This window comes from Pseudomonas sp. Pso3, assembly GCF_055393275.1.
Window position 1 is genome coordinate 1,162,501 of record NZ_AP043687.1, and the last position, 55,969, is coordinate 1,218,469.

Consider the following 55,969-nt stretch of genomic DNA (forward strand, 5'->3'; position numbering starts at 1 on the left):
ATGAAAGACGTGATAGCCTGCGATAAGCTTCGGTGAGGTGGCAAATGACCTGTGACCCGGAGATCTCTGAATGGGGGAACCCACCTAGCATAAGCTAGGTATCTTAACCTGAATCCATAGGGTTAAGAGGCGAACCAGGGGAACTGAAACATCTAAGTACCCTGAGGAAAAGAAATCAACCGAGATTCCCTTAGTAGTGGCGAGCGAACGGGGACCAGCCCTTAAGTTGATTTGAGAGTAGCGGAACGCTCTGGAAAGTGCGGCCATAGTGGGTGATAGCCCTGTACGCGAAACGCTCTTATCAATGAAATCGAGTAGGACGGGGCACGAGAAACCCTGTCTGAATATGGGGGGACCATCCTCCAAGGCTAAATACTCCTGACTGACCGATAGTGAACCAGTACCGTGAGGGAAAGGCGAAAAGAACCCCGGAGAGGGGAGTGAAATAGAACCTGAAACCGTATGCGTACAAGCAGTGGGAGCCCACTTTGTTGGGTGACTGCGTACCTTTTGTATAATGGGTCAGCGACTTATTTTCAGTGGCGAGCTTAACCGAATAGGGGAGGCGTAGCGAAAGCGAGTCTTAATAGGGCGTCTAGTCGCTGGGAATAGACCCGAAACCGGGCGATCTATCCATGAGCAGGTTGAAGGTTAGGTAACACTGACTGGAGGACCGAACCCACTTCCGTTGAAAAGGCAGGGGATGACTTGTGGATCGGAGTGAAAGGCTAATCAAGCTCGGAGATAGCTGGTTCTCCTCGAAAGCTATTTAGGTAGCGCCTCATGTATCACTCTGGGGGGTAGAGCACTGTTTCGGCTAGGGGGTCATCCCGACTTACCAAACCGATGCAAACTCCGAATACCCAGAAGTGCCGAGCATGGGAGACACACGGCGGGTGCTAACGTCCGTCGTGAAAAGGGAAACAACCCAGACCGTCAGCTAAGGTCCCAAAGTCCTGGTTAAGTGGTAAACGATGTGGGAAGGCTTAGACAGCTAGGAGGTTGGCTTAGAAGCAGCCACCCTTTAAAGAAAGCGTAATAGCTCACTAGTCGAGTCGGCCTGCGCGGAAGATGTAACGGGGCTCAAACCAGGCACCGAAGCTACGGGTATCACCTTTGGTGATGCGGTAGAGGAGCGTTCTGTAAGCCTGTGAAGGTGAGTTGAGAAGCTTGCTGGAGGTATCAGAAGTGCGAATGCTGACATGAGTAACGACAATGCGAGTGAAAAACTCGCACGCCGAAAGACCAAGGGTTCCTGCGCAACGTTAATCGACGCAGGGTGAGTCGGTCCCTAAGGCGAGGCTGAAAGGCGTAGTCGATGGGAAACGGGTTAATATTCCCGTACTTCTAGTTACTGCGATGGGGGGACGGAGAAGGCTAGGCCAGCTTGGCGTTGGTTGTCCAAGTTTAAGGTGGTAGGCTGATCGTTTAGGTAAATCCGGACGGTCTAGGCCGAGAGCTGATGACGATCCTTCTTTTAGAAGGAGAAGTGGTTGATGCCATGCTTCCAAGAAAAGCCTCTAAGCTTCAGGTAACTAGGAACCGTACCCCAAACCGACACAGGTGGTCGGGTAGAGAATACCAAGGCGCTTGAGAGAACTCGGGTGAAGGAACTAGGCAAAATGGCACCGTAACTTCGGGAGAAGGTGCGCCGGTGAGGGTGAAGGGTTTACCCCGTAAGCTCATGCCGGTCGAAGATACCAGGCCGCTGCGACTGTTTATTAAAAACACAGCACTCTGCAAACACGAAAGTGGACGTATAGGGTGTGACGCCTGCCCGGTGCCGGAAGGTTAATTGATGGGGTTAGCGCAAGCGAAGCTCTTGATCGAAGCCCCGGTAAACGGCGGCCGTAACTATAACGGTCCTAAGGTAGCGAAATTCCTTGTCGGGTAAGTTCCGACCTGCACGAATGGCGTAACGATGGCGGCGCTGTCTCCACCCGAGACTCAGTGAAATTGAAATCGCTGTGAAGATGCAGTGTATCCGCGGCTAGACGGAAAGACCCCGTGAACCTTTACTGTAGCTTTGCACTGGACTTTGAGCTTGCTTGTGTAGGATAGGTGGGAGGCTTTGAAGCGTGGACGCCAGTCTGCGTGGAGCCATCCTTGAAATACCACCCTGGCAACCTTGAGGTTCTAACTCTGGTCCGTTATCCGGATCGAGGACAGTGTATGGTGGGCAGTTTGACTGGGGCGGTCTCCTCCTAAAGAGTAACGGAGGAGTACGAAGGTGCGCTCAGACCGGTCGGAAATCGGTCGCAGAGTATAAAGGCAAAAGCGCGCTTGACTGCGAGACAGACACGTCGAGCAGGTACGAAAGTAGGTCTTAGTGATCCGGTGGTTCTGTATGGAAGGGCCATCGCTCAACGGATAAAAGGTACTCCGGGGATAACAGGCTGATACCGCCCAAGAGTTCATATCGACGGCGGTGTTTGGCACCTCGATGTCGGCTCATCACATCCTGGGGCTGAAGCCGGTCCCAAGGGTATGGCTGTTCGCCATTTAAAGTGGTACGCGAGCTGGGTTTAGAACGTCGTGAGACAGTTCGGTCCCTATCTGCCGTGGACGTTTGAGATTTGAGAGGGGCTGCTCCTAGTACGAGAGGACCGGAGTGGACGAACCTCTGGTGTTCCGGTTGTCACGCCAGTGGCATTGCCGGGTAGCTATGTTCGGAAGAGATAACCGCTGAAAGCATCTAAGCGGGAAACTTGCCTCAAGATGAGATCTCACTGGAGCCTTGAGCTTCCTGAAGGGCCGTCGAAGACTACGACGTTGATAGGTCGGGTGTGTAAGCGCTGTGAGGCGTTGAGCTAACCGATACTAATTGCCCGTGAGGCTTGACCATATAACACCCAAACAATCTGACCGCGTGTCAGAGCGTGAGGAAGACGACGCCGAAAACGGGCGCGTGGGTTCGCAAGACCCCAAAGACGACACGTCTACTTCGATCACAGACCCAATTGGGCCAGCCAGGCAGCTCCATCGCCTGGCCAGCCAACCGAATTGCTTGACGAACATAGAGCATTGGAACCACCTGATCCCTTCCCGAACTCAGAAGTGAAACGATGCATCGCCGATGGTAGTGTGGGGCTTCCCCATGTGAGAGTAGGTCATCGTCAAGCGCCTAACACCCAGCACCCCCGCTCAGTTCATTCTGGCGGGGGTGTTGTCTTTGGGGCGGGAAAAGTTTGGCCGGGCGTCAGCATGCCTAGGCGCTGGGAGCAGATGATCGGCCAGCGAAGGCCTGAGGCTGCGTAGCTGAGGTTGCCCTCACCCTAGCCCTCTCCCGGGGGGAGAGGGGACCAGGAGCGGAGTGGCGGAGAGCTTGGCGCGGAGCCTGCTAGACGGTCACTGGTGGCACTCCGAAAAGAGCACAGGAGCTACAACAGCCCGGCTATTGCGGCCATGGCAATCCGCCGATGCCGCCGCTCCTGCTAAAAGGCATGCAGTAGGAGCGGCCCATGGCCGCGATCAGCTGGATGTTGGGCTTCGCTGCGCTCAACCCAACCTACCGCAGCGTTACGCGAGCAAGAAAAAGTCCGGCATGTGCCGGGCTTTTTGCGTTCAGGGTTTGCGGGCTATCAGGGTGGCGCGCAGGGGAGCGGGGAGGCCTTCGACAGTCAGGCTTGGATCTTCCGGATTCAGGAAGTCCGGTAGCGACTGGAAGCCCATCCATTCGGTGGAGCGCTGTTCGTCTACCGTCGTGGGGGTGAGGTCCACCAGGCGGACGTCACGATAGCCGGCGCGTTGCAGCCAGAGTTGCAGGGCGGCCGCGGAGGGCAGGAACCAGACGTTGCGCATCTGGGCATAGCGGTCTTCGGGTACCAGAACGGTGGTGGCATCGCCTTCGACGACCAGGGTTTCCAGGACCAGCTCACCGCCGCTGTCGAGGCAGTTCTTCAGATCCAGCAGGTGGTCGATGGGCGAACGACGATGGTAGAGCACGCCCATGGAAAAGACGGTATCAAAGCCGCCGTCCAGGACGGGCAGCTCTTCCAGTGTCAATGGCAGGTGCCAGGTGGGCAGGTCGGGCAGATAGCGGCGCAGGGCCTGGAATTGGCAATGGAACAGCCAGTTGGGATCGACACCCAGGACCAGGCTGGCTCCGGCGCCAAGCATGCGCCACTGGTAGTAGCCATTGCCGCAGCCGACATCCAGGACGCGCTTGCCCTGCAGATCCAGGTGAGGGGAGACCCTGTCCCACTTCCAGTCGGAGCGCCATTCGGTATCCAGGTGGAGATCGAACAGCTGGAAGGGGCCCTTGCGCCACGGGCGCAGTTGCAGCAGTGCCTCGCGCAGGGCCTGGTGCTGCTCCGCGGTAGGAGCACCGAGGAGGCGCACGGCCTCACTCAGTTCGACAGCCGCTACAGCGATTTCGGGGAGCGCATCGACACCCGCTTGCCAGCGCTGCAGATCGCCGTGGCCGCGGGCGTACTTGGCGGCCAGGACGGCTTCGAGGGACTGGGACCAGGTGGCCAGCGGGGTATCCGCCAGCGCCTGTTGCAGGGCTGCGAGGTAGGACGGCTGGGTCATGGCAGGGCGATCAGGGAGGTGAAGTTGAGGCATTGGAACCAGGGCACGACGGTGGTGAAGCCGGCGGCCTGCAGGCGCGCACGGTGTTCGTCCAGGGTGTCGGTGAGCATGACGTTTTCCAGCGCGGTGCGTTTCTGGGCGATTTCCAGCTCGCTGTAGCCATTGGCTCTCTTGAAGTCCAGATGCAAGCCGTTGAGCAGGGCCTGGGTCTCGGTCTCCGGAAAACGGATCTTTTCCGACAGCAGCAGGGCGCCGCCGGGCAGCAGGCTGGCGCGCAGTCGGCTGAGCAGGCCCAGGCGCTGTTCCGGGGCGATGAATTGCAGGGTGAAGTTGAGGGCGATCACCGAAGCCGGTTCGAGCGGGACTTCGAGGATATCGGCTTCCACCACCTCTACCGGGAGCAACTCCTCATGCATGGAGTCCTGGGCGCTGAGGTATTCGCGGCAGCGGGTAACCATGGCGGTGGAGTTGTCGATGGCCACCACCCGGGTACCCTCGGCGCGGACATGACGGCGCAGCGCCTGGGTCACGGCGCCCAGGGAGCAGCCGAGGTCATAGAGGCGGCTATGGGGCTGGGCGAACCGTGCGGCGATGACACCGAGATTCTCGACGATGGTGGGATAGCCCGGCACGGATCTCTTGATCATGTCGGGAAAGACGCGCACCACGTCTTCGTTGAAGGTGAAGTCGGCAGGAGGCTGCGGCGACGCGAACAGGCGGTCGGCTTCGCTCATGGGCGGTACCTGGAAAATCGAAAGGGGGCATTGTACCCCCGGCAGGCACCGCTGGACGTGGGCTCAGCGGATTTCGATACGGCAGTCGAAGCGGGCCTGGGGCTCGGCTTCGGCATCCCAGGGCTGGCGAGCCTGGAGTTCGAGATGGGCGCTGCCGGCGCTCTGGGCGCGGAAGCGCCAGAGGGACTGACCGGCGCTGCCGATGCCGCCCTGGTCCTGGCGCTGTTCGCGAAAGACTTCCGGGCCGAGTTGCCTGAGGTTGTCGCTGCGCTGAAGGATGGTCCAGCGATAGCCGCTGGTGGGATCGCTGGGCAGGGTCAGGGTCAGTTCCTGGCCGATGTGCATGGCCAGCGGGGTGCAGTCGCTGTCGTCACCCAGGATGAGGTTGCCGCTCGGCTGGGTGCTGCTGCAGCCGGCCAGGAGCAGACAGCCGCAGAACAGAAGACGGTTGGACATGGAAACCTCCGGGGTATGACGGCAAAACGCAGAGCATACCCCAAGAGGTCGGACGGTCAGACTAGAAGAGCACCTTGGCGACGTCGGCGAAGCGCTTAGCGAAGTGGACGGTCAGCCCCTCCTTGAGATAGGCGGGCAGCTCTTCGAAATCACCGCGATTGGGCTCCGGCAGGATCAGTTCACTGATCTTCTGCCGCCGCGCCGCGATGACCTTTTCCCGTACCCCGCCAATGGGCAGCACCTGGCCGGTCAGGGTCAGCTCGCCGGTCATGGCCACGTTCTTCTTGGGCGCCTGGTTGCGCGCCAGCGACAGCAGGGCGGAGGCCATGGTGATGCCGGCACTGGGACCATCCTTGGGCGTGGCGCCTTCGGGTACGTGCAGGTGGACGAGGGCCTGGTCGAAGAAGTTCGGATCGCCCTTGAAATCCTTGAGATGCGCGGTGACGTAGCTGTAGGCGATCTCGGCGGATTCCTTCATGACGTCACCCAGCTTGCCGGTGAGCTTGAAGCCGCGATTCAGGGTATGGATGCGCGTCGCCTCGATCGGCAGGGTGGCGCCGCCCATGCTGGTCCAGGCCAGCCCGGTGATGATGCCGACCCCGGACAGCACCTGCTCCTTGCGGAAGGGCGGCATGCCCAGATAGTCCTCGAGATCCGAGGCGCCGATCTTGATCTTGAGCTTGGGGTCCTCGATGAGCCTGACCACCGCCTTGCGCACCAGCTTGCCCAGCTGCTTCTCCAGCTGGCGTACGCCGGCTTCCCGGGCATAGCCTTCCACCAGGGCCTTGAGGGCACTGTCGGTGAGCGTCAGGCGATCCTTGGGCACCCCGGCCTTGTCCAGCTGCTTGGGCCAGAGGTGGCGCTTGGCGATGGCCTGCTTTTCCTCGGCGATATAGCCGGAGAGGCGGATGACCTCCATGCGGTCCAGCAGAGGCCCGGGAATGGAGTCCAGGGTGTTGGCGGTACAGACGAACAGCACCTTGGACAGGTCCAGGCGCAGATCCAGATAGTGGTCGAGGAAGTCGACGTTCTGCTCCGGATCCAGGGTCTCCAGCAGCGCCGAGGCGGGATCGCCCTGGTAGCTCTGGCCCATCTTGTCGATCTCGTCGAGCATGATGACCGGATTCATCACCTTGACGTCGCGCAGAGCCTGGACGAGCTTGCCGGGCATGGCGCCGATGTAGGTACGGCGGTGGCCCTTGATCTCGGCTTCGTCCCTCATGCCGCCGACACTGAAGCGATAGAAGGGGCGGCCGAGGGATTCGGCGATGGACTTGCCGATGCTGGTCTTGCCCACCCCGGGCGGACCCACCAGCAGCACGATGGAGCCGGTCACCTCACCCTTGAAGGCGCCCACCGCGAGGAATTCGAGGATGCGATTCTTGATGTCGTCGAGCCCGGCGTGGTGCCGGTCGAGCACCTTGCGCGCGTGCTTGAGATCGAGCTTGTCCTGGCCGTGGATACCCCACGGCAGATCGGTGGCCCAGTCCAGGTAGTTGCGGGTGACGCCGTATTCCGGCGAGCCGGTCTCGAGGATGGACAGCTTGTTCAGCTCGTCGTCGATGCGCTTCTGCGCGGCTTCGGGCAGGATCTTGCCGTCCAGGCGCTGGCGAAAACCTTCGATGTCGCTGCTGCGATCGTCCTTGGTGATGCCCAACTCCTGCTGGATCAGCTTGAGCTGCTCCTTGAGGAAGAATTCGCGCTGGCGCTCGTTGATCTTGCGATTGACCTCGGCGGACAGCTCCTTCTGCAGGCGCGCGACCTCGACCTCCTTGCGCAGCAGCGGCAGGACCTTTTCCATGCGCTGCAGCATGGGCACGGTATCGAGCACCTGCTGCAGTTCATCGCCCGGCGCGGTGGTGAGGGCGGCGGCGAAGTCGGTGAGCGGCGAGGGGTCGTTGGGGCTGAAGCGATTGAGATAGTTCTTCAGCTCTTCGCTGTACAGCGGGTTGAGGGGCAAGAGCTCCTTGATCGCGTTGATCAGCGCCATGCCGTAGGCCTTCACCTCGTCGCTGGGATCGGGACTGGGGCGCAGGTGCTCGACTTCCACCAGATAGGGCGGACGCTGCCGGCGCAGCCAGCCGCGGATGCGCACCCGCGACAGGCCCTGGGCCACGAACTGCAGCTTGCCGTCCTGGCGGGTGGCATGGTGGATGCGCACCAGGGTGCCGTGCTGCGGCAACTGGTCGGGATCGAAGCCGTCGGCATCGCCGGGTTGCTGCTCCATGTAGAACAGCGCCAGGCAATGGTGGTCGGTCTTGGCCACCAGCTCCAGGGTTTCCGCCCAAGGCTCTTCGTTGACGATGACGGGCAGTACCTGCGCCGGGAAGAAGGGCCGGTTGTGAATGGGGATGACGTACAGCTTGTCGGGAAGATTCTGGCCGGGTAGCACCAGACCGGTCTGGCCGGCTTCTTCGCTGAGAATGTCCGCTTGGTTGTCCTGATCGCTCATTGGCGTACCTTGGGCTTGGATGTAGGGCCAACATGGGGCGAGGGCGCTGCTTTTTCAACGCAGGCCGAGACCTGTCCTTCTTGACCGCCGGGCACCGCTTGAAGTGCGACGACCGGGGCAACGACTGGCCGTCGCGACGATAAAGATTCCCCCGAGACTGCCGCTAAAGCTGAAGTCACGCCGCGAAGCCGGCGAGAGTTTCCAAGGGCGCGCGGTGGAGAACAGCGGGTGAACAAGCGACATCTAGTAACGGGATTGCTGGTCTTGGGCCTCGGCAGCGCGCAGGCGGCGCCGGTCGCCGTGCAGGTCGTGGACAGCCAGGGAGCACCCCTGGCCGATGCGGTGGTTATGCTGTCAGCGCCGGGACTGGTGCCCGAGCGGCGGCCCGCGGCCATCGACCAGCAGAATCGGCGCTTCGTCCCCCATGTCCTGGCGGTGGCCACCGGGACGGCGGTGAGCTTTCCCAATACCGACGACATCCGCCATCAGGTCTATTCCTTTTCCAGCCCGAAGCGCTTCGAGCTGCCGCTCTACCACGGGCTTCCCAGCACGCCGGTGGTGTTCGACCAACCGGGCGTGGTGGTGGTGGGCTGCAATATCCACGATTGGATGGTGGGATACGTCTACGTGACCACCGCCGGGCGCTCCGCGGTGACCGACAGTCAGGGCCAGGCCCGCCTGGAGGCGCCGGACGGTCATTATCAGCTGGCACTGTGGCACCCCGACCTCAGCGACAAGCAGGAGGTCGCCCAGCCTGCGCTGGACGTGGCGGGCAAGCCGGTGACCCTGAAACTCCAGCTGGCGGTTCAGCCGAAGCCGCAGTCCGTGGAGCCGGCGAGCTCGGCTTTCGAGGATGCCTTCCACAAGGCCACGCACGATGAAGCTCATCCATAGTTTCCAGACCCGCATCGCCGGCAGTCTTTTCCTGCTGATGCTGGTGGTCATCACCCTGGTCTATCTGACGGTCAAGGCCGCCACCGAGGCCAGTGCGGTGCGCCAGTCCTATGACCAGCTCGACACCGGGGCGCGGGTCTTTCGCCAGGTGCTGGACGGGCGCTGCCGCCGGCTGAACGATGCCGTGCGGGTGCTCGCCGCCGATTTCGGCTTTCGCGATGCCGTCGCCAGTGGCGATGTGCCGACCCTGAGGTCAGCGCTGGCCAACCATGGCGCCCGGGTGGGCGCGGGCGATACCTATCTGCTGGATCTGGACGGCCGGCTGATCGCCAGCACCGTGGCGGCGCACAGCCAAGGCGAGCGGCTGCCCGTCGCGGTGGCGTCGGGCAATGACGGCAGCTGTGTGCTGGCGGGTACCGGCCTGCCGCAATTGCGGGTCACGGTGCCGGTCCGGGCTCCTGTGCCCATTGCCCAGGTGGTGATGAGTTTCGCCATGGATCAGGCCATGGCCGAGGAATTTCGCTCGCTGATCAACCTGGACGTGGTGTTTCTCGGCGAAGCGGCGCTGATGGCCAGTACCCTGCCGGAGGCGCAGGGACGGCTGCTGCTGCCTGAGCTGGCGAACGCGCCCAAGGGCAGCGATAGCTGGCAGCTGATCCTGGGTGATCGCCGCTATCAGGTCAAGCGGCTGACCCTCGGCACCGCCGACCATCCGGTACAGGTCTATCTGCTGCGTTCACTCGATCTGGCCATGGTCGAGTTCGAACCCCTGCTCAGGCAACTGGCGCTGATCGCCGGCGGTGCCCTGCTGGCGGCGCTGCTGGGCGCGCTCTGGCTGGCACGCAACCTGGCCCAGCCGTTGCGGCAGCTGTCGGTGATGTCCTGGCGGATCGGCCAGGGGGACTACGGGGTAAAGGTGGAAGTCCAGCGCCGGGACGAATTCGGCCGCTTGGCACAGGTGCTCGAAGAGATGCGCCAGGGCATCGCTGAACGCGAGCAGCGGCTAAATCACAATGCCTTGCATGATGCCCTGACCGGATTGCCCAATCGCATCCTGGCCGAGGAACGCCTGCGGGTCTTCATCGCCACCCAATCCCAGGTTTCGCTGCTGTACCTGGGGCTGGATGGCTTCCAGGCGATCAATGAAAGCGCCGGGGTCGCCGGGGGCGATCGGATGCTCAGGATGGTGGCCGAGCGGGCGCAGGTGCTGCTGGCCGGCCGTGGCTGCGTCTCGCGACCGGTGGGCGACGAGTTTCTCGTGCAGTTCTGCCGCGTCGGTCTGGAAGGCGCGGTGGGGCTCGCCGAGCAGCTGCGTCTGTCGCTGGCCGAGCCGATCGAGTGGGAAGGTCAGCTGTATCGTCTCAGTTGCCGGATCGGTGTCGTCGAATATCCGCGCCATGGCGACGATCCGACCCAGCTGATCGAGCGCGCGCGCAGCGCCATGCTCGATGCCGGGCAGTTGCCGGATCGCCTGCGGGTCTATGATGAAGGACGGGATGCGGCCCAGCAGCGGCGTCTGCAACTGGTCCACGATCTGCCGCTGGCGGGCGAGCGGGGTGAATTGATGCTGGTGTTCCAACCCAAGGTGGCGCTGCAGGGCAGCGGGCCGCACCAGGCCGAGGTGCTGCTGCGCTGGCGCCACGTCGAACTGGGCATGGTCTCGCCGGGTGAATTCATTCCCCTGGCCGAGCGCAGTGGCAGCATGGCCGGACTCACCCGCTGGGTGATCCAGGCGGCGATCCGGCAGCTGGCGCTCTGGCAGACCCAGGGCCGAGAGGTCAAGGTGTCGCTGAACGTCTCGGCGGTCGACCTGGCCGATGCCCGACTGCCCGAGCGGGTGATGGGCTGGCTGGATGACGCCGGCGTCTCGGCGCGGCAGCTAACCTTCGAGATCACCGAGAGCGCCATCATGGCCGATCCGGAAGCGGCCATCGCGCTGCTGACCCGGCTCTCCGTGCTGGGCATCCGGTTGTCGGTGGACGACTACGGCACCGGCCAGGCTTCCCTGGCACACCTGAAGCGGCTGCCGGTGGACGAATTGAAGATCGACCAGTCCTTCGTGAAGGAGCTGGCACCGGGCAACGATGACGCCGTCATCGTCCGCTCGACCATCGAGATGGGCCACAACCTGGGGCTGGAGGTGGTCGCCGAAGGGGTCGAGGAAGCCCGGGCCCTGGCGCTGTTGCGCAGCTGGGGCTGCGATGTGATCCAGGGGTACTACATCAGCCGCCCGGTACCGGCCGTGGAATTCGAGGCCTGGATGGAACGGCAGAGCCAGCCGGTGCTGGAGGCGCTGTCATGAGTCGTAGCTGGCTGCTGGCGGGGTTGCTGCTGGCGACCGGGGTGCAGGCCGACGGCGGCAAGCTGCTGGCCACCGGCGGCGCCAGCAGTCTGGAAGGCGCGGCGGGCGGTGGTATCACGCCCTGGGCGGTGATCGGCGGCTATGGCGAAAGCGGCCAGGCCGGCGCCACCGCCTTTGCCACCCGGGTATGGACCGGTGACTATCGGCTCGATGCCACCGGCGTGGCGGCGGCCTATGACAATCGGGTGGAGGTCTCCTATGCCCGCCAGCGCCTGGACATGCCGACCCTGCGGCGGTTGATGAAGCTCGAGGAAGACAGCCTCAGCCAGGACATCGTCGGCGCCAAGGTGCGCCTGGCAGGTGACCTGATCTACGACCGACTGCCGCAGATCGCCCTAGGCGTGCAGTACAAGCATCAGCGCGACTTTGGCATTCCTGCAGCTGTGGGGGCGCGGCGCGACAGCGATGTCGAGGGCTACCTGGGTGCCAGCCGGCTGTTTCTGGGCGGCGCCTTCGGCTACAACCTGCTGCTCAACGTCGGTCTCAGGTACAGCCGCGCCAACGAGATGGGGCTGCTGGGCTTCGGTGGCGATCGCAACGACAGCCGTCAGTGGCTCAAGGAGGGCTCGGCGGCGGTGTTCTTCAATCCCCAGTGGGCGGTGGGCATGGAATATCGCGAGAAGCCGCAGAATCTGTCCTTTACCCGAGAGAGTGACTGGGTGGATACCTTCGTCGGCTATTTCCCCAACAAGCATCTGTCGCTGGTGCTGGCCTATGCCTGGCTGGGCGAGATCGCCACCCTGGACGATCAGCAGGGCCTCTATCTGTCGCTGCAGGGGAGCTACTGATGCAGGCGAAGCCTCTGGTGCTGGCGGCGCTGCTGCTGATGCTGGGTTGCACGCCCCAGCCGCCGGCGGGCGATCGGCTCTATCAGGAGCTGGGTGGCCAGCCCGGCATCACCCGAATCGTCGAGGGGATGCTGCTCAACGTGGCGCGCGACGGGCGGATCCGGCACTACTTCGCCAATGTCGACATCGCGCGGCTGCGCAAGCTGCTCATCCAGAAATTCTGTGCCGATGCGGGCGGTCCCTGTCGTTATGAAGGGGCGAGCATGGCGGAAAGTCATCGCGGTCTGAATCTGCAACCCGCCGACTTCAATGCCCTGGTGGAAGACCTGCAACTGGCCATGCGGCGCGAGGGCATCCCGGAGCGGGCGCAGAATGCCCTGCTGGCGCGGCTGGCGCCGCAACGCGGCGAGGTGATCCGCCAGTAGCCTGCCGGCTGTCGCTGGTTTCGAACCTCGTCCGCGCCAGATCCTCCCTAGGCAAGATGCCTAAGAGAGGAATGATGCTTGAGCAAGACGACTTCTGCGGCCGATCTCGGTCTGACCCTGGCGCCGGGCGACGAGCCGGCGCTGTTCGGCTGGTTCCTGGCCAGCTACCTGTTCGGCAAGCGCATCTCCCAGAGCATCGCTGCCCAGGCCTGGACGGTGCTCTATCGCAAATACGGCCGCGACACGCCGCGCAAGCTGCTCAATCTGAGCTGGCAGCAACTGGTCAGCTATCTCGGCGAGGGCCACTACCGGCGTTATGACGAGAGCACCGCCACGCGCCTGCTGGATGTCTGTCGTCATCTGCAGGAAGACTATGGCGGCAGTTTTCTCAAGCTACGTAACGCCAGCGCCGATCGTGCGGATTTCGAGCGCCGCCTGCAGACCCTGAAGGGGGTGGGCCCCAAGACCTGCGAGATCTTCATGCGCGAGGCCGGGCCCTTGCTGTTTCCCGACTGAATGCACACCGCCGGCATGGGGCCGGCGGTGTTCACGACGGACGGAAGACTGTTATTTGCCCAGGTCCGTCTTGAGACGGCTGCCGGCATAGGCCTGGGCGTCCTTGGCCTTCTGCACCACCGCAGCGGTGCCGAAGAACTCGTGGGTGACGCCCGGATAGACCTTGCGCTCCACCTGGACGCCGGCCTGGCGCAGGGCGGTCTCCAGGAAGCCACCGTCGTCACGCAGGGGATCGATCTCGGCATTGACGATGGTCACCGGCGGCAGGCCGGCGAGGTCGGCGCGAGTCAGGTCCAGGCGCGGATCCTTGAGATCGGCGGGCGTACGGGTCACCTGTTCGACGAACCACAGCATCATTGGCCGATTGAGCGGCTTGGCGTCCGCATACTGCTCGTAGGACGGGGTATGGGTGTTGGTCTGGGCCACCGGATAGACCGACAGCACGTGCTTGGGTGCGGTGAGACCGGCCTTGCGGGCGGCCACGGCGGTCGCCACCGCCAGGTTGCCCCCGGCGCTTTCACCGGCCAGGGCCAGCCGCTGGGAATCGCCGTTGAGCGAGCCGGCGTGGGTGGTCACCCAGCGATAGGCCGCCAGGGCGTCATCATGGGCAGCGGGAAACTTGTATTCGGGCGCCTGGCGATAGTCCACCGAGACCACGATGGCATTGGCCTGCTTGGCCAGACCGCGGGCGCCACCGTCGTAAACGTTGCGATCGGCGAACACCCAGCCGCCGCCGTGGAAGTAGAGGATGACCGGGAAGGGACCCTGGCCCTCGGGGGTGTAGATGCGGGCGGGCAGCACCCCGGCGGCGCCATCCACAGCACGGTCGACGCTGGTCACGCCGGGTACCAGGGCCTCAGGCTGGGTGGGACGACCCTCGTCCTGCAGGACACCCTTGACCGCATCGGCGATGGTAGGCTGTTGGCGGGCCTGCTGAGCGGTGAGTTTTTCCACGGCCTTGGGATCGAAGCTGGCGTATTTGTTCAGCACCTTCTGCATGTCGGCATCGGTGCGCGCCATGCTCTTGGCATTGCTGATCGCCTCGGCACCCAGAGAACGTTTTTCCGGATCGCGGGCGCAGCCGGTCAGAGCCAGACCGGCGCCAACCAGAGCGAGGGCGAGGAGGGTGGGTTTGCTACGCAAGACGGATAGCGGCATGGCGGAAATCCTGTGCGAATTCAGAGGGCCTACCTGCAAACCGACATGCTTATCGCGCGAGAGGTTCCGGCGGACCGCTGGCAGGTACCTGGCGATCGGCCTGCTGGGATTGCTGGGTAGCCAGGCCGTCGCCGAGCCGGCGGCCTACTGGCGCTGGCGCAGCAACACCGATGGTCAGGACTTCTGTACCCAGACGCCGCCGGGGCCGGGTTGGGTCCGGATCGCGGGGCCCTTTCGCGATCTGCAGTGTCGCGAGGCGGGCAGTCTGCCCCTGCGCCGCTGGGCCGCGCCGCCGCAACAGTCCCGCTAGTTCGAGGTTTCCGCCGCCTTGAGCAGCGAGGCGCCGAGCTCGCCTTCGTAACGCTGCCACACAGGGCGCATGGCGTCCCGCCAGCGCGCCCGTTGTTCGGGAGTGAGGGTGATGATCTCGCTGCCACCCGCGGCGGCGATGCGCGCCCGATCACGCTGGTTTTCCGCCTCGGATTGCTTTTTCACCTCGAAGGTCACCTGGTCGATGATCTCTTCCAGGGTACTGCGTACGGCGAAGGGCAGGGTGCGCCAGCGATCCGCCTTGACGATCAGCATGTAGTCGAGGGCGCCATGGTTGCTCTCGGTGAAATAGCGCTGCTGCTGGTCGAGACGCTGGCTCCAGTAATTGGACCAGGTGTTCTCGGTGGCATTGACGGTGCCCGTGGTGAGCGCCTGCAAGGTCTGGTTGAAGGGCAGCCTGACCGCCGTGGCGCCCAGGGCCTCGAACTGGCTCTGCAGGACGTCGGAGTTCTGGATGCGGAACACCAGTCCCTTGGCATCGCCGGGTTCGCGCAGGGGCTTGCGCGCCGACAGCTGCTTGAGGCCGTTGGGCCAGTAGGCCAGGCCGATGACCCCGGCTGGCTCCAGGCTCTGCAGCAGCTGGCGACCGCTGGGCCGGGCCTGGAAGTGATCGAGGGCCGCACGACTCTCGAACAGGAAGGGCAGGTCGAACAGCTTGAGCTTGGGACTGAGTTCGGTGAGTTTGCTGATCGCCGGCGCCAGGATGTCGACCTTGCCGTCCTGCAGCGCCTGGAGTTCGTTGGCATCGGTAAAGGCCGTGCCGCTGGGCAGCACCTCCACCTGGACCTGCCCGGCGAGACGCTGCGCCACCAGCTGCTGGAACAGCTGAGCACCCTTGCCCTTGGGGGTCTCCGGCGCTACCACATGGGAAAACCTCAGAGTAATGACGTCAGCGTAGCTGGATGTCATGGGCAGGGCGGCGGAGAGCAGGGCGCAAAGGCCCAGGATCGACGACTTCATGGCAGGTCCTGGTGATTTTTCTTGGAATCCTTGTAGGCGTACTTTACCAGTGCGACGTCAGGTCGCAGGGCCTGTGGGAAGGCGTTGGCTGCCGTTTGGCGGATGACCGGGAGAATCGGCGTCGCGCTGGCGTTCTAACGACCACATCCAAGAGAAGGAAGCGCCCATGAATACCGCTCAAACCGTTCGTTTGCCCGATGGCACTACCGTTCCGGCGCTGGGCCAGGGTACCTGGCGCATGGGCGAGAACGCGGATCTGCATCGCCAGGAGGTCAGTGCCCTGCGCCAGGGGCTGGACCTGGGACTCACCCTGATCGACACCGCCGAGATGTATGGCGAAGGCCGCGCCGAGGAACTGGTGGGCGAGGCCATGGCCGGGCGGCGGGACGAGGTCTTCCTGGTGAGCAAGTTCTATCCGAAGAACGCCACCGAAGCCGGCGTACCCCTCGCCTGCGAGCGCAGCCTGAAGCGCCTGGGTACCGATGTCATCGACCTCTATCTGCTGCACTGGCGCGGCCAGGTGCCACTGATCGAGACGGTCATGGCGCTAGAGAAGCTGCGCGACGAAGGCAAGATCCGCCACTGGGGCGTTTCCAACCTCGACACCAGCGACATGCTCGAATTGAACGATGATCGCTGCAGCGCCAATCAGGTCCTCTACAACCTGGAACAGCGCGGTATCGAGCATGACCTGCTGCCCTGGTGCCAGCGTCAGCAGATGCCCCTGATGGCCTATTGTCCGCTGGGGCAGGGCGGGGATCTGCTGCGCCACCCGGCCCTGGCGACCCTGGCCGAACGGCATCAGGCCACCCCGGCGCAGATCGCCCTGGCCTGGGTGCTGCGTCAGCCGGGTGTGATCGCCATTCCCAAGGCCGGCGATGCCGGACATCTGGAAGAGAATGCGCGGGCCCTGGATCTGCGCCTGAGCGAAGAGGACTTCGCCCTGCTCGACGGCGCCTTTCCGCCGCCGCAAGCCAAGAGTCCGCTGGCGATCATCTAGCCGCCGCGAATCAACCGGCGCAGGGGGAAACGACTGGGGTGGCAGGCCTCGGCCACCTGCCGCGCCACCGGCAGGGGCTCGTCTTCCAGCCACGCCGCCAGCAGTTCGGCGGCCAGCGGGGTGGTGACCAGGCCACGGGAGCCGTGCGCCAGATTGACATAGAGTCCCTCGCGCCAGGGCGCAGGCTGCTCGGGTACCTGGCGGGCGTCGTAGGCCAGTGCCTGGTAGCGCTGGGCGAAGAGGTCTTCGTCCACCACCGGGCCGACCAGGGGCAGGTAATCCGGCGAGGTACAGCGGAAAGCCACGCGACCTTCCAGTTTCTCGGCTGCATAGCCTGCCGCTAACGCGGGTGACAATTCGGCGAGCAGGTGCAGGTTGCTCTGGTGTTCCACCTGGCTGGGTTCGGTGTCGCTCCGGTCGAACACGAAGCTGGCGCCCAGGCAGTGCCGACCTTCCCGCGCCGGGGCGAGATAGCCTTCGCCGCAGACCACGGTGGCCAGCGCCTGGCTATCCGGGGTTTCCGGCAGCGCGGACAGCTGTCCGCGGATCGCCTTCAGCGGCAGGCCGGGCAGCAGCGTTCGGGCCTGGGCGGCGCTGGCCACCACGACCACCGCCGCCGTCAGCGGCTCGCCCTGGGTGCTGGCCTGCCAGCCGTGCTCGGTCTGCTGGAGGGCGGTCACCTCGGTATGGGTGACCAGCTCGATATTCGGATGGGCCAGCCAGTGCGCGCACAGCGCCGGCGGATGCACCCAGCCTCCTTCCGGAAAGAACAGGCCCCCCGCCGTGAGACCGATTCCGGCCCTGTCGCTGGCGGCGTCGCTGTCCAGGGGCTGCAGCAGATCGGCGGGGAAGTGCGCGGCCAGTTGCGCCTGCCGCTGGGCGTCCTTGTCCGTCAGCGCCAGTTGCAGCACCCCGCAGGGTGACCAGGTCGCGCCCGTCGGCAGGGCCTGCAATTGGCGCAGGGTCAGGCCGAAGCCATCGAGGATCAGCCGACTGAGCGGGGTGTCATGGGCCGACAGCTTGAGATAGAGCACGCCCTGGGGATTGCCGGAGGCCTCCTGGGCGGGCGCCCCGTGGCGCTCGACGACCCGGACCTGCCAGCCGCGGCGGGCCAGGCTGGCGGCGGTGGCGCAACCGGCCAGGCCGGCGCCTATGACCAGGGCCGTGCGCGGGCCCTGGGGGCGCGTTGGGCGGACATACCAGGGCATGGGATCAGGGGCGACGGGGCGTTCCAGCATGCCTGCCAGCATTTCGCGCTTGTGGCCGAAGCCGGGCACCTTGGCCATGGCGAAGCCGGCCTCGTTCAGGCCGCGGCGGACGAAGCCGGCACAGGTAAAGGTCGCCAGGGTGGTGCCGGCATGGGACAGCCGAGCCAGCTCGGCGAACAGCGCGGGCGTCCACATCTCGGGGTTCTTGGCCGGGGCGAAGCCGTCCAGGAACCAGGCATCGCAACGGGCATCCAGTTCGGGCAGGCGCTCCAGCACATCGCCGACCAGCAGGGTCAGGGTGATGCGCCCGTCGCCCAGGATCAGCCGCTGGAAGCCTGGATGGATCGCCTGGTACTGCCGCTGCAGCGCTGCGCTGTAGGGGGCGAGTTCCGGCCAGAGACTCAGCGCCTGGGCGAGATCGGCAGCGGTCAGCGGAAAGCGCTCGACGCTGACGAAATGCAGGCGCGCTTCCTGTGGTGCCAGGGCGTCGAAGAGTTGCCAGGCGCAGAGGAAGTTGAGGCCGGTGCCGAAACCCGTCTCGCCGATGGTGAAGACTTCGCCCGGCACCAGCGCGGCGAAGCGTTCGGCCAGGCGATTCTGCTGCAGGAAGACATAGCGCGTCTCTTCCAGACCGCTGGCGCGGGAAAAGTAGACGTCGCCATAGGTGCGGGAGAGGGGTTGCCCGGAGGCATCCCAGTCGAGCTGGGCGTGCTGGAAATCGGTCATGAGCGGCGCGGCCTGGGATTCAGGGCGCGCAGTCTAAAGGATCGAGCGCAGGCGGTCAGACGTTGCTGACGGATTGGCGCATCAGGCCCTGAGAGGTCTGCAGCCGCTCGACGTAGCGATCGATCTGGTTGAGGGCTTCTTCGCGGCTGAAGAAGGGGCCTTCCAGGGTGCCCTCGCGGGTGGTGAAGAAAAACTGACCGTTGACCACGCTGACGCGCTCGCTACGGAAATGGGTGCTGGCACCGGGGTCGTCATTACGTTTGCCTAACATGAGAATCTCCTCCTCGTCTTGCCAACAGACCATGGCGAGCGCTGCGGGTTGCCCCGCTCGGCCAAATGGCGGTCCGTCGATCTTCCTTAGGTGTAGCACCCTAGCGGCCGCTGCGCCTGGGTGGAAAAAGCGCGACGAAATTGTGAGGGGCATCACGCAGCACAGGGCGTAGCCGCCGGACGATGGCCCTGGACGGGTCGTCTTTCGCGTTATAACCACAGCGTGATCCGATCTTTCCCGCCCGCTCTGGTGGGCGGCATAGTGCCGCTATCCCTACCTGCATCAGGAGAACTGCCAATGACCATCCGTCTGGGCGACATCGCCCCCGATTTCGAACAGGATTCCAGCCTGGGTCGCATCCGCTTCCACGAGTGGCTGGGCGACAGCTGGGGCGTGCTCTTCTCCCATCCGGCCGACTTCACCCCGGTCTGCACCACCGAACTGGGCCTCACCGCCAAGCTCAAGGACGAATTCGCCAAGCGCGACGTCAAGGTGATCGCCCTCTCGGTGGACGGCCTGGAATCGCACCAGGGCTGGATCAAGGACATCGAGGAAACCCAGGCGACCGCCGTGGGCTTTCCGATCCTGGCCGACGCCGATCGCAGTGTCTCGACCCTCTACGACATGATCCACCCCAATGCCAACGACACCCTCACGGTGCGCTCGCTGTTCGTCATCGATCCGCAAAAGAAGGTGCGGCTGTCGATCACCTATCCGGCCAGCACCGGACGCAATTTCGACGAGATCCTGCGGGTGATCGACTCCCTGCAGCTCACCGACAATCACAAGGTGGCGACCCCGGGCAACTGGAAGGATGGCGATGACGTGGTCATCGTGCCGTCGCTCAAAGACGAAGAAGAACTCAAGCGCCGTTTTCCCAAGGGCTACACCGCGGTGAAGCCCTATCTGCGCCTGACCCCGCAGCCCAATCGCTGACACCTGCGGTGACAAGAAAACCCCGGCTCCGGCCGGGGTTTTTGTTTTCTGGTTATAACCAAGTGCCTAAAGGATATTTTTAGGGAATAAGCACCCCTTGCTAAGGTCCGCTCATTCCTTTTCGAGCGGCGCGACACCGCTCCTTTTTATCCTGGAGGCGGCGATGCAGGTGGTGACTTTGGCGGGCAGTCCGGGAGCGCGGTCGCGCTCCACCGGCGTGCTGGATCTGGCAGCGAACTGGCTGCAGGCGCGCGGCGTGGAATTGTCGCGCTGGCGTATCCAGGACTTTCCCGCCGCCGACCTCATCGGTGCTCGTTTCGACAGTCCGCCAGTGGTGGAACTGATCGCCCAGTTGCAGGCCGCCGATGGCCTGGTGATCGCCACCCCGGTGTACAAGGCCTCCCTGGCCGGCGCCCTCAAGACCCTGCTGGACCTGCTGCCCGAACGCGCCCTGACCCATAAGGTGGTGCTGCCCCTGGCCACCGCCGGTTCCAGCGGTCATCTGCTGGCCATCGACTACGCGCTGAAGCCGGTGCTCTCGGCGCTCAAGGCCCAGGAAATCCTCAATGGCGTCTTCGCCGATGACAGCCAGGTCAGCTACACCGAGACCGGCGTCGCCCTGACCCCGGCGCTGGAGCAGCGCCTGCACGAATCCCTCGAACAATTCCACGCGGCCCTGGTGCGGCGTCCCCAACCCCTGACCCCCGAGCTGCTGGCCGATCGCATCGGTCAGGCGCGCTGGGGCATCTGACCAGGAGCGTTAGTCATGCAGTTCTCCTTCACCCGTTCGCTGCTCGCCATTTCCCTGCTGACCCTGGCCGCCGGCCTGGCGCAGGCGGAAGAGACGGTGCGCATCGGCTATCAGAAGTACGGCACCCTGATCACCTTGAAGGCCCGCGGCACCCTGGAGCAGCGCCTGGCCAAGGACGGCGTCAAGGTGCAGTGGACCGAATTCCCCGGCGGCCCGCAGCTGCTGGAAGGCCTCAACGTCGGCAGCATCGACTTCGGCGTGACCGGGGAGACGCCGCCGGTGTTCGCCCAGGCCGCCGGCGCCGATCTGGTCTATGTGGCCCACGAACCGCCAGCGCCCACCAGCGAAGCCATCCTGGTGCCCAAGGATTCGGCCATCCAGTCGCTGGCCGATCTCAGGGGCAAGAAGATCGCCCTGAACAAGGGCTCCAACGTCCACTACCTGCTGGTGCAGGCACTGGCCAAGGCCGGTATCCCCTACCAGGACATCCAGCCGGTCTACCTGCCGCCCGCCGATGCCCGCGCCGCCTTCGAGCGCGGCGCGGTGGATGCCTGGGTGATCTGGGATCCCTATCAGGCCGCCGCCGAGACCCAGTTGCAGGCGCGCACCCTGACCGATGCCACCGGCCTCGCCGACAACCACCAGTTCTATCTGGCCACCCGCAGCTTCGCCAAGGCCCATCCCGAACAGGTTGGCGCCATCGTCGACGAGGTGCGCTCGGTGGGCGAGTGGGCCAAGGCCCACCCCGATCAGGTCGCCGCCCAGGTGGCGCCGCTGCTGAACCTGCCGCTGGACACCGCCGAACGGGTGGTCAAGCGCCAGGGCTATGGCGCCCGCTTCATCAGTCCCGAGGTGGCGGCGCAGCAGCAGAAGATCGCCGACGCCTTCACCGCCCTCAAGTTGATTCCCAAGCCGCTGGTCATCCGCGACGTGGTGTGGACCCCGCCCGCCAGTCTGCAGACCGCTGCCGCCAAACCCTGAATTCGCCTGCTGGAGAAAGTCCCCATGAGTCTCGATATCTTCTGGTTCCTGCCGACCCACGGCGATGGTCACTACCTAGGTACCGCCGAAGGCGCCCGCGCCGTCGACCACGGCTACCTGACCCAGGTCGCCCAGGCCGCCGATCGCCTGGGTTTCGGCGGGGTGCTGATCCCCACCGGTCGCAGTTGCGAGGATTCCTGGCTGGTGGCCGCCTCGCTGATCCCGGTCACCCAGAAACTCAAGTTCCTGGTGGCCCTGCGCCCGGGGATCATCTCGCCCACCGTGGCGGCGCGGCAGGCGGCCACCCTGGATCGTCTGTCCGGCGGCCGGGCGCTGTTCAACCTGGTCACCGGCGGCGATCCTGACGAACTGGCCGGCGACGGCCTGCACCTGTCTCACAGCGAGAGATACGAAGCCTCGGTGGAATTCACCCGCATCTGGCGTCGCGTGCTGGAGGGCGAGACGGTGGACTATGACGGCAAGCACATCCAGGTGAAGGGCGCCAAGCTGCTCTATCCGCCGCTGCAGCAACCGCGCCCGCCGCTGTACTTCGGCGGCTCCTCCGATGCCGCCCAGGACCTGGCCGCCGAGCAGGTGGAGCTGTACCTGACCTGGGGCGAACCCCTGGACGCGGTGCGCGAGAAGATTGAGGCGGTCAAGGCCAAGGCCGCCGCCCAGGGCCGTACGGTGCGCTTCGGCATCCGCCTGCACGTGATCGTCCGCGAGACCAACGAAGAGGCCTGGAAGGCCGCCGACCGGCTCATCGCCAACCTGGACGATGCCACCATCGAAAAGGCCCAGGCCGCCTTCGCTCGCTTCGACTCGGTCGGCCAGCAGCGCATGGCCGCGCTGCACGGGGGCCGCCGCGACAACCTGGAGATCGCCCCCAACCTCTGGGCCGGGGTCGGCCTGGTGCGAGGCGGTGCCGGGACCGCGCTGGTCGGCGACGGTCCCACCGTGGCCGCGCGGGTCAAGGAATACGCCGCCCTGGGCATCGATACCTTCATCTTCTCCGGCTATCCGCACCTGGAAGAATCCTACCGGGTGGCCGAACTGCTGTTCCCGCACCTGCCGGTCAAGCGGCCGACCCAGGTGGAGGGCGCCAACTACGTGAGTCCCTTCGGCGAGATGGTGGCCAACGACATCCTGCCGCAGAAAGCGGCGCAGAGCTGAGGGGGCGGGCATGAGCAGCACGACCGAACGTCAACTCCAGCGCCTGGCGCCCTGGGTGGTGCCGGTGGCCCTGATCGTCGCCTGGCAGCTGTCGGTGAGCAGCGGCCTGCTGTCCAGCCGCATCCTGCCGTCACCGGCGGCGGTGCTGGAAGCGGGCTGGAGCCTGGTTAAGAGCGGTGAGCTCTGGCAACACCTGGCCATCAGCGGCTGGCGTGCCGGTATCGGCTTCGCCATCGGTGGCAGCATCGGCCTGGCGCTGGGCTTCATCACCGGGCTGTCGAAATGGGGCGAGCGCCTGCTCGACAGCACCCTGCAGATGGTGCGCAACGTGCCGCACCTGGCGCTGATCCCGCTGGTGATCCTCTGGTTCGGCATCGACGAATCGGCCAAGTTGTTCCTGGTGGCCCTGGGGGTGTTCTTCCCCATCTACCTCAACACCTACCACGGCATCCGCAACGTCGATCCGGCGCTGGTGGAGATGGCCCGCAGCTACGGCCTCTCCGGGGCGCGGCTGTTCTGGCACGTGGTACTGCCGGGCGCCTTGCCGGCCATCCTGGTGGGGGTGCGTTTCGCCCTCGGCCTGATGTGGCTGACGCTGATCGTCGCCGAGACCATTTCCGCCAGCTCCGGCATCGGCTACCTGGCGATGAACGCCAGGGAATTCCTGCAAACCGACATCGTGGTGCTGGCCATCCTGCTCTATGCCGTCCTCGGCAAGCTCGCGGATCTCGCCGCCCGCGGCCTGGAACGCGCCTGGCTGCGCTGGCACCCGGCCTATCAGAAGGGAGCCCACGCATGACCAGTCTGCAAGCCGTTCCGCCGCTGGCACGGGGCATCGCCCTGAAGCTGCAACAGGTGGTCAAGACCTTTGGCGAGCGCACCGTGCTCCATGGGATCGATCTGGAGCTCCCGGCCGGTCAGTTCGTCGCCGTGGTGGGCCGCAGTGGCTGCGGCAAGAGCACTCTGTTGCGCCTGGTGGCCGGACTCGACCGCGCCAGTGGCGGCACCCTGCTGGGGCAGGACGAACCCCTGGCGGCGCACCGCGAAGACACCCGGCTGATGTTCCAGGACGCGCGCCTGCTGCCCTGGAAACGCATCATCGACAACGTCGGCCTGGGCCTCAAGGGCGACTGGAAGCCCAAGGCGCTGGAAGCCCTGGAGGCGGTCGGCCTGGCCGATCGCGCCCAGGAATGGCCCTCGGCGCTGTCCGGCGGCCAGAAGCAGCGCGTGGCCCTGGCCCGCGCCCTGATCCACCAGCCGCGCCTGCTGCTGCTCGACGAGCCGCTGGGCGCCTTGGATGCCCTGACCCGCATCGAGATGCAGCAACTCATCGAGGGCCTCTGGCAGCGCCACGGCTTCACCGTGCTGCTGGTGACCCACGACGTGGGCGAGGCGGTGGCCCTGGCCGATCGCGTGGTGCTCATCGAAGACGGCCACGTCGGCCTGGATCTTGACGTCAACCTGGCGCGCCCCCGGGCCGCCGGCGATGCCCAACTGGCCCGCCTGGAAGCCGAGGTACTGGCCCGGGTGCTGCAGCAGCCGCTCAACCCCGATCTACCCGAAATCGTGCAACCCCTGCCCACGCAACTGCGCTGGGCCTACTGATCGATCACCCGAGGAGTTCTGCCATGACCATCAAGGCCATCAACGTTCGCAACCAGTTCAAGGGCACCATCAAGGAAATCATCGAGGGCTCGGTGCTTTCCGAGATCGACGTCCAGACCGCCGCCGGCATCGTCACCTCCGTCATCACCACCCGCTCGGTCAAGGAGCTGGAACTCCAGGTGGGCAGCGAGGTGATCGCCTTCGTCAAATCCACCGAGGTGTCCATCGCCAAGCTGTGAGGCGGCCCTGCTGGTGAGGAAACCCGCCCTGGTGGCGGGTTTTTTGTTGGGGCCTGGTGTTGGGTATCCGCGTCACTGCCACGATTCTGCAACCTGGGTCGGTTCCAATGCCGCTTTTGCCTGGAGGAATGCGGGTGCGGCGACAAAGGGGCGTGGCCCTGCTGATGGCGCTCTGGGCGCTGGCCCTGGTGGCGGCCTTGTTGCCGGTGCTGCTGGCCGAAGGGCGGGCCGAACTGCAGCGGGCGCGGTTGCTGGAGCACGAGACCCTGGCGCGGGCGCTGGCGGCGGGCGCCGAGCAGGTAGTCACCCAGGGCCTGATACAGGCCGGGGCCCGCCAACGTCCCGAGTTCTGGCAGAGCCTGAGGGGGGAGGTGCTGGCCTATGAGGTGGAGGGGGCCCAGGTCCGTGCCCAGCTGCGCGATCTGCACGGCTGCTTCAACGTCAACGCCCTGGCCGGCCCGGAGCGGGACCTGGCGTTACGGCAGCTGAAGCAGCTGCTGGCGCAGCGTCCGGGCGGCCTGGGCGAGCCCGGACTGACGGCTACGGCCTTTGCCGAGCGCCTCGCCGACTGGGTAGATGCCGACGGCGAGACCCGTGAATTCGGTCTGGAGAGTGCCGAGGCCCTGCGGCTGGCGCCGCCGCTGCTGGTGCCCAATCTGCCGCTGGCCGAGATCGGCGAACTGGATCGGCTGGAGCCGGCGCGCCCTGGTCGGCATCTGCACCTGCGTGAACTCTGTGCCCTGCCGGAAACCTCCGGCTGGCGCCTCAATGCCAATGCCCTGGGGCTGGGTCAGCTGGCGCTGCTGGAGGCGCTGTTTCTCGATGAGGTGCCGCGCGAGACGCTGCAACTGCTGATCACCGCGCGGCCCGCCCAGGGCTATGCCACGGTCGAGAGCCTGCGCGAAGCGCTGCCGGGGGTGGGGGAGGAGACCTTCAGCCTGCTGACCCAGCGGCTGATCCTCAACAGCGGCGACTTCCTGCTCGGGGTCGAGGTGAGTCGCGACGGCCAGGTCTTTCGCCAGGTGCGGCAGCTGGCGGCCCAGGGCGTGAGTCGCTGGGCTGCCGCAGTGCCGGCGCAACGGGTGCGCTGGCTGGCGACACGGGACACCACGCTGTGGGTACCGGGGCCGGGTGGCGCGGAGGTGTTGCAGTAGCCTTGCGGTCCGGGCCGTAGCGTGGAAAACGGCGCAGCCTTCCACAGGTGACTTCGTAGCGCGGAGCATGCCCTCACCCCAACCCTCTCCCAGGGGGAGAGGGGGTTGTCGGAGCAGGTGATCCGCTCCATCAACGCTTGAACCGTAGCGTGGAAAACGGCGCAGCCTTTTCCACAGGTGACTCCGTTGCGCGGGGCCTGCCCTCACCCCAACGCTCTCCCAGAGGGAGAGGGGGCTGTCGGAGCAGGCGAGCCGCTTTATCAATGCCAGATCCGTAGCGCGGAAAACGGCGCAGCCTTTTCCACAGGTGACTCCGTTGCGCGGGGCATGCCCTCACCCCAACCCTCTCCCAGGGGGAGAGGGGGTTGTCAGAGCAGGTGATCCGCTCCATCAAAGCCAGAGCCGTAGCGTGGAAAACGGCGCAGCCTTTTCCACAGGTGATTCGTTGCGCGGAGCATGCCCTCACCCCAGCCCTCTCCCCCTGGGAAAGGGGGTTGTCAGAGCAGGTGATCCGCGCCACCAGCGTCGGAGCCGTAGGATAGAAAACGGCGCAGCCTTTTCCACAGGTGGCTCCGATGCGCGGGGCATGCCCTCACCCCAACCCTCTCCCAGAGGGAGAGGGGGCTGTCGGAGCAGGCGAGCCGCTTTATCAATGCCAGATCCGTAGCGCGGAAAACGGCGCAGCCTTTTCCACTGGTGAATCCGTAGCGCGGGGATGCCCTCACCCCAGTCCTCTCCCAGGGGGAGAGGGGGCTGTCGGAGCAGGCGATCCGCTCCATCAACGCCAGAGCCATAGCGTGGAAAACGCTGCGCGGCTCCCTGCTCGACGGGAAGGATCTCAAAGCCGCCGGAAGGCAAAAGGCTCCCGCGGTCGTCGCCAACCGGGGGAGCCTGGCTCTCGCCGACGCGATCAGACGCCGATGGGGCCGCCGTCGAGCTTCTGGATCACCACGGTAGAGGCGCGGGGACGCACCTTGGTGCCGGCCGGGGTGGCGTCGGTGGCGACTTCGCTGAACGGCCAGTTGTCCGGGTGCTGGACGTTGATGAACATGGTCGTCAGGTCCGGGGTCCAGGTGATACCGGTGATCTCGCAGCCATTGGGACCGACCAGGAAGCGGCGCAGCGCGGTCTGGTTGGTGGCGGAAATGGCGACCTGCTTGCCGCTGCCATCCACCACCTGGGCCGGGATGACCGCCAGCAACTGGTCGTTGGTGTACTCGGCTACGGCGTTGTCGCTGTTGTCGGTCTCGATCCAGAGGATGCCGCGGCTGTCGAAGGCCAGGCCGTCGGGGCTGGCGAACTGGTTGAGTTCGGTCAGGCCCGAGCGGTTGATGTCGGGGGCCGCGCCGGCGTCCGAGCCGAAGACGAAGATGTCCCAGGTGAAGTCGGTCTGGTTGCTGTTGTCCTTCCAGCGCACGATGTGGCCGTTGACGTTGGGTACCCGCGGGTTGGCGGCATTGGCCGAGGTGCGTGCCGAGTTGTTGGTGAGGGTGACGTAGACCTCGCCGGTGAAGGGGTTGACCGTGGTCCACTCCGGGCGGTCCATCGGGGTCGCGCCCACGGCGTCGGCGGCGCCGCGGGTGTTGAGGATGATGCCGGCCAGGTCGCCGTAGAGGGCGCCCAGGGTACGGCCGTCCTTGGTCGGCGCATTGACCGTCAGCGGCAGCCACTTGCCGTTGCCGCCGTCATCGAAACGGGCGACGTAGAGGGTGCCGTTGTCCAGGTACTTGGCGCCGATGGCCAGGCGATTGGCCGAATTGGCGTCGGCCGGATCCCAGGCAGCGGCGGAAACGAACTTGTAGATGTATTCGTTGCGCGAGTCGTCGCCCATGTAGAACGCCAGCGGCTGGCCGGCGACCGGGATGCCGTAGGCCGAGCCCTCGTGGCGGAAGCGACCCATGGCGGTGCGCTTGGTGGCCGGCGCGGCGCTGTTGTAGGGGTCGATCTCGACGATGTAGCCGTAGCCGCTGGCTTCGTTGCGGAAGTCCTGGGTCGCGCTGGCGCCGGAGGGGGTCAGGTCGAAGCGGCGGAACTCGTTGTCCACCTCGCTGGCGTCACCCGCCGGCGTCTCCCAGCCGTAGTTGCTCTTGTTGGTGATGCCGATGCGCTTCTGGTCGACCGGCAGGGTGCCCTTGTTGACGAAGATGCCCGGCCAGTTCTCCTCGCAGGTGAGGTAGGTACCCCAGGGGGTGAAGCCGTTGCCGCAGTTGTTGTTGGTGCCGCGGGTGCGGGTGCCGTCGGGGGAGTAGGGGGTGACCAGATTGGCGTTGCCGCGCAGCGGACCGGCGATTTCCATGGGCGTGGCGCTGGTGAAGCGGCGATTCAGCGCGTCGTTGGTGACCACCTGCCAGATGCCGTTGACCTTGCGGATGCGGATCACCGCCGCGCCATGGGCATTGATCTCCTTGCGCACTTCCTCGGCCGGACGCTTGCCGTTGGTGGTGGTCGGGCCGTTGGGGTGCAGCACCTTCTGGTCGATGTATTCGTAGTTGATGGCCAGCAGGCCGTCGCTGCTGGAATTGTTCAGCGGGAAGAAGTGCATGCCGTCGTGGTGCATGCCGGCGGCATTGGCCTGGTCGGTGGAGGTGTTGCTGCCGTCGCTGCGCCAGGCGTTGGCCAGGTTGTTCAGCGGGGTGCCCCAGGGCGCCAGGGTGCGGGCGCTGTAGCCGGAGGCCAGGACGATGGCGTCGAGTCGGGCGCCGCGGATGGATTCGAAGCCAAGCTTGAGCTGCGGCGCCGGGGCCGGCTGGCTGGGGGCCGGATCGTCGTGCGAGCCGCCACCGCCGTCGAAGCAGGCGGTCAGGCCACCGCCGGCGATCATGGCGATGGCGGCACCCAGACCGCCCTTCATGACGCTGCGGCGCGACAGGTAACGGTCGACGACGGCATCCAGCGGTTCGTTGCCGCTTTCGTTGCGGTTACGGTCGTCGCTCGTGAAAGTGCTCATGCGCAAAGCTTCCTTGGTTGATCACGGGAGCCGGCGACTTTAGGAAGCCTCTGTGATGGTCTGGTGACTGAAAGGTTACAGCCGGTCATTTCCCGGCAGTCGCGCTGTAACAGTTTGTAACCTGCTGTTTTGTCATGAATTTGTAGCTTTTCGCCGCCTAGGATGCCGCCCTCATTTAAGCGCGCAAGGCAGACATCGGATGGGCAACTGGGCACGACGCCAGGTCTTGGGCTGGCTCGCGGCGGGCGCCACGGCACCCCTGCTGGGTGGCTGTGCCCGGGGCTTTTCCGCCGGTCCGGCGGACCGCGATCTGCAGCTGCTCTATGTCGCCGATACCCTGGATGCCCGCGAACCCGGCTGGCCGGTGGTGCCGCGGGTGCGGCTCGGGCCGGCCGGGCGGATCGGCGCCGCGCCCTGGCGTACCGGCGCCGACGCGGCTCGTCTCGCTCCCGCGCTGGCACCGCTGCTGGATGCCGGGCGTGGCGACGGCCAGCGCTATGGTGGCTATGCCGCCCTGGCCTGCCAGCTGACCCAGTTGCGCACCCGCCAGCGCGCGACTCGCAGCCTGACCCTGGAAAACGGCCAGTGCTGGAACGGCAGCGGCCTGACCCAGCTGACCCGCGGCGAGGCCGGGGTCGAGGGCAGCCAGTTGCTGGGCAGCGAGGTCCGCGTCAGCAGCGACGAACGCCTGCTCTGGCCCGAGCGCAGCGCCGCCCTCTATCGCCGTTATGGTCGCCCGGTGCTGGGCGCCACCCTTACCGAAGAACAGCGCACCGCCCTGGGCGTCGCCCCCTTCACCCTGATCGAGCGCGACGGGGTGCGCATCGCCCTGGTCGGCGTGACCGATCCCTATGCCAGCGACCAGCAGGCGCCGCTGGCCGACTGGTATGCCCGGCTGCGTCCGGTGCTGGCCGAAGCCCGGGGCAAGGCCGATCTGCTGGTGGTGCTGGCCGATGTCGGCAGCGGGCCGGGCCTTTGGCTGGCCGAGCGGCTGGAGGAAGCGGACCTGCTGCTCTGCGCCCGCGGCCAGGATCTCTGGCCGGAACTGATCCCGGTGATGCGCGGCAGCGGGCGTCCGCTGCCGGTGTGCCTGCCGGGTTGCCGCGGCGTCGGTATCTTCGAGATCCGCTGCCGGGGCGGTCGCGACGGCTGGCGCCTGGACGCCGTCTTCCATCCGGTGCAGGCCGAGCGCGTCTCGGATCGAGCCCTGCTGGAACATTATCAGCGGCAACTGGCGCAGGCCCGGGCGCCCCATGCCGGCTGGCTCGACCAGCACCTGGCACGGGCGCCGGTGGACCTCTGGCGCCGCGACCTGCTCGGCGGCAGCTGGGATGCCCTGATCGCCGCGGCCCTGGGCGGTGGCGATGCGCAGCCGGTGCTGCTGCCAGGGCTCAGATATGACCTGCCCCTACGGCGGGGCGACTGGATCACCCGCGAGCACCTGATCGCCCTCTGTGGCGGCCACGAGGCCACGGTGCTGGATCTGCCCACCTCGGCGGACGGCCTGCGCACGCTTCTGGAAGAGGCCGCCGACAACCGCTTCGGCGAACCCCTGCTGCTGGACAACAGCCAGGATCTGCCGCGGCTGCTGGGCGTCCAGTGGACCTGCCGCTACGGCGCGCCGCGTGGCCAGCGCATCGGACCGGTGCAGGCGCCCCTGGGCACGTCCTTTACCTGTCGCACCTTCGCCCTGGGGCGCGAACTCGGCACCGGCGAGGCGCTGTGGCAACGCCTCGAAGCCTATCTGCGCGCCCGGCCCGCCGACTGGGGCCTTGCGCCCTTGACGCCGCCACGCCTGGAGTTCGTCGAAGGCCATCCGGGTTGGCATCCGCTGGCTGCCTTGCGCCGGCGTCTGGAGTCGCTGGCCTGATGGCGCGCCTGCTCATCCATCCCCTGGCGCTGCGGCTGCTGACCCTGCTGTGGCTGGGCATCGCCGCCTGGCTGGCGGCGCGGGTGGTCTGCGACCTGCGCCTGCTGTGGCTGCCGACGCCCGCGCCCAGCGCCCAGGTCGAGACGGCACCGGCGGCCGATCTGCTCGCCGGCCATTGGCGCGCCACCAGCCAGGCCGTACCCAGCAGCCTGCCGATCCAGTGGGTCGGGGCGATCAAGGCGGTGCCCATCGACGGGTCGGTGGTGGTGCTGCGCCACGGCGATCGCCAGCTGTCCCTGGTGCTGGGCGACAGCCTGGCGCCCGGTCTGGTGCTGACCGCCATCGACGCCCAGGGCCTGGTCTTTACCCGCGGCGATCGCGAAGAGCGGTTGCCCTGGCCGGCGCCGCGCGAACTCGTCGGGCTCGCCGCCAGCGGTACGGCCAAGCCGGCGCCGGTCAAGGCCGCGCCCCTGCCGAGCGCGGAGGAGGGTGACCTGGCCAGCCTGCTCAGGCGCATTCGCGCCACCCCGGTGCGCGAGCATGGCGAGCTGACCGGCTACCGCCTGCAACCCGGCGCCGAACCGGCCTTCTTCAGTGGCCTGGGCCTGGAGCCCGGCGACGTCCTGCGCCGGGTGGACGCCGTCCCCGTGGCCGATACCCGGGCGCTCCTGCAACGCCTGCCGCACTGGCGCGCCACCGGCGCCCTGACCCTGGAACTGGAACGTCAGGGGCGTGCCCTGGCCCTACCCGTGAGACTGTCCCTGTGAAGAAACGCAGCTATTGCGGCTTGCTCCTCGCCTTCTGGCTGCTCGGCGCCCAGGCCGAACAACGCTTCGAGGTCAACTTCGAGAACACCGAGATCGATCTGTTCATCGAAAGCGTCGGGCGCATCACCGGCACCAACTTCGTCATCGACCCCCGGGTGCGCGGCACCCTGACGGTGCGCAGCGCCCAGCCCCTGGCCGCCGACGATGTCTATGCCCTGGCCCTGGCCCAGTTGCGCGCCAACGGCTACGCCGCGGTGGAGCTGGACGACGGCAGCGTGAAGATCCTGCCCGATCAGGCGGCGCGCACCGAACCGCTGCCGGTGGAGCTGGATGACGGCGCCCCGGCCAAGGCCGGGGCCGGCGATACCGTGGCGACCCGGGTGTTCGCCGTGCGCGGTGGCAATCTCGAACAGCTGCTGGGCATCGTCCGTCCGCTGATGGACGCCCGGGTCGGGGTGGCCACGCCCTATCCGGCCAGCAACCTGCTGGTGGTGACCGACTGGCGCAGCAACCTCAGTCGCATCGGCCAGTTGCTGACGCGGCTGGATCGCGGTCGCGACGAGCCGGTGGAGATGATCACCCTGCGCCATGCCCAGGCGCGCGACACCGCGCCGCTGGTGGAGCGGCTGCTGGCCAGTCGCGGCCAGGCCGGTGGTGGTGTCCAGGTGCTGGCGGACGCCCGCAGCAATGCCCTCATGGTGCGCGGCGACGAGGCCGTGCGCCGCCAGGTGCGCCGGCTGGTGGCCGAACTGGACGTCTCCCGCGATGCGGCCAGCGACACCGAGGTGGTCTATCTGCACCACGCCAAGGCCGGCGAGGTGGTCAAGGTGCTGCGCGGCCTGAGCGGCGAGGTCACCCAGGAGGCACGGGTGGAGATTCCAGTGGCGCCTGCTGCTGGTAATACCACCCCTATGGAGGGTGGGGCGGAAGGGGAAGCCCCGCTGCCCAAGAGCGGCGGGACGCTGGCGCCGGGGGCGCCCGGTATTCGTCTGGAAGCGGACCTGGGGACCAACTCCATCGTGCTGATCGGTCCGCCACGGGAGCTCGCCGGCTACAAGCGCATCATCAGCCAGCTGGATATCCGCCGCGCCCAGGTCGTGGTGGAGGCCATCATCGCCGAGATCACCGACACCAAGGCCAACCAGCTGGGTGTCCAATGGCTGTTTCTCGACCGCAACGGCAACCTGCCGGCGGGCAGCGTCAACTTCACCAACGGCACGCCCATCAACGGCATCGCCGCCGCCGCGGCCAACCAGGACACCACCGCCCTGGGCAGTCTGCTGTCGGGCATGCAGGGCATCTCCGCCGGGGTCGGGCGCATCGGTGGCAGCGGTTTGAATTTCGTCACCCTGCTGCAGGCCATGCGCAGCGAGAGCGGTTTCAACCTGCTGTCGACGCCGACGCTGCTGACTCTGGACAACGCCGAGGCCTCGATCATGGTCGGCCAGGAGGTGCCCTTCGTCACCGGTTCGGTCACCAGCAACAACGCCAACCCCTACCAGACCATCGAGCGCCGCGAGGTGGGGGTCAAGCTGCGCCTCAAGCCGCAGATCAACGAAGGCGACACCGTGCGCATGGAGATCGTCCAGGAGGTCTCGTCGCTGGCCGACAACGTGCGCGCCAGCGACGTGGTCACTAACAAGCGCGAGATCAAGACCACGGTGATGGTTGAGGACAACGGCCTCATCGTCCTCGGCGGCCTGATCAGCAACGAGGGCAACGACAGCGACCAGCGGGTGCCGCTGCTGGGCGACGTGCCGGTGCTGGGCAATCTGTTCAAGTCGCGTACCCGCTCCAGCACCAAGCAGAATCTGGTGGTGTTCATCCGTCCGCGCATCCTGCGTGATCCGGCGCTGGTGCAGCAGATCAGCGAAGACAAGTATCGCGGCATGCGCGCCGCCGCTCCGGCCGCGGCCCTGCCGGCCACCCCGCCGGGCAGTCGCGGCGCGCCCACCCTGCAGAGTCTCTATCCCTCGGCGCGGGCGCGCCTGGACGGCCTCTGATGACAGCGACGCTGCCTTATCGCCTGGCGCGCCAGGCCGGTATCGCCCTGGCCGCCGCGCCCGACGGCTATCGGCTGCTGTGCCGTACGGATGCCGACCTGGCCCTGCTGCAGGAAGTACAGCGTCGCCATGGTCCCCCCCTGGGCTGTGACTGGCTGCCCCGCGAGGTCTTCGAGCAGCGCCTGGGGCCGCTCTACGAAGCCGGCCAGGCCACGACCGAAGCCCTGGTGGAAGGCCTGGGCGAGACCGTCGACCTGGCCGGGCTGATGGAGGAGTTGCCGCGGGTCGAGGACCTGCTCGACAGCGCCGGCGAGGCACCGGTGATCCGCCTGATCAACGCCCTGTTCGCCGAGGCCCTGCGCCTGGACGCCTCCGACCTGCACGTGGAGACCTTCGAGCAGGCACTGGTGGTGCGGGTGCGGGTGGATGGGGTGCTGCGCGAATTGCTGCGCCCGCCGCGGGCCCTGTCGGCCATGCTGGTGTCGCGGATCAAGGTCATGGCGCGGCTGGACATCGCCGAGAAGCGCCAGCCCCAGGACGGCCGCATCACCCTGAGGGCCAGCGGCCGGGACGTCGACATCCGCGTCTCGACCCTGCCCGGCGTCCACGGCGAGCGGGTGGTGATGCGCATCCTCGACAAGCAGGCCAGCCTGCTGGAGCTGGCGCGCCTCGGCCTGCCGCCGGCCATAGACACTGGCCTGCGTGGTGCCCTGGCCCAGCCCAACGGCATCCTGCTGGTGACCGGGCCGACCGGCTCGGGCAAGACCACCACCCTCTATGCCAGCCTGGGCCTGCTCAACGAGGGCAGCCGCAGCATCCTCACCGTGGAAGACCCGGTGGAATATGCCTTGCCCGGCATCGGCCAGACCCCGGTCAACCCCCGTGCCGGCCTGACCTTCGCCAGCGGCCTGAGGGCCATCCTGCGCCAGGACCCGGACGTCATCATGATCGGCGAGATCCGCGACGTGGAGACTGCCGGCATCGCCGTGCAGGCCAGTCTCACCGGTCACCTGGTGCTCTCCACCCTGCATACCAACAGCGCCCTGGGCGCCATTACCCGGCTGCGCGACATGGGCGTGGAGCCCTTCCTGCTGGCCTCCAGCCTCAAGGGGGTGCTGGCCCAGCGGCTGGTACGGCGGCTCTGTGGCTGCGCTGCCTGGCGTCCGTTGCGCCCGGCCGAGCAGGCGCTCCTGCCGGGGTTGGCCGGCCTCGAACGGCTCCGCGAACCCCAGGGCTGCGCGGCGTGCAACGGCAGTGGCTATCGCGGTCGCCTGGGGCTCTATGAATTCGTCGCCCTGGACGCCGAACTGGCCGAACTCATCTATCGCGGCGCCGGTGAAGGCGAGATGGCGCGACTGCTGGAAGGCCGCCGCGCGACCCTGGCCGAGGGCGCCCTGGCGCGCCTGGCGGCGGGCGAGACCAGCTTGGCGGAGGTGCTGCGTGCGGCGCACCAGTAACGCCCTCGGCGGAGCGCTGCGCTGATGCCGGCCTACCGCTACCTGGCGCTGGACGGCGACGGGCGTCGCCAGCGCGATGTCATCCAGGCCGAAAGCGAGCGCCACGCCCGCCAGCTGCTGCGCGAGCGCGGCCTCTTTCCCCGCGAGGTGCAGGCGAGCGGTCCGGTGCGCGGCGCGCGCGGTCGCGGCGGACGGCTGGACGCCAACAGCCGCACCGATTTCACCCGCCAGCTGGCGACCCTGGTGGGCGCCGCCATTCCCCTGGCCGAGGCCCTGCAGATGCTCGAGCGCCAGAGTCGCCAGGCGGCGCTCAAGGCCTTGCTGCTGGATCTGCTGGGCCAGGTGCGCGAGGGCTACACCCTGGCCGACAGCCTGGGTCGCCATCCCGGCACCTTCGATCCGCTGTACCTGACCCTGGTGGCCGCCGGGGAGCGGGCCGGGCGCCTGGGCCCGGTGCTGGAACGCCTGGCCGACTATCTCGAACGGGTGCAGCGCCAGCGCCACAAGGCGCGTACCGCGCTCATCTATCCCCTGGCGCTGGCCCTGGTCTCCATCGCCGTGGTGGCCGGCCTGATGACCTTCGTGGTGCCCAAGCTCACCGAGCAATTCATCCACAGTGGCCTGCAATTGCCCTGGATCACCCGCGCCCTGGTGGCCGTCAGCGATGGCCTGCTGGTCTTTGGGCCCTGGTTGCTGGGTCTGCTGGTGCTGGCCGGTGTCGGTCTGCAGCGCCTGCTGCGCCAGGTCCTGTGGCGGCGACGCTGGCATCGCCAGCTGTTGCGCCTGCCGCGCCTGGGCGAGTTGCTGCGCACCCTCGACAGCGCCCGCCTGACCCGCAGCCTGGCGATCCTGGTCGGCAGCGGCATCCCGGTGCTCGAAGGCCTGCAGGTCAGTCGTGCCACCCTGAGCAACCAGGTCCTGGGTGACGCCCTGGACGCCGCCATCGAGCAGGTCACCGCCGGTACCGGCCTCGGCCGGGCGCTGGATCGCACCGCGGTGTTTCCGCCGCTGCTGGTGAACATGGTCGCCAGCGGCGAGGCCAGCGGCACCCTCGACGCCATGCTGGAGCGGGTTGCGGATGCTCAGGAGCGGGATTTCAACCAGCAGGTGGACCTGGCCCTGGCGCTGTTCGAACCGGTGCTGATCCTCATCCTCGGCGGCGTGGTGCTGGCCATCGTCCTCGCCATCCTGCTGCCCATCATGCAGCTCAACCAGGCGCTCAACCTCTGATGCACCCCAAGGAGACTTTCGCGATGCGCTCTTATGCCGTACCCGCCCGCCAGGCCGGCTTCACCCTCATCGAGATCATGGTGGTGATCTTCATCATCGGCCTGCTGGTGGCCATCGTCGCGCCCAATGTGCTGGACAACCAGGACAAGGCCATGCAGCAGAAGGCTCGCGCCGATCTCGCCAGCCTGGAGCAGGCGCTGGACATGTACCGCCTGGACAACCTGCGCTATCCCACCGCCGAGCAGGGCCTGGCCGCCCTGGTAAGCAAGCCGACCCAGGCCCCCGAGCCGCGCAACTACCGCGCCGACGGCTATATCCGCCGCCTGCCGGAAGACCCCTGGGGCGCCGCCTATCGCTATCGCATCCCTGGCGAACATGGCCGGGTGGATCTCTACAGCCTCGGCGCCGACGGCCGCGAAGGCGGCGAGGGCAGCGACGCCGACATCGGCAACTGGACCCTCTGAGTCACCATGCCAAGGCGCCAGGGCGGCTTCACCCTGCTGGAGCTGATGGTCGTGCTGCTGATCGTCGGCCTGCTCACCGCCGTAGGCGTGGCGCGCCTGGGCGGCGGCAGCCCGGCCGGGCAGTGGCGCCTGGAAAGCCTGGCGGGCGACTTCCAGCTGGCGCGGGACACCGCCCGCCGCAGCGGCCGCATTCTCGGCTGGCAGGCCGACGCCTCCGGCTTTCGCTATCTGCAACTGGTGGCCGACACCCGCGGGCCACGCTGGCAACCCCTGGCCAGTGCCGATCTGCCGGACGGGCGCTGGCCGAGTGGTCTGCAACTGGCCGAACCGGTGAGTGCCCAGCCGCGGCTGATCTGGTGGCCGAATGGCGATACCCAGGGCCAGCGCCTGGCCTTTGCCGAAGACGATCGGCAGTGGCTGCTGGTGGTCGACGGGCGCGGCCGCGCCTCGGTGGAGCGGCCATGAAGCAGACCGGGTTCACCCTCCTCGAGGTGCTGGTGGCCCTGGCCATCGTCGCCTTCATGGCGGTGGGCGTCAGCCAGGTGATCGGCCAGCGACTGGACATCGCCGGGGTCGCCCAGTCCCGCGAGCTGGCCCAGCTGTGCGCCCGCGAACTCACCGCCCGGGCGCAGGTGGAGGGCCTGGCCACCGGCCAGGGCGAGTTGAACCAGGGTGGCGAACGCTGCTACTGGCGCCTGGAGGGCGCAAGCGGCCCCCTCGGCGGGCGGCTGACGCTCTATGCCGATGCCGCGCTCAGTCGAAGCCTGGGCGACTGGCCGATCCAGGCCGGAGTCCAGCCATGAGAAACCAGGCGGGCATGACCCTGATCGAGGTGCTGCTGGCCATCGCCCTCACGGCGCTGCTCGCCGTCTTGCTCGGCAGTCTGGTCAATCTCTGGCTCGACGCCCGCGGTCGCCTGGCCGCGCGGGAATCGACCAACGCCCGGGTGCTGGACCTCTGCGGCCTGCTGGAGCGGCGCCTGGGTGGTCTGGTCCTGCGCCCACTGCAGGAACACCGGTTGCCGCTGCACAACGCCCTGCTGGACTGGCGCCCCGCCGAGAACCGCCTGGACTGGGTCGCCCTGGACGGCTTGCCGCTGAGTACGGGGCAGGGCGCCGGTCGCCTGCGTCGCCAGCGCCTGGAATGGGATGCCGCCCAGGAACGGCTGCGACTCTGGCGCAGTGCCGAGCTGGATGCGGTGGAGGCCCCGGTCTGGCAACCGGTGTTCGATCAGTCCGGCGTCGAGCGCCTGCAGTTGGAATTCCACGGCGGCGGCCGCTGGCTCGCCTATCCGCCCCCGGCCGAACCCACCAACGGGGTACGGCTGACCTTTACCCTGCAGGGTGCCGGCTATGTCTGTACCTTCGCCCTGCCTCCGACAGGTTGACCCCATGTTCGCCTCCCTCCCGCTCGGGCGCCTGCTGCCCCTGCTGCGCCGCGACCTCAGCCCCGCCCACAGCTCCACGCGGCTGCTCCTGCGTACGCGGCGACCCGGTCCGCCGGGTCCGGACAATCCGCTGGTGGCCGCGCGCCTTCAGGACGGCCAGCTGCAAGCCGCGGCAGCGCTGCCCGCGTCCGCCCAGCCGGTGACCCTGCTGCTGCATGGCGAAGACTGCAGCCTGTTCGATGTCGCCGCGCCCAAGGGGCTGCGTCCGCACGAATGGGGCCTGCTGCTGGAGGACCAGCTGCTGGCGGACGCCAGTGACCAGCACCTGGTCTGCCTGGGGCGCACCCCGGGTCGGCTGCGCCTGCTGGCGCTGGATCGGGCGCTGCTGGAGGCCTGGCGTGAGCACTGCGCCGCCTGCGGCTGGACGGTGGCGGCCTGCTGGGTCGACTTCCAGCTGCTGCCCGAGCCCACCGCCGAGAGCGGGATCGGCCTGCGCCTGGGCGAAGGCCTGAGATTCAAGACCCGCCTCGAGGGCCACGAGGTCTGGCTGACCTGGCCGCACGCCCTCGAAGCCAGTCTGCCGCCCGCCCTGGCCGCGCTGCTCGAAGCCGGGTTCGAGGCCTCTGGCGATCCCCTCTGGCCCCGGCCCGCCGCAGGTGTCGCGCCCCTGGATCTCTGGCCGCGCCAGGGCCAGCGTCGCAGTCGGCCCGCGCTGGGCCTGCCGCGTCCGCTGGTGCTGGGCATGGCCGCGGCCGCGGCGCTAGCGATCCTGCACCTGGGCCTGCAACAGGTCCAGCAGTGGCGACTGGCCCAGCTCGACCGGGCCTATGTCGCCCAACGGCTGGGTCTGGCCAGCGACGGCCTCCAGGCCGGCCGCGCCGAACGCGAACTCCAGTTGGCCAGCCGCACCCGGCGGCAGCTGGAGGGCCAGTGGCGCCTCTGGCAGCGCCTCAGGGAGCCCCTTGGCGCCGCCCTGACCAGCGCACCAGGGCTGCGTCTGGTGGAGTGGTCGCTCGATGAGCAGGGCATCCAGCTGGTGCTGGAAGGCCCCGCCAGTCTGGACAAGACCTTGCGCAGCCGACTCGGCGAGGAATTCGCTACCCTGCAGTGGCAACGGCAGGCCGGACGTCTGACCCTGCGCCTGGCAGCCCCGACGGAGAAACGACCATGAGCACCCTCTTGCAGCGCTGGCAGCGGTTGTCTGCCGAACGCCAGCGACTGGCCCTCGGCGGCCTGGTCATTCTGCTGCTGGCCGCCATCCTCTGGCTGCGGCCCACTCCAGGGGGCCGACCGGCCTCGGTGGACTGGGTCCGCCTCGCCGCAGAGGTCCGGGCACTGCCGGTCGCCCAGCCGCTGCAGGAGACGGACTGGCGTGCTGCGGTAGGCGGGGTGACCTTCAGCGCCCTGACCCTGGCCGAGCCGGTCTGGCACCTACGTGGCGAGGCGGCGGATATCGCTGCGGTGGAACGGCTGCAGGCCTGGGCGCGGGCACGCGGCTGGTTGCCGCAGACCCTCAGGATTCGCAGCCAGTCAGGGGGCGTGGCCTTCGAACTGGACGTCCTGGCGGTGCTGGTGGAGCGGACGCCATGATCCGCTGGCTCGCGCGCCTGGTCGTTACCCTGTTCGCCCTGCTGATCTTCGCCCTGGGCTGCCTGCTCTATTGGCCCGCGGCGGACTGGCTGCCGCGGCTGCTACCGCCCCAGGTCACCCCGGTGGGGCTGCAGGGTTCCCTGCTGGGCGGCGGCATGCAGCGCCTCGACTGGCCGGGCGGCGGTGCCGGCCCCTGGCAATGGCAGCTGCGCTGGCCGGGCCGGTTGCAGGTCAGGATCGGCGAGTCCGAGGCTGCGCCCTGGGCAATGGTCCTCAGCGGCTGGCCCTGGCGGTGGCAGGCCGATCTCGCCGGAGGTGACCTGCGCTGGCTACAGGCGCCGGGCAGCGCGCTGCTCGCCGGTCGGCTGGTGGGCGAGGTACGCCTGGCAGGCAGCTGGCGACGTTGCCAGGCGGCCGGTGGCGGATGGCAGGGCGATGGCCTGCAGCTCCTGGCGCCCCGGCGTCTCGCCCTGGGCGAGTCCCGGCTGCAGGTGGATTGCCAGACGGCGCCCTGGCTGCAGGGCGTCTTCGAGCGCACCGGCCAGCATCGCCTGGAACTGCGCCTGAGCCTGGCGAACTGGCGCGGGCAGGTGCAGGGCACGGCGCAGCCCGGTAGCGACATGGCGTCGGTGCTGCAGAGCATCGGCTGGCTCAGGCCCGGGCAGAGCCAGGTGATGGGGCGCTTCTGAATCTGGAAGGGCAGGGATCAGGCGACGCGCAGGCCCTGGCTCGATCCCAGCTTCGCCAGGTGGAGCAGGCCTTCCTCCCACTGCCGATGCCCGGAGCGTGTGTTGATATGGCCGGCACCGGGCAGGATATCCAGTTCGCTGCCCCAGGCCTGGGCCAGGGCTTCCGCCCGCGGCAGGCTGATGGCATGGTCGTTGTCCGAGGTCACCACCCGCGAGGGGAAGGGTAACGGTTGGCGTGGCAAGGGGGCGAAACCCACCAGCTCCACGGGGCAACCCGGACGTTCGACATCGGCCGGCGCCACCAGCAAGGCCGCCAGCACCCGCTGCCGGCGGGCCACCGGGGCGCTGGCCGCCCAGCGGGCGACGGTCACGCACCCCAGGCTATGGGCGATCAGCACCACCGGCGCATTGGCCTGGGCAATGGCCGCGTCGAGGGCGGCGACCCAGCGCTGCGGATCGGGACGCTGCCAGTCGTCCTGTTCGACCCGACGGGCATCCGGCAGACGGCGTTGCCAGTGGGTCTGCCAATGCTCGGGGCCGGAGCCTTGCCAACCGGGAAGGATGAGATAGCGGGTCATGGCGGTGCTCCGCGGGGAAGGGGAGCATCGATAGTGCCGACGGTCGATCCGCAGGAGAAAGAATAAAAGGCGCTTTGGTTATGCCTTACGCCTTGGTATGCAGTAGCGGAATCGCGATCGTGGCGGTTCGCCGATGTGACCGCTCCTACGGAAATATCCGTCTCGTGTAGGAGCGGCCGCGTCGGCGGACCGCCATGGCCGCGATCAAAAACCCCAACTACTCGTTCCGCCCCAACCGCTCCACTTCCTGCAGCCAGCGCAGCCGCTGTTCCTCGTCCGCCGCCCGCACCGGCGAGTACTCGTGCACCTGCAGCACCTGGATGCCGCAGGCTTCGAGGCCTTCCTGGATGCCCTGGCGATGGGGCGCATGGTTGCGCAGGCGCTGCCAGGGGGAGGGCGGGGTGTCGGAGGTGACCAGCAGCTCGGCGCTGCGGCCGGTCAGCAGCGGCTCGCCGCCCCAGGTCTGGTCGCGCTGGGCGAAGGCGAAGCCCGGTTGCAGCACGCGCTCGAGAAAGCCCGCCAGCACCGCCGGCAGGCCGTTCCACCACACCGGGTAGATGAACACCAGGTGCTCGGCCCAGTGGATCTGCCGCTGGGCTTCCAGCAGATCCGGCTCCAGCGTCTGCGAGAGGTCATAGCCCTCGCGCAGCACCGGATCGAACTGGGCGTCGGCCAGCTTGAGCTGGCGCACCACCTGGCCACTGGCCTGGGCGCCCTGGACATAGGCATCGGCCAGCGACTGGCAGAAACTGGTGCGCTTGGGATTGCCCTGGATGACCAGCAGGCGCCGGCCATCCCCTTCCAGCGGCGTGGCGCCGCGTGCCTCAGCCACGGCCACCGGCTTCCAGCATGGTTTCCGGACGTACCCATTCGTCGAACTGCGCATCGGTCAGGTAGCCGAGCTCCAGCGCGGCGGCGCGCAGGGTCTTGTTCTCGGCATAGGCCTTCTTGGCGATCTCGGCGGCCTTGTCGTAGCCGATGTGCGGATTGAGCGCCGTCACCAGCATCAGCCCCTGTTCCAGGTGCTCGGCCATCTTGTGCTCGTCCGGCTCCATGCCGGTGACGCAATGGGTGTTGAAGTTGCGGCAGCCATCGGCCAGCAGGCGAATGGATTCCAGCACGTTGTGGGCGATCACCGGCTTGTAGACGTTGAGCTGCAGATGGCCCTGACTCGCGGCGAAACCCACGGTGACGTCGTTGCCGATCACCTGGCAGGCCAGCATCGACAGGGCCTCGCACTGGGTGGGATTGACCTTGCCCGGCATGATGGAGCTGCCCGGTTCGTTGGCCGGCAGTTTCACCTCGGCGAAGCCGGCGCGCGGACCGGAGCCCAGCAGGCGCAGGTCGTTGGCGATCTTCATCAGGGCCACGGCCAGGGTCTTGAGGCCGCCGTGCAGGGCCACCAGCGGCTCATGGCCGGCGAGGGCGGCGAACTTGTTCGGTGCGGTGACGAAGGGCAGACCGGTGAGTTCGGCGATTTCCTTGGCGATGGCTTCGTCGAAGCCCTTGGGCGCGTTGAGACCGGTGCCCACGGCGGTGCCGCCCTGGGCCAGTTCCAGGACCGCCGGCAGGGCGTTGCGGATGGCCCGCTCGGCCAGATCCAGCTGGGCGACGAAGGCCGACAGCTCCTGGCCGAAGGTCACCGGGGTGGCGTCCATCATGTGGGTGCGGCCGGTCTTGACCAGGTTCTGGTAGCGCGCCGATTGCAGTGCCAGGCCGCCGGACAGCTCGGCGATGGCCGGCAGCAGGTCGTTCTGCACCGCCAGGGCGGTGGCGATGTGCATGGCGGTGGGGAAGCAGTCGTTGGAGCTCTGCCCGCGATTGACGTGGTCATTGGGATGGACCGGCTTCTTGCCGCCCATGCCGTTGCCGGCCAGTTCGTTGCTGCGCCCGGCGATGACCTCGTTGACGTTCATGTTGCTCTGGGTGCCGCTGCCGGTCTGCCAGACCACCAGGGGAAACTGGTCGTCATGGAAACCGTCGAGGATCTCGCTGCTGGCCTTCTCGATCAGGGTGGCGACGTCTTCCGGCAACTCGCCAAGGCGCAGATTGACCCGCGCGGCCGCCTTCTTCACCGTCGCCAGGGCATGCACCACCGCCAGCGGCATCTGCTGGTTGCCGATGGCGAAGTTTTCCAGCGACCTCTGGGTCTGGGCACCCCAGTAGACGTCGTCGGCTACTTCGATGGGGCCGATGCTATCGGTTTCGGTGCGGCTCATGGCGGTCTCCGTTGATGAGGTAGGGTCCAGCTAACTTGGGCAGCAGGTTAGCGCCAGGGTTCCCAAATGGGAAGTATTCTCAAATGGCTGCGGATCCTCACCAAGTTCAGGCCAGGTTCAGCCGCTCTGTGGCACACTCGCGGTCCATTTTCAGCCTCCTGAAGGATGCCCATGAAGAAGACCCTCCGTACGCTTGGCGCCGTCGTTGTGCTCGCCAGCGCCAGCAGCTTCGCCCTGGCCGATGCCAAGAGCCACGCGGCCGACGCGGAGCGCTTTCTCAAGCTGGCCAACGCCGACAAGCTGACCACGCCGGTCTATGCCCAGGTCCAGCAACTCTTCGCCCAGCACTTCGAGCAGGCCAAGGCGCCGGCCAAGAAGGCCGTGCTGGAAAGCTACACCGCCCGCGCCAACCAGGCGCTGGACAGCACCATCGGCTGGGAAAAGATCAAGCCCGAGATGGTCAAGCTGTATACCGACAACTTCACCGAAGACGAGCTGGAAGGCCTGATCAAGTTCTACCAGTCCGATCTGGGCAAGAAGATGATCGCCACCCTGCCGCGCCTGTCGGCGCAGTCCGCCCAGCTGACCCAGGCCAAGCTGGAGCAGGCGGTACCCAAGGTCAACGGCATCCTCGCCGAGATGGACAAGGAGCTGGGCGTGAAGCCGCCGGCCGGTGCCGAGAACGCGCCGCCGCCCGCCAAGCGCTGATTCCCGCCGTTGCCACGAAGCCCGGACCCGTTCCGGGCTTTGTCGTTTGTGGGCCGACCGGAGCGATTCCGGGCGGGCCGCCAGCCCGTTAGAATGCGGGTTCTTACAGTCGAGGTATCCCCATGAGCATGCGCGAACGTATCCAGTCCAGCCTGGGCCTGTTGCAACCCGAGCACCTGGAGGTGCTGGACGAAAGCCACATGCACAGTCGCGGCCAGGAGACTCACTACAAGGCGGTGGTGGTCAGCCCGCACTTCGCCGGTCTCAACGCGGTGAAGCGCCACCAGAAGGTCTACGGCACCCTGGGCGAACTCATGGGCCAGTTCCATGCCCTGGCGCTGCACACCTACACCCCGGAAGAGTGGGCGGCCCAGGGGCAGGCACCGGATTCGCCCACCTGCCGCGGCGGCAGCAAGCACGACCTGGCGGGTTGAGTCCCGCCAGCCCTGTTCAGCGATAGCCTGTATTGGTTAAAATTTGATCGGCGCCGGCATCCTTGCCGGCGTTTTCGTCTAACCGGTCCGCCCTTTGCGAGGGCGACCCCTGGGAACCCGAAGATGACCGACAAGATTGTCGTGGCGGCCTTGTACAAGTTCGTCACCCTGGACGACTACGTCCAATTGCGTGAACCCCTGCTGCAGACCCTCCTGGCGAACGACGTCAAGGGCACCCTGCTGCTGGCCGAGGAAGGCATCAACGGCACCGTCTCCGGCAGCCGCGAAGGCATCGATGCGGTACTGGCCTGGCTGCGCGCCGATCCGCGCCTGGTCGACATCGACCACAAGGAATCCTACTGCGCCGAGCAGCCCTTCTATCGCACCAAGGTCAAGCTGAAGAAGGAAATCGTCACCCTGGGCGTGCCCGGCGTCGATCCCAACCGCCGCGTGGGCACCTATGTCGAGCCCCGGGACTGGAATGCCCTGGTCGACGATCCCGAGGTGCTGGTGATCGATACCCGCAACGACTACGAGGTGGGCATCGGCAGCTTCAAGGGCGCCATCGATCCCAAGACCAAGAGCTTCCGCGATTTCCCGGCCTATATCCGCGAGCACTTCGATCCGGCCCGGCACCGGAAGGTCGCCATGTTCTGCACCGGCGGCATCCGCTGCGAGAAGGCGTCGAGCTTCATGCTGCAGGAGGGCTTTCCCGAGGTCTTCCACCTCAAGGGCGGCATCCTCAAGTACCTCCAAGAGGTGCCCGCGGCCGAGTCGCGCTGGGAGGGCGAGTGCTTCGTCTTCGACAACCGGGTGACCGTGACCCATGACCTCGCCGAAGGGGTCTACGACCAGTGCCATGCCTGCCGCACGCCGGTCTCGCCGGAAGACATGCAGTCGCCGCACTACAGCCCCGGCATCAGCTGCCCGCACTGCTGGGATTCGCTGTCGGAAAAGACCCGCGCCGGCGCTCGCGAGCGGCAGAAGCAGATCGAACTGGCGCGCCTGCGCAACGAACCCCACCCCATCGGCCGCGATCCGCGGCTCAACGCCACGCCCAGCCTCGAGGAGGTCTAGGATGACCGGTCGCCTGCTCTATGTGATGGACCCCATGTGCTCCTGGTGCTGGGGCTTCGCCCCGGTGGTCGAGCGCCTGGCCGAGCGGGCGGCTGCCCAGAACATCCCCCTGCAGCTGGTGGTCGGCGGCCTGCGCCGCGAGCGGGTGGCCCAGGACACCGCCAGCCGGGTGCGCACCCTGGCCTACTGGCAGGCGGTACAGGAGACCACCGGCCAGCCCTTCGCCCTCGACCAGGGCCCGCCGGAGGGCCTGGTGTACGACACCGAGCCGGCCTGCCGCGCCCTGGTCGCCGCGCGCCAACTCGACGAGGAGGCCGTCTGGCCGCTGACCAAGCGCATCCAGCGGGCCTTCTATGTCGAAGCCCGCGACGTCACCCAGCCGGCGCTGCTGGTGGAACTGGCCGAGGCCTGTGGCCTGCCGCGCATCGAATTCGCCCCGCTGTTCGACGGTGAGGCGGCGCACCTGGCCACCCAGGCCGACTTCGACTGGGCACTCAATCTGGGCATCGCCGGTTTCCCCACGCTGCTGGCCGAGCGGGACGGCCAGCTGGCGCTGATCACCAACGGCTACCAGCCGCTGGACGAACTGGAGCCGCTGCTGGACGCCTGGCTCAGCCGCGGCGCGCAGCCGGCGTGACCCTGGTCATCGACGAGCGTCTGACGCTGCCGGAGCAAGAAATCCAGCTCACCGCGGTGCGCGCCCAGGGCGCGGGTGGCCAGAACGTCAACAAGGTCTCCAGCGCCGTCCACCTGAGATTCGACATCCAGGCCTCGTCGCTGCCGGAAGCGCTCAAGGCGCGCCTGCTGGCCTTGCGCGATGGGCGCATCAGCCGCGACGGCGTGGTGGTGATCAAGGCGCAGCAATACCGCACCCAGGAGCAGAATCGCGCCGATGCCCTGGAGCGCCTGGCCGCGCTGATCGCCGCCGCCAACGTCAAGGAAAAGCCACGGCGACCCACCAAGCCCACCTACGGCTCCAAGCAGCGCCGCCTGGAGGGCAAGTCGCGTCGCAGCGGCCTCAAGGCCAGTCGCGGACGGGTGGATTTCTAGGGTGCGCGCGAGCCTTAACTAGCGCACCACGATCAGCGCGCTGCCGGCGGCTTCCAGCATGTTGCGGGTGTTGCTGCCCATGAAGAAGTGGCGCAGGCGGGAGTGGCCGAAGGCGCCCATCACCACCAGCTCCAGGCCGTGCTGCTTGCGATAGCGCTCCAGGCCCAGTTCCACGTCGCCGTCGGTGATGGCGGTGGTGACCGTGCGGCCCCGGGCTCTGAGTTCGTCGGCAGCGCGGGCGAGGGCGGCGCGGCGTTCTTCGCGGTCGCGGCCGACCGTCACCAGGTGGCAGGCCAGGCCGTCGAACAGTCGGCAGTTGGCCACCCAGGTCACCGCCTTGCGGGCGCTGCTGCTGTCGTCATAGGCCAGCAGCACGCCGTCGGGTTTGACGAATAGGTGGCCGGCCACCAGCAGCGGGCGATGCAGGAGGCGGATGGCGCTCTCCAAATGGCGACCGATCAGCCGCTTGGGCGGGCTGTCCTCGCCCTGGCGGCCCAGCACGATGAGATCAAAATCCTCCTGCAGACTCTCCAGCGAACCTATCAGGTCACCGTGCTGCAGCACGGCGCCGGCGCAGCGGGCCTGCTGCTCCTCTACCCGCAACTGGGCGGCATCGAGCAGCAGCCGCCCCTGGTCTTCGGCGAGATTGCCGCGCTGGGCGTCCAGGGCGGCCAGCTCGGTGAGCAGGTGTTCGCGGTTGACCAGCAGCGGCGGCGTGGCCTGGCCCGGCCGTGGGAAGCGGCGCTGATCCAGTACATGCAGCAGGGTGAGCGGGGCATCCAGGGCGAGGCCCGCCCAGGCGGCGAAGTCGCAGACGGCGGCGCTGACGGCCGAGCCGTCGAGGCAGGCAAGGATCTTGGACATGGCCGCGGATCTCCGGGAGCAGGACATTGCTGGGAAAGACCCGGCGGCGCCGTCCGGGGTTCAATCGCCGAGGGCGAGGTCGTCCGTCACCCCGCCGCGACGCAGCAGCTGCTTGCAGCGTTGCGACAGGTGCAGCACCCGCACCCGCTTGCCGGCCTTGGCATAGCGTTCGTGCAGGGTATGCAGCGCCGCCACCGCGGAGTAGTCGACGAAACTCAGGTGGCGGCAGTCCACCACGACCTTCGCGGGATCGCCGGCCGGATCGAACTGGTTGAGAAAGGTGGCGGTGGAGGCGAAGAACAGGGTGCCGTGCACCTGGTACCTCTTGCTGCCATCGGCCTCCAGGTGGCTGTCGGCATAGAGCCGGCGGGCATGCTGCCAGGCGAAGTTGAGCGCGGCCAGGACGATGCCGCAGAGCACCGCGGTGGCGAGATCGGCGAAGACGGTGATCACGGTGACGGCGACGATCATCAGCATGTCGCTGCGCGGTACCCGGTGCAGCACCCGCAGCGAGGCCCAGGCAAAGGTCTGCTGGGCGACCACGAACATGGTGCCGACCAGCGCCGCCAGGGGAATGCGCTCGATCAGCGGCGAGAGAAACAGCACGAAGAGCAGCATCAGCACGCCGGCGACCACCCCTGACAGCCGGCCACGGCCACCCGAACTCAGGTTGATCATGGTCTGGCCGATCATGGCGCAACCGCCCATGCCGCCGAACAGCCCCGAGGCCAGGTTGGCCGCGCCGAGCGCCACGCACTCGCGATTGGGGCGGCCGCGGCTCTCGGTGATTTCGTCGGTGAGATTCAGCGTCAGCAGGGTCTCCAGCAGGCCGACCAGGGCCATCAGCACCGCATAGGGCAGGATGATCTGCAGGGTTTCCAGACTCCAGGGGATGTCGGGCAGCGCCAGCCGCGGCAGGCCGCCGGCGATATGGGCCATGTCGCCCAGGGTACGGGTCGGCAGGTCGAGGAAGTGCACCGCCAGGCCGACGCCGAGGATGGCGGCCAGGGCCGGCGGCACGGCGCGGGTCAGGCGCGGCAGGAGCCAGATGATGGCCATGGTCGCTGCGGTCAGGCCGATCATCAGATACAGCGGGGTACCGCTGAGCCAGGTCTCGCCCTGCTTGAAGTGCTCCAGCTGGGCCAGGGCGATGACGATGGCCAGGCCGTTGACGAACCCCAGCATCACCGGGTGCGGCACCATGCGGATCAGCTTGCCCAGGCGCAGAAGACCGAAGCCGATCATCAGCAGGCCGCCGAGCACCACCGTGGCCAGCAGGTACTGCACGCCGTGCTGCACCACCAGGGCGATGATGACCACCGCCATGGAGCCGGCGGCGCCGGAGACCATGCCGGGGCGGCCACCGAAGAGGGCGGTGAGGGTACAGATGAAGAAGGCGCCATAGAGCCCCATCAGCGGGTTGAGATGGGCGACCAGGGCGAAGGCGATGCACTCGGGCACCAGGGCAAAGGACGTGGTGAGACCGGCCAGGATGTCGGCGCGGGGAGAGACACTTTTCATGGCGTATCCAGAACGGGCGATGGCGCGGCGGGGCGCGATCGCGGAGAGACGACAGGGCAGCAAGACACGGGCAGCCGCCGCAGGGGCGGTTACCGGGGGAGGGGTGGTGCTATGGCGGCGTCGGCAGGCGCTTGGACATGGTGAAGGGGTCCGAGGCATCGCGAGGAAAGTTAGCGAGCTTAGCATGACTTTCCGGCGCTGCCGAATCGACAGGATCAGCGGACCGCTCTACCGGACGCCTTTCGCCAGGCCCTGACCTTGCACATCCGCTGGATAAGCAGTCGCGATCCGCTGCCCACTCGCCACCCCGTTCGTCAGACCGCGGCGGATCAGGAGACGGAAGGCCGACTTCCATTGATCGGCGACAACAGCGAAGCGCTCGATAAGCCAGACGGTTGGGTTACTCTCTGTGCAGGGTCCGGCTACGCACCGGACCCAGCCTGAACGAGGATAAGAACCGTGGATATGAACCGTCGGCAATTCTTCAAGGTCGCTGGAGTCGGCCTTGCGGGATCCAGCCTGGCGGCGTTAGGCATGGCTCCCACAGCCGCCTTTGCCGACCAGGTGCGCCATTTCAAACTGGCGCACACCGTGGAAACCCGTAACACCTGTCCCTACTGCTCGGTCGGCTGCGGCCTGATCATGTACAGCATGGGCGACCGGGCCAAGAACGTGGCCCAGAACATCATTCACATCGAGGGCGACGCCGACCACCCGGTCAATCGCGGCACCCTCTGCCCGAAGGGCGCTGGCCTGCTGGATTTCATCCACAGCCCCAATCGCCTCAAGTACCCCGAAGTCCGCAAGCCCGGCAGCAACGAGTGGACCCGCATCAGCTGGGACGAGGCGCTCGGGCGCATCGCCACCCTGATGAAGGAAGACCGCGATGCCAACTTCATCGCCACCAACGACAAGGGCCAGACGGTCAATCGCTGGCTGACCACGGGCTTCCTGGCCGCCTCGGCATCCTCCAATGAAACCGGTTATCTGACGCACAAGATCGCACGGAGTCTGGGCCTGCTGGCCTTCGACAACCAGGCGCGCGTCTGACACGGCCCGACGGTGGCAGGTCTTGCCCCGACGTTTGGCCGTGGTGCGATGACGAATCATTGGAGCGACATCAAGAACGCCAATCTCGTCCTCATCATGGGCGGCAATGCCGCTGAAGCCCATCCATGCGGCTTCAAATGGGTCACCGAGGCCAAGGCGCACAACAACGCCCGGCTGATCGTGGTCGATCCGCGTTTCACCCGTTCCGCCTCGGTGGCGGATTACTACGCGCCGATCCGCACCGGCAGCGACATCGCCTTCCTGGGCGGGTTGATCAATTACCTGATCACGAACGACAAGATCCAGCAGGAGTACGTCCGCAACTACACCGACGCCGGCTTCCTGGTGAAGGAAGGCTTCACCTTCGAGGACGGCCTGTACAACGGCTACGATGCGGAGAAGCGCACCTACACCGACAAGGTGAACTGGGGCTATCAGATCGGCGACGACGGCTTCGTCAAGATCGATCCGACCCTGCAGGATCCGCGCTGCGTCTTCCAGCTGATGAAGCAGCACTACAGCCGCTACACCCTGGAGGTGGCCAGCCAGACCTGCGGCACGCCGCCCGAGGCGATCCAGAAGGTCTGGGCGGAAATCGCCGAGACCTCGGCGCCCGGTCGCGTCATGACCATCCTCTATGCCCTGGGCTGGACCCAGCACTCCATCGGCGCGCAGATCATCCGCTGCGGTGCCATGGTGCAACTGCTGCTGGGCAACATCGGCATGCCCGGTGGCGGCATGAACGCCCTGCGCGGTCACTCCAATATCCAGGGCCTCACCGACCTGGGCCTGCTGTCGATCCAGCTGCCCGGCTACCTGACCATCGGCGGTGACGGCGAGCAGGACTACAACGCCTTCATCACCAAGCGCGCCAGCAAGCCGCTGCGCCCGGGGCAGCTGAGCTACTGGCAGAACTACGGCAAGTTTCACGTCAGCCTGATGAAGGCCTGGTACGGCGACAAGGCCACCAAGGACAACGACTGGTGCTACCACTGGTTGCCCAAGGTCGATGTCACCGGCGCCGGCTACGACGTCCTGCGCTACTTCGACATGATGGGCAAGGGCCAGGTCAACGGCTATGTCTGCCAGGGCTTCAACCCCATCGCCGCCTTCCCCAACAAGGCCAAGGTGATGCGCGGGCTGTCCAAGCTCAAGTGGCTGGTGATCATGGACCCGCTTGCCACCGAGACCTCCGAGTTCTGGCGCAACCACGGCGATCACAACGATGTGAACACCGCGGAGATCCAGACCGAGGTGTTCCGCCTGCCCACCACCTGCTTCGCCGAGGAAGACGGCTCCCTGGTCAACTCCAGCCGCTGGCTGCAGTGGCACTACAAGGGTGCCGAGGCACCCGGCGAAGGGCGCAGCGACATCGCCATCATGTCCGAGCTGTTCCTCAAGCTGCGCGAGGCCTATTCCAGGGAGGGCGGGGCCTTCCCCGATCCCATCCTGGGGCTGTCCTGGCCCTACGCCAAGCCCGAGGAGCCGGCCCCCGAGGAGCTGGCCAAGGAGTTCAACGGCTACGCCGTCACCGATGTGCTGGATGCCAAGGGCGCGGTCTCAGCCAAGGCCGGCCAGCAACTCGCCGGTTTCGGCCAGCTGATGGACGATGGCAGCACGGCGTCGGGTTGCTGGATCTTCTGCGGGTCCTGGACCGAGCAGGGCAACCAGATGGCGCGGCGCGACAACAGCGATCCCTTCCACATGGGGCAGACCCTGGGCTGGGCCTGGTCGTGGCCGAACAACAGACGCATCCTCTACAACCGCGCTTCCTCGGATCTCCAGGGCAAGCCCTGGGACCCGAGCAAGAAGCTGGTGTGGTGGAACGACAAGGCGCAGAAGTGGGGCGGTACCGACGTACCCGACTACAAGATCGACGCCAAGCCGGCCGACGGCATGAGTCCCTTCATCATGAACCCCGAAGGGGTGGCGCGCTTCTTCGCCCTGGACAAGATGGCCGAAGGGCCCTTCCCGGAGCACTACGAGCCGTTCGAGACGCCCATCGGCGTCAACCCGCTGCACCCCAACAACCGCAAGGCCTTGAACAGCCCGGCGGCGCGGGTGCTCAAGGACGACTGGGCGGACTTCGGCGATCGCAAGGATTTCCCCTATGCGGCCACCACCTACCGCCTGACCGAGCACTTCCACTACTGGAGCAAGCACTGCCGCCTCAACGCCATCATCCAGCCGGAGCAATTCGTCGAGATCGGCGAGGTGCTGGCCAAGCAGAAGGGCATCGCCGCCGGTGATCTGGTGCGCGTCACCTCCAAGCGTGGCCACATCGTCTGCAAGGCGGTGGTGACCAAGCGGATCCGTCCGCTGCAGGTCAACGGCGAGACGGTGCACCACGTCGGCATCCCCATCCACTGGGGCTTCTCCGGTGTGGCGCGGATGGGTTATCTGGCCAACACCCTGACCCCCTTCGTGGGTGACGGTAACACCCAGACACCCGAGTTCAAGTCGTTCCTCGTCAACGTGGAGAAAGCGTGATGGCCAGTCAGGATATCTATGCCCGCTCCGCGACCACCACGGCCTACACCTCGGTGCGCACCCAGGCGGAAGTGGCCAAGCTGATCGACGTGTCCAAGTGCATCGGCTGCAAGGCCTGCCAGGTCGCCTGCTCGGAATGGAACGAGCTGCGCGACGAGGTGGGCCACACCCACGGCACCTACGACAACCCGGCGGACCTCACCGCGGACTCCTGGACGCTGATGCGCTTCACCGAGCACGAGGACGAGGCCGGCAAGCTGGAGTGGCTGATCCGCAAGGACGGCTGCATGCACTGCGCCGAGCCGGGTTGCCTCAAGGCCTGTCCGAGTCCGGGGGCCATCGTCAAGTACGCCAACGGCATCGTCGACTTCAACCAGGACCACTGCATCGGTTGCGGCTACTGCATCGCCGGTTGCCCCTTCGACATCCCGCGGATCTCGAAAAAGGACAACAAGGCCTACAAGTGCTCGCTGTGTTCGGACCGGGTCGGGGTCGGCCTGGAGCCGGCCTGCGTGAAGACCTGCCCGACCGGCGCCATCACCTTCGGCACCAAGGACGCCATGAAGGAGCACGCCGCCGAGCGCATCGTCGATCTCAAGAGCCGCGGCTACGAGAACGCCGGTCTGTACGACCCGGTTGGGGTAGGGGGCACCCACGTCATGTACGTGCTGCACCATGCCGACCAGCCGCAGCTGTACAACCACCTGCCCAAGGACCCGACCATCAGCCCCACCGTGGGCCTGTGGAAGGGCTTCACCAAGCCCCTGGCGCTGTTCGCCATGGGCGCGGCGGTGCTGGCCGGCTTCTTCCACTACGTGCGTGTCGGCCCCAACCGGACCGATGACGACGACGAGGTGGTCGAGGCGCCGCCCCGTCCCGAGGGCGATACGCCCAGGGGCGAGGTCAAGCAGCTGAGTCCGTCCGTGCAGATCTTCGATCCGCACGACAAGCAGCCCTAGCAGGGGTACGCCCCCGGCGTGGCCGGGGGCGTCCTGGGAGATCGAGATGAAACCTGAAATCCAGCGTTACAACGCCAACGAGCGGACCAACCACTGGATCGTGGCGATCCTGTTCTTCATGGCCGGGCTGTCGGGACTGGCGCTGTTCCATCCCGCGCTGTTCTGGCTTTCGAACCTGTTCGGCGGCGGCACCTGGACGCGCATCCTGCATCCCTTCATGGGCGTGGCGATGTTCGTGTTCTTCGCCTTTCTGGTGATCCGCTTCTGGCGGCACAACAAGATCGGTCGCGAGGACGCCCAGTGGCTCAAGCAGATCAACGACGTCCTGAACAACCGCGAGGAAAAGCTGCCGCCGATCGACAAGTACAACCCCGGGCAGAAGATCCTGTTCTGGGTGCTGCTGGCCTGCATGCTGGTGCTGCTGGTCAGCGGCGTGGTCATCTGGCGGCAGTACTTCGCCCACCTGTTCCCCATCCCGGTGATCCGCCTGGGCGCCCTGGCCCATGCCGTCGCCGCCTTCGTGCTGGTGCTGTCGATCATCGTGCACATCTATGCCGGGATCTGGATCAAGGGTTCGGTGACCGCGATGATGACCGGCTGGGTGAGCCGGGCCTGGGCGAAGAAGCACCACTCGCTGTGGTACGAGAAGGTCACCCGCGAGAAGAAGTGAGCCCTTTGCTGTTGGGCTTCGCTACGCTCAACCCAACCTACCGGATGAGGTAAGCGGCATTTTGCCCCCTCTCCCTCCGGGAGAGGGTTGGGGTGAGGGCAGCAGAGCCCGCACCCCAACCCGCCCGCTATCCTGAATACTCTCTTCCACCGTTCTGCTAAGGAGCCCTGCCATGGCGGGCCAGATCCTCGAGCCCGGCGAAATCGAAGCCGCGGCCGTCAATCCCGATTTCATCCTGCTGCCCGGTGGCGAGCTGTTCGGCTATCGCGCCGACCGCCTGCGCCTGCTGGCCACCGGCAATGCCCTGGGCGACTACCTGTTGCTGATGGCCGAGGTGTGCGAGGCCCAGCAAGGCGTCTTCGACCGCCTCGCGCCCCTGCCGTTGGACGAGGCGCGCAGCGCCCGGAGTCTGCAGCACGGCCTGCCACCCCTGGGCTACGACACCCTGGTCCGCGAAGGCGACTGGCTGCCCGCCCTGGATGCCTTGCTGGAGACCCTCACGCTCTCTCAGGCGCCGGTGCAGGCCGCCCTGGACGAATTGCGCCAGGCCGACGCGGGCCAGCGCAAGGCCTGGGCCATCGCCCTGCTGGCGGGCAGCTACGAGCTGGTGCCGGCCGGCGTGGTGCCCTTCCTCGGCGCCGCCCTGCAGGTGGCCTGGACCCACTGGCTGCAGCGCAGCGACTTCAGCGCCCTGCGCGAACAGGGCAGCCAGACGGCCTGCCCCTGCTGCGGCGCGCCGCCCATGGCCGGCGTCATCCATCACCTGGGCAAGGCCAATGGCCTGAGGTACCTCACCTGTTCGCTGTGCGCCTGCGAATGGCACTTCGTGCGGGTCAAGTGCAGCCACTGCGAGACCGGCAAGGGGCTGGGCTACTACTCTCTGAGCACCGACGACGCCAACGCCCAGAAGGCCCCGCTGCGCGCCGAGACCTGCGCCCACTGCAAGACCTACCTCAAGCACCTCTATCGCGACCACGACGCCCGCAGCGAGCCCCTGTCCGCCGACCTCGCCAGCCTGGCGCTGGACGTGCGCCTGGCGGAAGAGGGCTACGAGCGCCACGCGCCCAACCTGCTCTTCGCCCCGGGCTAGACCGGGCATGGCGACCGCCCGGGGCAGGGCGGTCGCCGTTCCTTCTGTTTCCGCATATGGCGCGCTGCTCCGCCCGGGCCTCTGTAGGCACACGCTCCCCGGTTGCGCTTCGTGAAGCCAAGCCGCGCGAACCTCGGCGAAGCGGTCGCCAACGTTGCTTATCGCGCCAAGAGTCGCTCGAGGATGCCCTGTCACCTGCGGGTCATCTTGCAGAGCCAGTCTATCGAGGGGCACAAAACCTTCTATCACGCCGGGCGGCGAAGCCGTCTAGTATGGAGATTGCGCCGCTTCGTCGGTGTGCCCATCTGATGAGGGGATAACAATGACCGAAACGTCCGCTTCGCCCATGGTGGGGCTCTCTCCGGAGCCGGCTCGACGCCGGCATCGGTGTCTGTCGAGCCCCTAGGCCGACGCGACTGGAACCACGCCTTCTGCAGGCCGTGCTGCTGTCGCGGCTGACAACCGGATGAACAAGACCCTGAGGTAGCCAAGAAGATGTCGACCGAATCCAAGTGCCCGTTCAATCACGCCGCCGGCGGCGGTACCACCAACAAGGATTGGTGGCCGAACCAGCTCAATCTCAACTTCCTGCACCAGCATTCCTCGCTCTCCGATCCCATGGGCGAAGAGTTCGACTACGCCACCGAATTCAAGAGCCTCGACCTGGAAGCGGTAAAGGCCGACCTGCGCGCCGTGATGACCGATTCCCAGGACTGGTGGCCGGCCGACTTCGGTCACTATGGCCCGTTGTTCGTGCGGATGGCCTGGCACAGCGCCGGCACCTATCGCGTCGGTGACGGCCGTGGCGGCGCCGGCCAGGGTCAGCAGCGCTTCGCGCCGCTCAACAGCTGGCCGGACAACGTCAGCCTGGACAAGGCGCGCCGGCTGATCTGGCCGGTCAAGCAGAAGTATGGCCGCAAGATCTCCTGGGCCGATCTCATCGTGCTCACCGGCAACGTCGCCCTGGAATCCATGGGCTTCAAGACCTTCGGCTTTTCCGGCGGTCGCCAGGACGTCTGGGAACCGGACGACGCGGTGTTCTGGGGCTCGGAGACCGTCTGGCTGGGGGGCGATGTCCGCTACGGCGAGCACAAGCAGATGGAGCAGCCCGGTGACGGCGTGCTGACCGCACAGCCCGAGCAGCATCCGGTCGAGCAGAGCCGCAACCTGGGTTCCAGCCGCATGCTGGAGAACCCGCTGGCT

The 55,969-nt window shown here is 66.9% G+C and carries 51 protein-coding genes and 2 rRNA genes (2 of these 53 running past the window's edge); 39 read left to right on the forward strand and 14 right to left on the reverse strand.

Annotated elements, in window-relative coordinates; all coding sequences use genetic code 11:
* Both ACZ5R1_RS05455 and rrf read left to right on the forward strand, forming a co-directional pair.
* Positions 1–2,845: ribosomal RNA gene (locus tag ACZ5R1_RS05455) — 23S ribosomal RNA — on the forward strand (it extends 48 nt beyond the left edge of the window).
* Positions 2,846–3,006: 161 nt separating this feature from the next.
* A 5S ribosomal RNA gene (gene rrf / locus ACZ5R1_RS05460) occupies positions 3,007–3,122 on the forward strand.
* Between the two features lie 442 nt (positions 3,123–3,564).
* Here the strand turns inward: rrf and cmoB are convergent.
* The 4 genes from cmoB to lon form a co-directional block, all read right to left on the reverse strand.
* Positions 3,565–4,533: a tRNA 5-methoxyuridine(34)/uridine 5-oxyacetic acid(34) synthase CmoB gene (cmoB, locus tag ACZ5R1_RS05465; RefSeq protein WP_145248612.1), complete on the reverse strand. Its 969-nt coding sequence runs from the start codon at positions 4,531–4,533 to the stop codon at positions 3,565–3,567.
* Complete coding sequence (gene cmoA / locus ACZ5R1_RS05470) at positions 4,530–5,267, reverse strand: carboxy-S-adenosyl-L-methionine synthase CmoA (RefSeq protein WP_027598420.1); 738 nt, start codon at positions 5,265–5,267, stop codon at positions 4,530–4,532. Before cmoA ends, cmoB begins: the two co-directional genes overlap by 4 nt.
* A gap of 63 nt (positions 5,268–5,330) precedes the next feature.
* A complete protein-coding gene (locus tag ACZ5R1_RS05475) occupies positions 5,331–5,723 on the reverse strand; it encodes a protease inhibitor I42 family protein (protein ID WP_108582941.1) in 393 nt (130 codons plus the stop codon).
* Positions 5,724–5,784: 61 nt separating this feature from the next.
* Complete coding sequence (gene lon / locus ACZ5R1_RS05480; RefSeq protein WP_027601420.1) at positions 5,785–8,175, reverse strand: endopeptidase La; 2,391 nt, start codon at positions 8,173–8,175, stop codon at positions 5,785–5,787.
* Between the two features lie 228 nt (positions 8,176–8,403).
* Between lon and ACZ5R1_RS05485 the strand changes: the two genes are divergently transcribed.
* From ACZ5R1_RS05485 to ACZ5R1_RS05505, 5 genes are all read left to right on the forward strand, one after another.
* Positions 8,404–9,069 carry a methylamine utilization protein gene (locus tag ACZ5R1_RS05485; protein WP_042138079.1) on the forward strand — a complete coding sequence of 222 codons (666 nt, stop codon included), beginning with the start codon at positions 8,404–8,406 and terminating at the stop codon, positions 9,067–9,069.
* Entirely contained in the window at positions 9,053–11,371 is a 2,319-nt protein-coding gene (locus ACZ5R1_RS05490; RefSeq protein ID WP_464712848.1) for a putative bifunctional diguanylate cyclase/phosphodiesterase, read from the forward strand. The genes ACZ5R1_RS05485 and ACZ5R1_RS05490 overlap by 17 nt, the downstream gene beginning before the upstream one ends.
* Positions 11,368–12,219: a DUF3034 family protein gene (locus tag ACZ5R1_RS05495; protein ID WP_150339377.1), complete on the forward strand. Its 852-nt coding sequence runs from the start codon at positions 11,368–11,370 to the stop codon at positions 12,217–12,219. Before ACZ5R1_RS05490 ends, ACZ5R1_RS05495 begins: the two co-directional genes overlap by 4 nt.
* On the forward strand, positions 12,219–12,644 hold the full coding sequence (locus ACZ5R1_RS05500; RefSeq protein WP_007163016.1) for a group I truncated hemoglobin: 426 nt from the start codon (positions 12,219–12,221) through the stop codon (positions 12,642–12,644). Before ACZ5R1_RS05495 ends, ACZ5R1_RS05500 begins: the two co-directional genes overlap by 1 nt.
* A gap of 78 nt (positions 12,645–12,722) precedes the next feature.
* The gene (locus tag ACZ5R1_RS05505) at positions 12,723–13,160 is read left to right on the forward strand and encodes an HhH-GDP family DNA glycosylase (RefSeq protein WP_464712849.1); all 438 of its coding nucleotides are present in this window, start codon (positions 12,723–12,725) and stop codon (positions 13,158–13,160) included.
* Between the two features lie 51 nt (positions 13,161–13,211).
* On the opposite strand, the gene ACZ5R1_RS05510 is transcribed toward ACZ5R1_RS05505, so the two are convergent.
* Positions 13,212–14,318, reverse strand: coding sequence for an alpha/beta hydrolase (locus ACZ5R1_RS05510; protein WP_027598414.1), 1,107 nt, complete (start codon positions 14,316–14,318; stop codon positions 13,212–13,214).
* Positions 14,319–14,427: 109 nt separating this feature from the next.
* Here ACZ5R1_RS05510 and ACZ5R1_RS05515 point away from each other — a divergent pair, with 109 nt between their 5' ends.
* Positions 14,428–14,628, forward strand: coding sequence for a hypothetical protein (locus ACZ5R1_RS05515; RefSeq protein WP_007163019.1), 201 nt, complete (start codon positions 14,428–14,430; stop codon positions 14,626–14,628).
* Here ACZ5R1_RS05515 and ACZ5R1_RS05520 read toward each other — a convergent pair.
* A complete protein-coding gene (locus tag ACZ5R1_RS05520) occupies positions 14,625–15,608 on the reverse strand; it encodes a DctP family TRAP transporter solute-binding subunit (protein ID WP_027598412.1) in 984 nt (327 codons plus the stop codon). The two genes, ACZ5R1_RS05515 and ACZ5R1_RS05520, sit on opposite strands and share 4 nt — an antisense overlap.
* A gap of 166 nt (positions 15,609–15,774) precedes the next feature.
* Here ACZ5R1_RS05520 and ACZ5R1_RS05525 point away from each other — a divergent pair, with 166 nt between their 5' ends.
* Positions 15,775–16,608 (forward strand): aldo/keto reductase, encoded by an 834-nt coding sequence (locus tag ACZ5R1_RS05525; protein WP_027601428.1) that lies wholly within the window; start codon positions 15,775–15,777, stop codon positions 16,606–16,608.
* On the opposite strand, the gene mnmC is transcribed toward ACZ5R1_RS05525, so the two are convergent.
* The gene (mnmC, locus tag ACZ5R1_RS05530) at positions 16,605–18,542 is read right to left on the reverse strand and encodes a bifunctional tRNA (5-methylaminomethyl-2-thiouridine)(34)-methyltransferase MnmC2/FAD-dependent 5-carboxymethylaminomethyl-2-thiouridine(34) oxidoreductase MnmC1 (protein ID WP_464712850.1); all 1,938 of its coding nucleotides are present in this window, start codon (positions 18,540–18,542) and stop codon (positions 16,605–16,607) included. The two genes, ACZ5R1_RS05525 and mnmC, sit on opposite strands and share 4 nt — an antisense overlap.
* Positions 18,543–18,597: 55 nt before the next feature.
* Complete coding sequence (locus ACZ5R1_RS05535) at positions 18,598–18,813, reverse strand: DUF6316 family protein (RefSeq protein ID WP_007163023.1); 216 nt, start codon at positions 18,811–18,813, stop codon at positions 18,598–18,600.
* Positions 18,814–19,110: 297 nt separating this feature from the next.
* On the opposite strand from ACZ5R1_RS05535, the gene ACZ5R1_RS05540 reads away from it, so the two are divergent.
* The 8 genes from ACZ5R1_RS05540 (at position 19,111) to gspK (ending at position 25,652) form a co-directional block, all read left to right on the forward strand.
* Positions 19,111–19,749, forward strand: coding sequence for a peroxiredoxin (locus ACZ5R1_RS05540; protein WP_027598409.1), 639 nt, complete (start codon positions 19,111–19,113; stop codon positions 19,747–19,749).
* Between the two features lie 163 nt (positions 19,750–19,912).
* Complete coding sequence (gene ssuE / locus ACZ5R1_RS05545) at positions 19,913–20,500, forward strand: NADPH-dependent FMN reductase (protein WP_027598408.1); 588 nt, start codon at positions 19,913–19,915, stop codon at positions 20,498–20,500.
* A gap of 15 nt (positions 20,501–20,515) precedes the next feature.
* The gene (locus ACZ5R1_RS05550) at positions 20,516–21,481 is read left to right on the forward strand and encodes a sulfonate ABC transporter substrate-binding protein (RefSeq protein WP_464712851.1); all 966 of its coding nucleotides are present in this window, start codon (positions 20,516–20,518) and stop codon (positions 21,479–21,481) included.
* 24 nt (positions 21,482–21,505) lie between these two features.
* On the forward strand, positions 21,506–22,654 hold the full coding sequence (gene ssuD / locus ACZ5R1_RS05555; protein WP_064309466.1) for an FMNH2-dependent alkanesulfonate monooxygenase: 1,149 nt from the start codon (positions 21,506–21,508) through the stop codon (positions 22,652–22,654).
* Between the two features lie 10 nt (positions 22,655–22,664).
* Positions 22,665–23,453 (forward strand): aliphatic sulfonate ABC transporter permease SsuC, encoded by a 789-nt coding sequence (gene ssuC, locus ACZ5R1_RS05560; protein WP_017639828.1) that lies wholly within the window; start codon positions 22,665–22,667, stop codon positions 23,451–23,453.
* Positions 23,450–24,259, forward strand: a complete 810-nt coding sequence (ssuB, locus tag ACZ5R1_RS05565; protein ID WP_464712852.1) for an aliphatic sulfonates ABC transporter ATP-binding protein — start codon at positions 23,450–23,452, stop codon at positions 24,257–24,259. Before ssuC ends, ssuB begins: the two co-directional genes overlap by 4 nt.
* A 23-nt stretch (positions 24,260–24,282) precedes the next feature.
* Complete coding sequence (locus ACZ5R1_RS05570) at positions 24,283–24,498, forward strand: TOBE domain-containing protein (RefSeq protein WP_007163030.1); 216 nt, start codon at positions 24,283–24,285, stop codon at positions 24,496–24,498.
* Positions 24,499–24,632: 134 nt separating this feature from the next.
* Positions 24,633–25,652: a type II secretion system minor pseudopilin GspK gene (gspK, locus tag ACZ5R1_RS05575; protein ID WP_464712853.1), complete on the forward strand. Its 1,020-nt coding sequence runs from the start codon at positions 24,633–24,635 to the stop codon at positions 25,650–25,652.
* Between the two features lie 910 nt (positions 25,653–26,562).
* Here gspK and ACZ5R1_RS05580 read toward each other — a convergent pair.
* A complete protein-coding gene (locus ACZ5R1_RS05580) occupies positions 26,563–28,599 on the reverse strand; it encodes a PhoX family protein (RefSeq protein ID WP_464712854.1) in 2,037 nt (678 codons plus the stop codon).
* A 199-nt stretch (positions 28,600–28,798) separates the two neighbouring features.
* Between ACZ5R1_RS05580 and ACZ5R1_RS05585 the strand changes: the two genes are divergently transcribed.
* From ACZ5R1_RS05585 to ACZ5R1_RS05640, 12 genes are read left to right on the forward strand one after another with little or no spacing between them, the layout of a single operon-like run.
* Positions 28,799–30,469 carry a bifunctional UDP-sugar hydrolase/5'-nucleotidase gene (locus tag ACZ5R1_RS05585; protein WP_464712855.1) on the forward strand — a complete coding sequence of 557 codons (1,671 nt, stop codon included), beginning with the start codon at positions 28,799–28,801 and terminating at the stop codon, positions 30,467–30,469.
* Positions 30,469–31,236 (forward strand): hypothetical protein, encoded by a 768-nt coding sequence (locus tag ACZ5R1_RS05590; protein WP_278897617.1) that lies wholly within the window; start codon positions 30,469–30,471, stop codon positions 31,234–31,236. Before ACZ5R1_RS05585 ends, ACZ5R1_RS05590 begins: the two co-directional genes overlap by 1 nt.
* Positions 31,233–33,239, forward strand: a complete 2,007-nt coding sequence (gene gspD / locus ACZ5R1_RS05595) for a type II secretion system secretin GspD (RefSeq protein ID WP_077172256.1) — start codon at positions 31,233–31,235, stop codon at positions 33,237–33,239. Before ACZ5R1_RS05590 ends, gspD begins: the two co-directional genes overlap by 4 nt.
* Positions 33,239–34,696: a GspE/PulE family protein gene (locus ACZ5R1_RS05600; protein WP_144962264.1), complete on the forward strand. Its 1,458-nt coding sequence runs from the start codon at positions 33,239–33,241 to the stop codon at positions 34,694–34,696. Before gspD ends, ACZ5R1_RS05600 begins: the two co-directional genes overlap by 1 nt.
* A 24-nt stretch (positions 34,697–34,720) precedes the next feature.
* Positions 34,721–35,926, forward strand: coding sequence for a type II secretion system inner membrane protein GspF (gene gspF / locus ACZ5R1_RS05605; protein WP_144962263.1), 1,206 nt, complete (start codon positions 34,721–34,723; stop codon positions 35,924–35,926).
* A 23-nt stretch (positions 35,927–35,949) separates the two neighbouring features.
* Positions 35,950–36,390, forward strand: coding sequence for a type II secretion system major pseudopilin GspG (gene gspG, locus ACZ5R1_RS05610; RefSeq protein ID WP_027601436.1), 441 nt, complete (start codon positions 35,950–35,952; stop codon positions 36,388–36,390).
* Between the two features lie 6 nt (positions 36,391–36,396).
* Positions 36,397–36,855, forward strand: a complete 459-nt coding sequence (locus ACZ5R1_RS05615) for a GspH/FimT family pseudopilin (RefSeq protein WP_077172259.1) — start codon at positions 36,397–36,399, stop codon at positions 36,853–36,855.
* Entirely contained in the window at positions 36,852–37,193 is a 342-nt protein-coding gene (locus ACZ5R1_RS05620) for a prepilin-type N-terminal cleavage/methylation domain-containing protein (protein ID WP_007162349.1), read from the forward strand. The genes ACZ5R1_RS05615 and ACZ5R1_RS05620 overlap by 4 nt, the downstream gene beginning before the upstream one ends.
* Positions 37,190–37,777 (forward strand): prepilin-type N-terminal cleavage/methylation domain-containing protein, encoded by a 588-nt coding sequence (locus ACZ5R1_RS05625; RefSeq protein ID WP_144962261.1) that lies wholly within the window; start codon positions 37,190–37,192, stop codon positions 37,775–37,777. The genes ACZ5R1_RS05620 and ACZ5R1_RS05625 overlap by 4 nt, the downstream gene beginning before the upstream one ends.
* A gap of 4 nt (positions 37,778–37,781) precedes the next feature.
* On the forward strand, positions 37,782–38,948 hold the full coding sequence (locus tag ACZ5R1_RS05630) for a type II secretion system protein GspL (protein WP_464712856.1): 1,167 nt from the start codon (positions 37,782–37,784) through the stop codon (positions 38,946–38,948).
* Positions 38,945–39,367, forward strand: coding sequence for a hypothetical protein (locus ACZ5R1_RS05635; protein WP_144962259.1), 423 nt, complete (start codon positions 38,945–38,947; stop codon positions 39,365–39,367). Before ACZ5R1_RS05630 ends, ACZ5R1_RS05635 begins: the two co-directional genes overlap by 4 nt.
* On the forward strand, positions 39,364–40,056 hold the full coding sequence (locus ACZ5R1_RS05640) for a hypothetical protein (RefSeq protein WP_144962257.1): 693 nt from the start codon (positions 39,364–39,366) through the stop codon (positions 40,054–40,056). Before ACZ5R1_RS05635 ends, ACZ5R1_RS05640 begins: the two co-directional genes overlap by 4 nt.
* Positions 40,057–40,073: 17 nt before the next feature.
* Here ACZ5R1_RS05640 and ACZ5R1_RS05645 read toward each other — a convergent pair whose 3' ends face one another.
* The 3 genes from ACZ5R1_RS05645 to ACZ5R1_RS05655 form a co-directional block, all read right to left on the reverse strand.
* A complete protein-coding gene (locus ACZ5R1_RS05645; RefSeq protein ID WP_144948166.1) occupies positions 40,074–40,634 on the reverse strand; it encodes an RBBP9/YdeN family alpha/beta hydrolase in 561 nt (186 codons plus the stop codon).
* A gap of 217 nt (positions 40,635–40,851) precedes the next feature.
* Positions 40,852–41,472: an NAD(P)H-dependent oxidoreductase gene (locus ACZ5R1_RS05650; protein WP_042138113.1), complete on the reverse strand. Its 621-nt coding sequence runs from the start codon at positions 41,470–41,472 to the stop codon at positions 40,852–40,854.
* Complete coding sequence (locus ACZ5R1_RS05655) at positions 41,459–42,853, reverse strand: class II fumarate hydratase (protein ID WP_007162356.1); 1,395 nt, start codon at positions 42,851–42,853, stop codon at positions 41,459–41,461. Before ACZ5R1_RS05655 ends, ACZ5R1_RS05650 begins: the two co-directional genes overlap by 14 nt.
* A 171-nt stretch (positions 42,854–43,024) precedes the next feature.
* On the opposite strand from ACZ5R1_RS05655, the gene ACZ5R1_RS05660 reads away from it, so the two are divergent.
* From ACZ5R1_RS05660 to arfB, 5 genes are all read left to right on the forward strand, one after another.
* Positions 43,025–43,561 (forward strand): DUF2059 domain-containing protein, encoded by a 537-nt coding sequence (locus tag ACZ5R1_RS05660; protein WP_037006907.1) that lies wholly within the window; start codon positions 43,025–43,027, stop codon positions 43,559–43,561.
* Between the two features lie 122 nt (positions 43,562–43,683).
* Positions 43,684–43,995 (forward strand): BolA family protein, encoded by a 312-nt coding sequence (locus ACZ5R1_RS05665; RefSeq protein WP_007162358.1) that lies wholly within the window; start codon positions 43,684–43,686, stop codon positions 43,993–43,995.
* A 123-nt stretch (positions 43,996–44,118) separates the two neighbouring features.
* Positions 44,119–45,072: an oxygen-dependent tRNA uridine(34) hydroxylase TrhO gene (gene trhO / locus ACZ5R1_RS05670; protein WP_464712857.1), complete on the forward strand. Its 954-nt coding sequence runs from the start codon at positions 44,119–44,121 to the stop codon at positions 45,070–45,072.
* 1 nt (position 45,073) lies between these two features.
* On the forward strand, positions 45,074–45,709 hold the full coding sequence (locus ACZ5R1_RS05675; protein ID WP_288405078.1) for a DsbA family protein: 636 nt from the start codon (positions 45,074–45,076) through the stop codon (positions 45,707–45,709).
* Complete coding sequence (gene arfB / locus ACZ5R1_RS05680) at positions 45,706–46,122, forward strand: alternative ribosome rescue aminoacyl-tRNA hydrolase ArfB (RefSeq protein WP_464712858.1); 417 nt, start codon at positions 45,706–45,708, stop codon at positions 46,120–46,122. Before ACZ5R1_RS05675 ends, arfB begins: the two co-directional genes overlap by 4 nt.
* Before the next feature lie 18 nt (positions 46,123–46,140).
* Here arfB and ACZ5R1_RS05685 read toward each other — a convergent pair whose 3' ends face one another.
* Positions 46,141–46,986 carry a universal stress protein gene (locus tag ACZ5R1_RS05685; RefSeq protein ID WP_007162364.1) on the reverse strand — a complete coding sequence of 282 codons (846 nt, stop codon included), beginning with the start codon at positions 46,984–46,986 and terminating at the stop codon, positions 46,141–46,143.
* Between the two features lie 60 nt (positions 46,987–47,046).
* Complete coding sequence (locus ACZ5R1_RS05690) at positions 47,047–48,507, reverse strand: SulP family inorganic anion transporter (RefSeq protein ID WP_007162365.1); 1,461 nt, start codon at positions 48,505–48,507, stop codon at positions 47,047–47,049.
* Positions 48,508–48,966: 459 nt separating this feature from the next.
* Here ACZ5R1_RS05690 and fdnG point away from each other — a divergent pair, with 459 nt between their 5' ends.
* From fdnG to katG, 5 genes are all read left to right on the forward strand, one after another.
* The gene (gene fdnG, locus ACZ5R1_RS05695) at positions 48,967–52,047 is read left to right on the forward strand and encodes a formate dehydrogenase-N subunit alpha (protein ID WP_288405073.1); all 3,081 of its coding nucleotides are present in this window, start codon (positions 48,967–48,969) and stop codon (positions 52,045–52,047) included.
* On the forward strand, positions 52,047–53,006 hold the full coding sequence (gene fdxH, locus ACZ5R1_RS05700; RefSeq protein ID WP_074584736.1) for a formate dehydrogenase subunit beta: 960 nt from the start codon (positions 52,047–52,049) through the stop codon (positions 53,004–53,006). The genes fdnG and fdxH overlap by 1 nt, the downstream gene beginning before the upstream one ends.
* Before the next feature lie 46 nt (positions 53,007–53,052).
* Positions 53,053–53,676, forward strand: a complete 624-nt coding sequence (locus ACZ5R1_RS05705) for a formate dehydrogenase subunit gamma (RefSeq protein WP_007162369.1) — start codon at positions 53,053–53,055, stop codon at positions 53,674–53,676.
* A gap of 172 nt (positions 53,677–53,848) precedes the next feature.
* Entirely contained in the window at positions 53,849–54,766 is a 918-nt protein-coding gene (fdhE, locus tag ACZ5R1_RS05710; protein ID WP_007162370.1) for a formate dehydrogenase accessory protein FdhE, read from the forward strand.
* 495 nt (positions 54,767–55,261) lie between these two features.
* Positions 55,262–55,969, forward strand: the beginning of a protein-coding gene (katG, locus tag ACZ5R1_RS05715) for a catalase/peroxidase HPI (RefSeq protein ID WP_464712859.1). 1,554 nt of this gene lie beyond the right edge of the window; the window shows 708 of its 2,262 coding nt (coding positions 1–708); it begins with the start codon at positions 55,262–55,264; the stop codon falls past the right edge of the window.

Excerpts from the sequence above, each read along its gene's own strand:
- cmoB (WP_145248612.1), bottom strand. The coding sequence starts at position 4,533 with ATGACCCAGCCGTCCTACCTCGCAGCCCTGCAACAGGCGCTGGCGGAT.
- cmoA (WP_027598420.1), bottom strand. The coding sequence starts at position 5,267 with ATGAGCGAAGCCGACCGCCTGTTCGCGTCGCCGCAGCCTCCTGCCGAC.
- ACZ5R1_RS05475 (WP_108582941.1), bottom strand. The coding sequence starts at position 5,723 with ATGTCCAACCGTCTTCTGTTCTGCGGCTGTCTGCTCCTGGCCGGCTGC.
- lon (WP_027601420.1), bottom strand. The coding sequence starts at position 8,175 with ATGAGCGATCAGGACAACCAAGCGGACATTCTCAGCGAAGAAGCCGGC.
- ACZ5R1_RS05490 (WP_464712848.1), top strand. The coding sequence starts at position 9,053 with ATGAAGCTCATCCATAGTTTCCAGACCCGCATCGCCGGCAGTCTTTTC.
- ACZ5R1_RS05495 (WP_150339377.1), top strand. The coding sequence starts at position 11,368 with ATGAGTCGTAGCTGGCTGCTGGCGGGGTTGCTGCTGGCGACCGGGGTG.
- ACZ5R1_RS05500 (WP_007163016.1), top strand. The coding sequence starts at position 12,219 with ATGCAGGCGAAGCCTCTGGTGCTGGCGGCGCTGCTGCTGATGCTGGGT.
- ACZ5R1_RS05510 (WP_027598414.1), bottom strand. The coding sequence starts at position 14,318 with ATGCCGCTATCCGTCTTGCGTAGCAAACCCACCCTCCTCGCCCTCGCT.
- ACZ5R1_RS05520 (WP_027598412.1), bottom strand. The coding sequence starts at position 15,608 with ATGAAGTCGTCGATCCTGGGCCTTTGCGCCCTGCTCTCCGCCGCCCTG.
- ACZ5R1_RS05525 (WP_027601428.1), top strand. The coding sequence starts at position 15,775 with ATGAATACCGCTCAAACCGTTCGTTTGCCCGATGGCACTACCGTTCCG.
- mnmC (WP_464712850.1), bottom strand. The coding sequence starts at position 18,542 with ATGACCGATTTCCAGCACGCCCAGCTCGACTGGGATGCCTCCGGGCAA.
- ACZ5R1_RS05535 (WP_007163023.1), bottom strand. The coding sequence starts at position 18,813 with ATGTTAGGCAAACGTAATGACGACCCCGGTGCCAGCACCCATTTCCGT.
- ACZ5R1_RS05540 (WP_027598409.1), top strand. The coding sequence starts at position 19,111 with ATGACCATCCGTCTGGGCGACATCGCCCCCGATTTCGAACAGGATTCC.
- ssuE (WP_027598408.1), top strand. The coding sequence starts at position 19,913 with ATGCAGGTGGTGACTTTGGCGGGCAGTCCGGGAGCGCGGTCGCGCTCC.
- ACZ5R1_RS05550 (WP_464712851.1), top strand. The coding sequence starts at position 20,516 with ATGCAGTTCTCCTTCACCCGTTCGCTGCTCGCCATTTCCCTGCTGACC.
- ssuD (WP_064309466.1), top strand. The coding sequence starts at position 21,506 with ATGAGTCTCGATATCTTCTGGTTCCTGCCGACCCACGGCGATGGTCAC.
- ssuC (WP_017639828.1), top strand. The coding sequence starts at position 22,665 with ATGAGCAGCACGACCGAACGTCAACTCCAGCGCCTGGCGCCCTGGGTG.
- ssuB (WP_464712852.1), top strand. The coding sequence starts at position 23,450 with ATGACCAGTCTGCAAGCCGTTCCGCCGCTGGCACGGGGCATCGCCCTG.
- ACZ5R1_RS05570 (WP_007163030.1), top strand. The coding sequence starts at position 24,283 with ATGACCATCAAGGCCATCAACGTTCGCAACCAGTTCAAGGGCACCATC.
- ACZ5R1_RS05580 (WP_464712854.1), bottom strand. The coding sequence starts at position 28,599 with ATGAGCACTTTCACGAGCGACGACCGTAACCGCAACGAAAGCGGCAAC.
- ACZ5R1_RS05585 (WP_464712855.1), top strand. The coding sequence starts at position 28,799 with ATGGGCAACTGGGCACGACGCCAGGTCTTGGGCTGGCTCGCGGCGGGC.
- ACZ5R1_RS05590 (WP_278897617.1), top strand. The coding sequence starts at position 30,469 with ATGGCGCGCCTGCTCATCCATCCCCTGGCGCTGCGGCTGCTGACCCTG.
- ACZ5R1_RS05600 (WP_144962264.1), top strand. The coding sequence starts at position 33,239 with ATGACAGCGACGCTGCCTTATCGCCTGGCGCGCCAGGCCGGTATCGCC.
- gspF (WP_144962263.1), top strand. The coding sequence starts at position 34,721 with ATGCCGGCCTACCGCTACCTGGCGCTGGACGGCGACGGGCGTCGCCAG.
- gspG (WP_027601436.1), top strand. The coding sequence starts at position 35,950 with ATGCGCTCTTATGCCGTACCCGCCCGCCAGGCCGGCTTCACCCTCATC.
- ACZ5R1_RS05615 (WP_077172259.1), top strand. The coding sequence starts at position 36,397 with ATGCCAAGGCGCCAGGGCGGCTTCACCCTGCTGGAGCTGATGGTCGTG.
- ACZ5R1_RS05620 (WP_007162349.1), top strand. The coding sequence starts at position 36,852 with ATGAAGCAGACCGGGTTCACCCTCCTCGAGGTGCTGGTGGCCCTGGCC.
- ACZ5R1_RS05625 (WP_144962261.1), top strand. The coding sequence starts at position 37,190 with ATGAGAAACCAGGCGGGCATGACCCTGATCGAGGTGCTGCTGGCCATC.
- ACZ5R1_RS05630 (WP_464712856.1), top strand. The coding sequence starts at position 37,782 with ATGTTCGCCTCCCTCCCGCTCGGGCGCCTGCTGCCCCTGCTGCGCCGC.
- ACZ5R1_RS05635 (WP_144962259.1), top strand. The coding sequence starts at position 38,945 with ATGAGCACCCTCTTGCAGCGCTGGCAGCGGTTGTCTGCCGAACGCCAG.
- ACZ5R1_RS05640 (WP_144962257.1), top strand. The coding sequence starts at position 39,364 with ATGATCCGCTGGCTCGCGCGCCTGGTCGTTACCCTGTTCGCCCTGCTG.
- ACZ5R1_RS05645 (WP_144948166.1), bottom strand. The coding sequence starts at position 40,634 with ATGACCCGCTATCTCATCCTTCCCGGTTGGCAAGGCTCCGGCCCCGAG.
- ACZ5R1_RS05655 (WP_007162356.1), bottom strand. The coding sequence starts at position 42,853 with ATGAGCCGCACCGAAACCGATAGCATCGGCCCCATCGAAGTAGCCGAC.
- ACZ5R1_RS05660 (WP_037006907.1), top strand. The coding sequence starts at position 43,025 with ATGAAGAAGACCCTCCGTACGCTTGGCGCCGTCGTTGTGCTCGCCAGC.
- ACZ5R1_RS05665 (WP_007162358.1), top strand. The coding sequence starts at position 43,684 with ATGAGCATGCGCGAACGTATCCAGTCCAGCCTGGGCCTGTTGCAACCC.
- trhO (WP_464712857.1), top strand. The coding sequence starts at position 44,119 with ATGACCGACAAGATTGTCGTGGCGGCCTTGTACAAGTTCGTCACCCTG.
- ACZ5R1_RS05675 (WP_288405078.1), top strand. The coding sequence starts at position 45,074 with ATGACCGGTCGCCTGCTCTATGTGATGGACCCCATGTGCTCCTGGTGC.
- ACZ5R1_RS05685 (WP_007162364.1), bottom strand. The coding sequence starts at position 46,986 with ATGTCCAAGATCCTTGCCTGCCTCGACGGCTCGGCCGTCAGCGCCGCC.
- ACZ5R1_RS05690 (WP_007162365.1), bottom strand. The coding sequence starts at position 48,507 with ATGAAAAGTGTCTCTCCCCGCGCCGACATCCTGGCCGGTCTCACCACG.
- fdxH (WP_074584736.1), top strand. The coding sequence starts at position 52,047 with ATGGCCAGTCAGGATATCTATGCCCGCTCCGCGACCACCACGGCCTAC.
- ACZ5R1_RS05705 (WP_007162369.1), top strand. The coding sequence starts at position 53,053 with ATGAAACCTGAAATCCAGCGTTACAACGCCAACGAGCGGACCAACCAC.
- fdhE (WP_007162370.1), top strand. The coding sequence starts at position 53,849 with ATGGCGGGCCAGATCCTCGAGCCCGGCGAAATCGAAGCCGCGGCCGTC.